Origin of the sequence: Rhodanobacter thiooxydans (genome assembly GCF_021545845.1) — a bacterium.
GTDB lineage: Bacteria > Pseudomonadota > Gammaproteobacteria > Xanthomonadales > Rhodanobacteraceae > Rhodanobacter.
Genome location: NZ_CP088923.1, coordinates 1 through 57,671, shown reverse-complemented (window position 1 = coordinate 57,671; position 57,671 = coordinate 1). Strand labels below are relative to the sequence as shown.

Genomic DNA, 57,671 nt, shown 5'->3' with positions numbered 1-57,671 from the left:
GCTGGCATACCGATAACGCGGTTGCGTCGCGCTGCCGGTGTTCTCGTAGGCCTCGTTCGGATACAGGAACAGGCGATAGAGGTTGGAGTACAGCGTGGTCCGTTCGTCGGCGCTGGCGCCATCCACGCTGACGATGCCGAGCTGTGCATCCCATTGCTGCTGCGCGCGCCCGCGCACGTCGTCGAAGCTCTCGCCCGGCGCGATCTCCAGCGCCAGGTTGTGCTGCGCCTGCTCCAGGCTGATCAGCGAAGTGGCGATGCGCAGGTTCAGCACTTTCGTCTTCGTCGTGTCGAAGCCGAACCAGGCGGCGACGTGGTCGCGCCCTTCGCCGCCCAGGCGCCCGCTCTCGCTGACCGGCTGGTCGAGCGTGCCGTAGAAGAACAGCCGGGTGGCGCCGGCGGAGAGCCGGCTCTTCACGTCGGACCAGCCACTGAAGCTGCGCGTCGCCGGGTCCAGCACGATGCCGCCGCGGTCGTCGCGGTTGTCGAACACCAGCTGCGAGCGATCGCCCGCGAAGGTGAAGCGGAACATCGCGGCATGGTCGGTCGGCGCGAGCTCGGCGACGATGCCGTCGTCGAACGCCACGCGGTAGGTGTGCGCGTGCGCGGTCTCGTTCGCATGGCTGAAGCTCAGCGCGCGCGCCGCGCGGTTCGCGCTGGGCGCGCCATGGGCCATCGCGGCCGGCATCAGCTGGAAGGTCTGCCGGTCACCCATCCATGGGCTCGGCTCGTGCGACAGCGCGAACGCCTCCAGCCGCGGGCGGTTGTCGGCGCCGTTGCGCTGCTGGTACTGATACATCCAGTCGGAGCCGGCGTCGGTCACCGGCGTCCAGAAGTTGAAGCCGTGCGGCACGGCCACCGCGGGAAAGGTGTTGCCGCGCGAGAAGCGGGCGTTGGAGTTGCTGCCGCGGCGGGTGTCGACGAACTCGCTGGGGTGCCGGCGCGTATCGGCGGGTGCGGCGCCGATGCGCAGGTCGTCCAGGTAGCCCTCGAAGCGCGCGGCCGCGCCGTCGTGCATCAGCACGATGCGCTTGATCGTGCGCCCGGCGGCAACCGCGCCCACGTCGATCGAAAGCTGGTTCCACTGGTCCGGATACAGCGTACGGCCCTCGCCCTGCGCACGCGCCGCGGCGCCGATGCGATGCTGGTCGCGTGCGCCGCGGGTGGACAGCCGGCTGCCGTCGTCGAACAACAGGTCCGCCGCCACGTAGTCGGCCGGGTTGCGCAGGTCGCCCGCGTTCGACTGCGGGAAGATCAGGTACGACAGCTGCGTATCCGGTTGCACCGGCAGGTTCACCGCGTACAGCTCCGCCTGTTGCCGCCCGCCGCTGCTGCCGCGGTAGTGCAGCGAACGCTGTCCGCTGAAACCGACGCCCGGCTTGGCCGTCAATGCCGCCGCCTGACCGGGGCCGCCGGCCACCTCGACCGTGAACGCGGCGCCCGCCAGCGGCGGCGCCGGCGCCGGTTCGCCGCTTTCGAACGAACGCAGGAAGCTGGTGTCGGTGGCGCCAGCTGCAAGGCACGGCAGCAGGCAGGCCAGCCAGATACCTCGACGCAGCCCGCCGGATGCGACCCGCCATGCCTTCCGTCCTGATCCGACCATGTCCGCCCCCGGTACCCGCGATGACGGTGCGCATTCGTCCGTGGCACCCGCTCTCCAGGCGATCGTACCGATATTCAGCCCGCCGGCCCGGCCGCGTCCGCCACCGCATTGAAGCGCATGGCGATGTAGTCGTCGGTGTAGCTGGTCATGCCCCAGTCGCGGATGAAGCCGCAGTGGCCGCCGTAGGGCGCAATGTCCAGCTCGACGTTGGCTGGCAACTCGAGCCTTTCGAAGCCGGCGATGGGAATCACCGGGTCATCCCTGGCGGTGAGGATGGTGGCGGGAATCTGCAGCGCCTGCATGCTGTCGCCGGCCACCGAATAGCCGTCCAGATACTGTTGCAACGACTTGAAGTCGGTATGCCGCAGCACCAGCGATTCGGTCAGCCCGCGCAGGTGCTGTTTCAGTTCGGACATCTCGAAGTACCGGTGCTGCGGGAACGCCTTCTGCTTGGCCAGCAGCGAGTGCCGCCACTTGCGCATGAAGTACGCCTGGTAGAACCACGGCGCGGTTTCCTCTAGCGAGAACAGGCCTTCGCCGGGGTCGATGATCGGACACACCGCCAGCGCGTAGCTGAGCGGAATGCCCACCCGCGAGGTTTGCATCGCCGCACGCAGCGCGAAGTTGCCGCCCAGCGAGAAGCCGGCCAGCGCCATCGGCCGCGCCGGCCAGCGCGCGGCGATGTCGCCCAGGGCGTGCACCACCTCGTCGAGGCGGCAGGAGTGGAACAGCGCCTCGTTGAGCCCGTAGCTGTCGCCGTGGTCGCGGAAATTCAGCCGGAAGATGTCCCAGCCGTCGGCAAGCAGGCGACTGCCGGTCTGCAGCACATAGGTGGAATCGACGCTGCCTTCCCAGCCGTGGAACAGCACGGCCAGGCCGCGCGACTGCGGCTGCGTTTTCTGTGCGGTGTAGGCGCCGGTGAGGCGCACACCGCTGCCACCGTCGACCACCACTGACTCGGCGCCCTGCAGTACGGTCTTTGCCGCGCGCGGCAGCAGCAGGCGACGCACCCCGCTGGAGGACAGCATGGTCTGGATGTGGCCGCTGCGCAGCGGCCAGGGAGGTCGGAAATCCTTTCCGTGCAGCAGGCTCATCCGGGGCAGTCTTCCAGTGCGGCGGCGATGCGCTCGCGCGCCAGCTCGGCCATGCGCCGGCGCGCATCCGGGGTGGCCGGTACCGGCGCCAGGAAATGCACCTCGGCGTCCAGCGGTGCCTCGCCCAGCATGCGCACGATGTTTTGCATGAAATTCTCGTCCTCGCGGAAGCCGGCATCGATCACCCGGCGGCCGTCGCGGGCGAAACGCAGCGCCACCGGCTGCACCGGCACCGTGGCATCCAGCGCGGCCTGGAAGATGCGTGCATGGAAGACCTTCAGCACGCCGTTGTAGCCGGTACCGCCTTCCGGGAATACCGCCACTGAACGGCCCTCGCGCAGCCGCTCGACCATCACCTGCATCACCGCGGACAGCGAATGGTTGTTGCCGCGGCGATGGAAGATGGTGCCGCCGCTCCTGGCCAGCCAGCCGACCAGCGGCCAGCCGGCGATCTCCGCCTTGGCCACGAAGCAGACCGCGCGCTGGCTGTGCAGCATCACGATGTCGATCCACGAGGTGTGGTTGGCGACGAACAGCACCGGATCGCGCTGCGCCTCGCCGAAACGCACCGAGCGCAGGCCAAAGATGCGCAACAGCCTGACCGACCACCAGCGGATCATGCGGTGCGCGAACGGCTCGCGGCCGTCCTTCATCACTGCCTGCTGGTTCCAGCTGAGGACCAACGCGCACACCGCAACGCCAAGCACGATGTGCAGCAGCACCAGCGGCACCCGCCATACATAACGCAGCGGACGCAAGGGATCGCGTTCGGGAACGGTATCGGTATCGGTATCGGTGCTCATCAGTCCGGCAAGTTTAGCGTCAATGACGCCCCGCTTCGGCAGTACGTGCGCGCACCGTCGCAGCGGGTGACGCGGCCGGCGCGCTTCAGCCTTCGCGGCTGGCGTCGATCAGGCAGCCCGCGGCGCGCGCCAGGATGCGCGCCGGGCCACCGTCACCGAAGGTCTGGCCGGAAACGTAACTGCCCTCGATCAGCAGCAGCAACCCGTCGGCCAGCGCCGCCGGATCGCGCGCGCCGATCGCCTCGCTCAGGTGTCGCAGGCGCTCGCGCAGTGCACGCTTGCTGTCCACCGCGACCTGGTGCGCCGGATGCGCGGGGTCGGGATATTCGATCACCGCGTTGGTCAATCCGCAGCCGCGGTAGCCGACGCCGCTGGCGCGCGACGCGAGACCCTCCAGATAGGCCAGCAGCTGGCCGCGAGGGTCGCCGGGGTGGCTCACCGCCAATTCCTCGAAACGCTGGCGGAAACGCTGGTCGTAGTCGCGCAGGTAGGCCGCCGCCAGCTCGTCCTTCGATTCGAAGGCGCGGTACAGGCTGGGCTTGGTGACGCCGGCACGGTTGACGATCTCCTCCACCCCGATGGCACGGATGCCCTTGCGGTAGAACAGCTCGAAAGCGGTGTCCCGGATACGGTCGGCCGCGCGGCGCGGCGCTTCGGCGGGGGGAGCTTCCCTGGTTCTGGAACGGCGGGACATGGCCTGACCTGATTGAGCATGACCGGTTGACAATGTTACCGAGCGGTACATACGCTGCGCCTCCCATCCGTACCGATCGGTAACATGACTATACAGCGCTCACGGCCGTTCGGCCAAAACTACGCGTTCGTGGTGCTTGCGGTGGTGTTCCTCGCCCTGCTCGTCTCGGCCGGCATGCGCGGCACGCCGGGCGTGCTGATGCTGCCGCTGGGCCGTGCCTTCGGCTGGAGCCGGGACAGCATCTCGACCGCCGCGGCGGTCGGCATCCTGCTGTACGGCCTGATGGGTCCGTTCGCCGCAGCATTGATGCAGCGCTTCGGCATCCGCCGCGTGCTGCTCATCGCGCTGTCCGTGATGGCGCTGGCGGCCGCCGGCAGCGCCGCGATGACCCGGCCCTGGCAGCTGCTGCTGAGCTGGGGCGTGCTGTCCGGCGCCGGCACCGGCTGCGTGGCGGTGGTGCTGGGCGCCACCGTGGTCGGCCGCTGGTTCAGCAGCCATCGTGGCCTGGTGATGGGCCTGCTGACCGCCAGCACCGCCACCGGCACGCTGATCTTCCTGCCGGGCCTGGCCGCCATCGCCGAGTACGCCGGCTGGCGCGCGGTGGTGCTGACCATCGCCGCCTGCTGCCTCGCGCTGCTGCCGCTGGTGCTATGGCTGCTGCCGGAGCGGCCGGCCGACATCGGCCTGGTCCGCTACGGCGCCGGGCCGGACGAGCCCGCCGATGCCGGCACCACGAGCGGCAATCTGTTTGCGCTGACCCTGGGCGCCCTGCGGCGCGCCAGCAGGCGCGGCGCGTTCTGGTACCTGTTCGCCACCTTCTTCGTCTGCGGCTTCACCACCAACGGCCTGATCGGCACGCACTTCATCGCGCTGTGCGGCGACCACGGCATTCCCGAGGTACGTGCGGCCGGGCTGCTGGCGATGATGGGGATCTTCGACCTGTTCGGCACCACGGCCTCGGGCTGGCTCACCGACCGCGTCGACCCGCGCAAGCTGCTGTTCGCCTATTACGGCCTGCGCGGTCTATCGCTGATCTATCTGCCGTATTCCGATTTCTCGCTGTACAGCCTGTCGTTGTTCGGCGTGTTCTACGGACTGGACTGGATCGCCACCGTGCCGCCCACGCTGCGCCTCACCACCGATGCCTTCGGCGAGCGCGACGCGCCGGTGGTGTTCGGCTGGGTGGTGGCCGGCCATCAGGTGGGTGCCGCCACAGCCGCGTTCATGGCCGGCGCGCTGCGCGTGCAGCTGGGCAGCTATCTGATGCCGTTCGTGGTCGCCGGCGCCACCGGCGTGGCGGCGGCCTTCCTCGCCCTGCGCATTCGCCGGCGCAACGATGATGCGCCGCTGGCCCTGGCCGGCGAGGCCGCTTGAGCGTCAACGGTCCAGCTGGCCCAGCGGCAACGACGGCGAGCGCTTCACCGTGCGCAGCACGAAACTGGAATTGACGTCGGCCACGCCGGCGGCGTTCAGCAGATGGTCGAGCAGGAAGCGCGAGAAATCCTGCAGGTCGGCCACATAGACATGCAGCAGGTAATCCATGTCGCCGGTCAGCGCATGGCAGGCGACCACCTCGTCCCAGTCGTTGACGCGCTCGACGAAGCCTTCGATCGCCGCGCTCTCGTGCTTCACCAGTTGCACCCGCACGAAGGCCTGCAGGCCCAGCCCCACCGCCTGCGGGTCGATCTGCGCGGCGTAGCCGGTGATGATCCTGTCCGCTTCCAGCCGTTGCAGCCGGCGCAGGCACGCCGACGGCGACAGGCTGACCCGCTCGGCCAGCTCGGCATTGGTGATGCGGCCTTCGCCCTGCAGCACGGCGAGCAGACGCAGATCGGTGCGATCGAGTGTCGTCATATGCAATATACGTTCAGTGTTACTGGCAAATGCGCAATAATAATGCGCTAGCGGCCCTGTCTTCAGCAACAAAGCAATCTTCGTGCGGGCGAACCACCGTAAGCTTGTTGCCGCATCAGCCCACGCCCGCTCCGGAGCACGCCATGGACACGCCCCGCAAAGTCGAACACCAGCAGACCGATCGCGGCTACGTGCCGGTGTACGCCACCGGCGTGGTCGAGCAGCCGTGGGCCAGCTACAGCCAGACCGACCACGAGGTATGGGACACCTTGTTCAAGCGCCAGCGCGAGCTGCTGCCCGGCCGCGCCTGCCAGGAATTCCTCGACGGCGTGGAACGCTTCGGCCTGGGCGACGGCGGTATCCCGAAGTTCGCCGACATGAACAAGGTGCTCGGCGCCGCCACCGGCTGGGAGCTGGTCGCGGTAGAAGGCCTGCTGCCGGACGAGGTGTTCTTCGACCACCTGGCCCACCGCCGCTTCCCGGTCAGCTGGTGGATCAGGAAGCCCGACCAGCTCGACTACCTGAGCGAGCCGGACCTGTTCCACGACATGTTCGGCCACGTGCCGCTGCTGCTCAACCCGGTGTTCGCCGACTACATGCAGGCTTACGGCCGCGGCGGCATGAAGGCGTTCGCGCTCGGCCCCGACGCGCTGATGAACCTGACCCGGCTGTACTGGTACACGGTCGAGTTCGGCCTGATCAACACCAGCGAAGGCATGCGCATCTACGGCGCCGGCATCGTCAGCTCCAAAGGCGAGTCGATCTACTGCCTCGATTCGCCCTCGCCGAATCGTATCGGTTTCGGCCTGGAGCGCGTGATGAGCACGCGCTACCGCATTGACACTTACCAACAGACCTACTTCGTGATCGACAGCTTCGAGCAGCTGTTCGAAGCCACCCATCCCGACTTCACGCCGATCTACGCGAAGCTCGAGGCCGAGCCCGCACATGCCGCCGGCGACGTGCTCGACGGCGAACGCGTGTTCACCCGCGGCGACCGCGTGGGCTGGGCGACCAACGCGGATACCTGACTTCTCGGCGAACCGTCGCACCATTCGCTCTTTCGGCGAGATCTGTGGCGCAACACTCACTGCAGAGGTCGGCTGAGCCCCACTTTGGACTCGGGACTCAGTGGGACTCGACTCGGCTCCGGTGCGGGCCGCTGATAGCACCGGCAATGTTTGCCTCTGGGTCGCAAGCGGACCTGATCCGCTTGCGGGCAATGCGACCGAATGGCAGCACACGGCCACCCGAGTCAGCTCGACCACATGATCTCCCTGGAGCGGAAGCTGCTGATTCCAGCATGCCAAAGCAAAACGCCCCACTTGCGTAGGGCGCCCGCTGCACCAGGGCAGTCCATGGCCATTGCAGTACGGCCGCGATCAGCTGCTTTATCAGCTCGGTCGCCGTCTAGATGGCGACCCACTTTAGGCATGCCTTAGGAAGGTGACCATGCCCCGGGAAACGTATCCCCTGGCCCGGACATCGACCCGGCGGCCATCATCAATCTCCCGTCCCTGCTGGCGAGGGCAACGTCCAGATCGACGCATCACCGGACCGTAGCCCGAACACCAAGCCGCGTCGAAGAACGTACGCATCCCGGGCCGAATCACCATCTCCAGCGAATAGCTGGCGATGCGCGTGCGCGCCAAAAACGGGCTGACCAACAAGACTGTCGATTGATCCCTTCATGGCCGCGCCAGCGCGTCGGTGACCAGGCCGATTCCGAGCGCCCTGTCGGTCTTTGCGATGGATTGGCGAGCTTCTCGGATGGCGCCGGTGAGCGCTCGGATGGCGTCGATGGTCTCGGGGATCACGATGCTCTGATTGTCGACCATGTAGGCATAGAAGAGCTCGTCGCCCTCGACCCGCAACATATCGCTCCAGAGCGCCACTTCGTAGAGATTCTCGTACGGTCGGCCAAGGTCGATCATGAGCTCCTTGACGGTGTTGAGCGCGGTCAGCCCCTCATCCATGCGGATGAGGGCAATACGCGAGACTGCACGGAAGGCATCCAGCACCTCCTCCTTTCCGGCCTTGCGGGTCATCTGCACCGACCAGTAGTGCAGGTGTGCGAGGGTTTCCGGGACCTTGACCGCCATCGTGATGACGTCGAGTTCCGGGTCGACGCTCTTTGCATCCGGCCCCTGATGGCTTGGGATCTCGCGTTCGGGTACCAGCGTGTTCATGATCCCGCCCTTATGGCTTTCCCATGGATCGGTGGCGCGGCGAAGCAGCGTACCGCGCGCGCGGCGCAGTAGCCCTGCTCGCTTCAAGGCCGTCAGGGTGCGAACGATCGAAGTCGTGTTGCAGGACACGACACGGGTGCTGTCCCGGCCGAGGGCGCTGTCATAGTTCGACTCGGCGACGAAGGAGTGGCCTGTGACGTCGTGCTTCTCGCCGCCCTGGACAATGAACTTGATCCCTCTCTTCCGGTAAAGGTCGACGTTCTTCGACGCAACTCCCTTCGGCGTGCAGTCGACCACCAGGTCAGCCGCCCCGAGCAGGTCGTCCAGGGTCCCTGCGACGTCGAGACCTGCATCGCGCATCGCCTGCACGTGCTCGGTGCCGGCCCCGAAAAGACGAAACCCCTTGTGGGTGGCCATACGAGACCGCCAATCGGTGCCGATGTCGCACACGCCGACAAGCTCCATATCGTCCTGCCGGGCGACCGCCTCGGCTACACGCTTGCCGATGACGCCGTAACCGTTGACTGCCACCCGGGGCTTGCTGGTCGTGTTCATCTGCTCCTCCTTGCTTTCTTTCAGGGCTACGCGTGTCGGCCTCACTGATTCTGGAAACCATACACCGCCGCCCGAATCGAGGCTTCAACCCGATGTGAAAATCCTGGAAAGAATCCCCGGTGCGCCGACTCCTGTTCGATCCCAATGGTGTGGTGATGGATACCGCCTGCCTTCAGGCTGCGACATGGACCCAGGTGGTCAACGCTTTTCGGCAGAGGGCGATTCACCCAACCGCTACAAGCTTTCAAAACAGGCTGGTGTCCTTATGTGTGTTGTACGTGTTCTCCGCCGAGCAGCCGGCACCGACTACTGCCGACTCGCTCGGCGCCCGTGCGCATCCACCCACGGCCGCACAATGCCGATCCACAGCTCGTAGCCTGTGCGGTTCATGTGCAGGCCGTCCTGGGCGAACCATTTGTCCCGCGGCTGGCTATCCTTGCCGAGCATCGGCGTGAAGATGTCGAGGTACGCCACCTGCCGCTGCGTGGCCGCCCAGTCGCGCACCAGTGCATTCGCCTCGCGGATCTTCGGCAATAGCGCCTTGCGCGCCACGCTCGGCTTGATCGCGATGAAGGCGATCGACACGCCGGGGTCATATGAGCGCGCCTTGCGCACGAAGGCGGCGAAGTCATCGTGCACCTGCTGCGGGCGGCGGCCGGCCTCGAGGTCGTTGTCGCCGGCATACATCACGATAGCCCGTGGGTGGTACGGCGCCACGATGCGGTCGGCGAAGTAGGTGCTGTCGGCGATCTGCGAGCCGCCGAAGCCGCGGTTGAGCGTGTGCGCCTCAGGAAAGTACGCCGCCAGCGAGGTCCACATACGGATCGACGAGCTGCCGATGAACAGCACCGCGCCCGGCGCCGGCGGATGTGCCCGATCCGCGGCCTGGAACGCTGCGATCTCCGCGTTCCACTGCGCGTGGTCGTTCTCACGGTTGTCGCGCGCCGCCGCCAGCAACGGCCACAGCAGCAGGAACAGCAGCAGGTTGCGCAGGGTCTTCATCGGCTCACCTCGGGCTTGTCCGTCCACAGGCTAGCGTGGCCGCGCCAGCTCCGATACCGCCAGCACCTGCGCGATGCGCGTGCCGTCCCAGCGATAGACCAGGTGTTGCGCCTGCGTGCACGGCGCCACCACATCGGGCTGGAATGCGGCCAGGCATTCGCCGCCGCGATGGCGGGCGCTGTCGTAGACGATGCCGTTGGAGCCTGCGTCGCGCAGTTCGCGCGCCAGCGCCACGCTGGCGGCATAGCTGGCGGGATCGTGCGCCGCGGCCCAGCCGCCACGGATATCGTGCAGCTTACTGTCGACGCTGGTGCGGTAGCAGCGCATCTCGATGTCGCAGACCGGCTCAGCGGTGGCGGCAAGGAAGCGCTCGCGGTGGTACGCGGTTTCCTCGACCGCGGTGGCAACGCTGTGCGCGGCATAGAACACGCCCCACGTGCCGTCGGAGAAGCGGCTACCTTCGGGGTTGAGATGGGTGAACGCGGCCATCACCGGGGTGGCGCCCGGTCCGCTGATGCGGTGCTCCTTTGGCACCAGCTTCAACGCGCCGGCTTCCTCGCGCAGGCGCGGGTTGGTCAGCGCCTCGATCGCGAACAGCGCATCGAGATCGGCCGGATCGGCGATGCGGTCGTACACCCCGACCGGCGGAAAGCGGCTGGGCACGATGCGAAAGGCCTGGCTCCAGCGGATACGCTTGAGAGGTGGCAGCTCATTTGGCATCTGGGTTCCAGAATGTGCTCCCTCCCCTGCGAAGCAGGGGAGGGTTGGGGTGGGGTCGCTCTTGATCCTGATGGAAGATCAAGAGCATTGCCCCCTCACCTGAAGGACTCCCTCCGGTCGCCGACCTCCCCCTGCCTTGCAGTAGGAAGAGCAGAGCAGGCAGCATCGTCTCGCTCGCCGCGACGCCCGTCGCCGCGACGCTTCACTCGCGCTGCGCATCCAGGTACTGACGCACCACGTAGAGGTCGGCCACGTTGCCGGACAACATGCGCTCCAGCGCGGAATGGCCGCCGAACAGCGACGCCGTGTTCGGCTTGTGCAACCAGGCATCGGCCTGGGCCGGGTCGGGGAACAGGATCTGCAGCGACTTCCAGATGCCGAGCAGGTAGCTGATCCGCTCCAGCGTGTCGCGCCCCAGGGCGCCGCCCTGCTGGCGCTTCCACTTGTAGAAGGTGGATTCGGGCGGATCGCCGAGCAGGCGGCGCTGGTCGGCGATGCGCAGTCGCCAGTGTTCGACGAGCCTGAAGAACGCGCGCAGCGCCGGGTCGGCGAGCGTGTCCGGCGGCGCGTAGCGGGGCGCGGCTTCGGCGATGCGGGTCGGGTGGGCAGCCATGAGACGACTCTCCCTGTGAAGTTATTTCAAATAATACTCCACAGATACAGCAAAGCCAACGACCGGTCCCCGCGGTTCAGCGCGCCGGAGCGCCCTTTGCCTTCGCGCAGTCGCACGCGTAGTCCGGCTCCGGGCCACCGTCGGCGATGAAGCGGTCGATGCGCTGCTGCAGTACCGGCAGCGGCACCGAACCCAGCGCGAGCACGGTGTCGTGGAAGTGGCGCAGGTCGAACTTCGCGCCCAGCGCCTGCTCCGCCTTCGCGCGCAGCTCGCGCAGCTTCAGGTAGCCCAGCTCGTACGACAGTGCCTGGCCCGGCCAGCTGATGTAGCGGTCCACCTCGTTGGCGATCTCGCGCGCGGACAGCGCGGTGTTTTCGGTCAGATAGTCGATCGCCTGCTGGCGCGTCCAGCCCAGGTGATGCACGCCGGTGTCGACCACCAGCCGGCAGGCGCGCCACATCTGGTAGCTGAGGTAGCCGAAGCGTTCGTACGGCGTGTGGTAGATGCCCATCTCGTTGCCGAGGTATTCCGAGTACAGCCCCCAGCCTTCGCCGTAGGCGGAGATGTAGCCGTTGCGGCGGAACGCGGGCTGGTCGCGCTGCTCGTCGGCCAGTTCCAGCTGCAGCGCGTGGCCGGGATAGCTCTCGTGCAGGGTCAGCGCCGGCACGTTGAACAGCGGCCGCGACTTCAGGTCGTAGGTGTTGACCAGGTAGGTGTCCGCGCCGCCGCGGCCGGAGGTGTAGTAGGGCGCGATGTCGGCCGGCACCGGCTTGATGGTGAAGTGCGCGCGCGGCAGGTGACCGAAGTAGCGCGGCATCTGGCCGTCCACCTGCTTGGCCACCCAGGCGCTGCGCATCAGCAGCTCTTCCGGCGTCTTCGCATGGAACTGCGGGTCGGTGCGCAGGAACTTCAGGAAGTCGGCAAAGCTGCCCTTGAAGCCGGTGTCCTGCATCACCTCCAGCATCCGTGCGTGGATCTTCGCCACCTGGTCGAGGCCGATGCGGTGGATGTCGTCCGGATCGAGCTCGAGCGTGGTGTACTCGCGGATCTGCTGGCGATAGTAGGCCTTGCCGTCGGGCAGCGCCTCCGCCGCCAACGTGGTGCGCGCCTGCGGCACGTATTCGTTGCGGAAGAACGCCAGCAGCTTCGCGTAGGCGGGGATCACCTCGTCACGGATGCGCTGCAGCGCCCGGCCCTGCAAGGCCTGCGCCTGGTCGGCGGGAATCGACGCCGGCAATCGCCTGAACGGCGCATAGAAGCTGCTCTGGGTCGGGTCCTTCAGTTCGGCCACCGCGGCAATCGACGCGTCACGGCCGCCAAGCACCGCCCGCGGCACGCTGAAGCCGCGCTTGAGGCCCGCGCGCATGTTCGCGATCTGCTGGTCGAAGTAGGCCGGGATCTGCTCCAGCCGGTCGAGGTAGCGCCGGTAGTCGTCGACCGTGCGCAGGCGGTCGCCCCCCAGCACGTAGCCGATGTCGGACCAGAACGCGGAGTCGCTGTTGAACGGCATCTGCCACGCCTTGAACCGCTGCGCGGCGAGCAGGTTGCCGATCTGCGCGCGGTACACGGCGTAGTTGACCTGGTCTTCGGCGGACAGCTGCCGTGGATCGATCGCGTCGAGTCGCTCCAGCACCTTCTGCCAGCGGTCGAGCCGGTGCCGCTGGCCGGCCGCATCGACGTTGTCCAGCCGGCCACCGTTTGGCTGCACCTCGCCGGAGGCAAGCACGCCGGACTGCGCGCTGCGCCAGCTCCATTCCTGCTGGTAGATCTGCCTGAAGCGCGCCGCCGCGTCCTGCCCGGCCCATGCCGGCGTCACCAGAACCAGTGCGCCCAGGCCCAGCCACGCCACTCTTGTTGCCATGCTCACGAAACCGTTCCTTCCGCCGGTGACGGCGCGGCGGGCGGCTTCGCCGCATCCTCCACGCTCCAGTAGGCCAGCGCCGCGGGCGGCAGCTGGGGCAGTGCCGCGCGCAGCAGCAGCGCATGCACAGCATCCTTCAATCGTGCCACGCGCAGCGCGATCCCACGAGTCTGCAGCCAGACGGCGAAATCCGCCAGCGCCTCCACGGCGGTGCCGTCCAGGTCCGGCGATTCCTCCAGGCTCAGCACCACCACGCGGATCCCGTCGCGCTCGCCGATTCGCTCGCGCGCCAGCGCCAGCGTCGGCTCCGCGTTGGCGAAGAACAGCGGTTCCTCCGGCCGCAGAATCACCATGCCGGGCTGCTCGCGCGCCGCCCGGTGCTGCTTCGTGTCGATGAAGTCGTGGCTGTCGGCGAGGCGGCCGAGCACGCTGATGCGCGGAGTCGCCAGCTGGCGCAGCAACAGCAGCAGGCTGAACGCGATCGCGAACAGCAGGCCATCCAGCACGCCCAGGGCGAGCACCGCCAGCACTGCGGCCAGCGCCACCAGCCGGTCGCGCCGCCATTGCAGGTACGGCCGGAACACCGCCAGCCGCCACGACTTGCTCACCGCGTGGATCACGATCGCCGCCAGCACCGGCTCGGGGATGCGCTCGATCCAGCGCAGGAACAGCAGCACCAGCAGCAGCACGGTGACCGCCGCCACCAGTCCGGCCAGCCGCGACTGCGCGCCGGCCGCCTCGTTCGCCGAGGTGGCCGAGTAGCCCGCGCCGACCGGCATGCCGTGGAACAGGCCCGAGACGATATTGGCCACGCCGAGCGCGACCAGGTCGCGGTTCGGCTGCACCGGATCGCCATGCTTCAAGGCAAAACTGCGGATGGCGCTGTACGACTCGGCATACAGGATCAGCATCAGCGCCGCCGCCAGCTCGACGTTCGGCAGCCACTGCGACGACTCCGGCCATGCCGGCGCCGTCCATGCCAGGGCCAGATGTACTGGCCCGACCAGCGCCACGCCCTGCCCAGCCAGCCAGCCGGAAGCGGCGATGCCGAGCACGATCGCCAGCAGGCTGCCCGGCAGGCGCCGTACCCGGCCGCACAGGAACAGCAAGCCGAGGGCAGCCGCACCTGCGGCGATCGCAGCCGGCTGCCACTGCCGGAACTGTTCGACCAGCTCGACCAGCACCCGCGCCACATCGCCGTGCCGGGTGGACACCCCGAACACGTGCGGCAACTGCTTCACCGCGATCACCCAGGCCAGGCCGAACGCGTAGCCGCGCAGCACCGGCCGCGCGATCAGGTTCGACAACGCGCCCAGCCGGGCCGCCCCGGCAAGCAGGAAGCTGCCACCCGCCAGCACCACCAGCATCGCCGCGGTAGCGAGGCGCTGCGTGCCGTCGCCGCCGGCCAGCGCCAGCGTCGCCGCTGCCAGCACCGCCGCCGAGGACGAGGTCGCCGAGACGACGGCGAAGCGGCTGCGACCGATCAGGCCGTAACAGGCCAGGCCGGCGAACAGGCCGATCACGCCGGCCTGCGGTGGCAGCCCGGCGATGCCGGCGTACGCCACCGCCTCGGGCAGCAGCAGGCCGGCGATCGACACGCCGGCCAGGACATCGACGCCGAAGGTGGAACCCGCCGCGGACGCAGGTGCCGGGCCCAGTTTCATTCGATCAGCCCGCTCCAGCCCGGCAGGTACGCCGTGTCATGGCTGTGCGCCAGCAGCAGGGCCTGCTGCAGCGCCTTCGCGCCGACCTTGCCGCCGGGCAGCTTGAGGCGGCGGCGGTAGAAATCCGCCCACAGGAACTCCGCGTACGGCGTGGCGTCCTTCGCGCAGCCGCCAGCCGTGCGCACGCGCGCGGCGAGGGTGCGGTAGGGGTCGTCGGCCATGTCAGCCAGGCTGGCCGGGATCGCGGTGTAGTCGGTGCGGGTGCCGTGCTGGTCGTACGGATGCGCCCAGCGGTTGAATTCCATCGTGCGCCAGAACACGTCCGGCTCCAGCCAGGAGAAATCGCGCTGGATCATCACCGGCACGCTGTTCACCCCCTCTTCCAGCAAGGCCAGCCCGAGGTGATGGTGGTCGACGATGTAGACGCGCTGTTTCGGCCCCAGCACACCGGGAAACCAGTGCGCCTGGATCAGCTCCTTGCGCCTCTTCCGGCCGAGCTTTTCCCATTCCGCGCGCTTGCCCGCGACCTCGGCCCGGCCCACGGTGAGCTGGGTCGGCCGCAGCTTGGCCGGGGCGATCGACAACAACGGGTGATGCAGGCCTGACGACATGGTGCGACTCCTCCGGACAGATGCCGTGCCGCCGAGCGTACCCGAGCCGGGCCGGGCCGATAAGAGCCGGCTGCGGCACGCAAGTTTCTGTGCCAACGGACGGCTATTCCATGCCGGCGTAGTAGCCGCGCATCGATTGCAGGTAGGCATCCAGATCATGGCCCACCCGGTCGTCGAACCTCTCGCCGGTCTCGGTGAGTTCGTCGATGCGGTCGGGACGGAAGTTGCGGAAATTCTCGCGCAGCCGGCACCACGTGCCGAGCGTCCACTTGCCGCCCCAGAAGGCCAGGCACAGCGGCTCGACCTCGCGCCGGCTGACGTTGCCGCCTTCATCGCTGTAGGTCATCTGCAACACCAGGCGCGCCTCGATGGCCGCATGCAGGCGGTCGATGCGAGCGGCGAACGCCAGCTTGTACTCGTCGCGCCAGACCGGCGCATAGATGCGTGTGCGCGCGGCGCGCTCGCGCAGTTCCGGCGGCAGCACCGCCTCGATCTTCAACAGCGCCGCGCGGGCGTCGCCGGCCAGCTTGTCGCCGGCGAAGGCCTGCACGAACCGCGTGCCGACCACCAGCGCCTCGAGCTCGTTCGCGGTGAACATCAGTGGCGGGATGTCCGAACCCTTGCGCAGCACATAGCCGACGCCGGCCTCGCCCTCGATCGGCACGCCGGACAACTGCAGGTCGGCGACGTCGCGGTACACGGTGCGCAGCGACACGCCCAGCGTCTGCGCGAGCGAGCGCGCCTGCAGCGCGGTGCGCCGGCCGCGCAGGGCGTGGATGATGAGGAACAGGCGATCGGCGCGGCGCATCCGCGCATAATGCCCCCAGGCGCGTCGCCGCGCCTGCGTCGCAAGTCATGGTCGTAGCAACCGCACAGCTGCATTGCGCATGTGGTCTCGAGACGACGGCTTCAGAGATGCCGCGTTTCGGCCGGTGGCGACATCCAGTTGTCGTGGCGGCCGTCGGAGAAGCGCAGCGGCGCGTCGATCAGCTCCTGCGGTTCGACGTCGTCGAGGCAGGCCAGGTTGATCGACACGTAGTCGCCGCCAATCTCTTCGATATGGCCGCGACCGAACGAACGCACGCCGCAGTGCCGGCAGAACAGGTGGTGCGCGCTGCGGGTGTTGAACTGGTAGTCCGACAGTGCCTCCTCGCCGGCCAGCAGGCGGAACGCGTCGGGCTTGATGAGCACGCCCCAGTGGCGCGTCTTGGTACAGATCGAGCAGTTGCAGCGACCGGCGCCGGCGGCGAGATCGAGGTCGGCTTCGTAGCGTACGGCGCCGCAGTGGCAGCTGCCGTGGTAGGTCCTGGTCATCGCTTGCTCCGGGGGTGGAGGATGATGGCGGTCAGTGCGGCAAGCACGGCATGCCGGCGCGCACGCGGAGCGGTGGCCACGCCCGCCGGCGCCGCCCTGGGCAGCTTGTACTGCCCATCCAGCAGCAGGCCGTTCAGATAGAGCGGGCGGTAGGCCATCAGCAGGGTTTTCAGCATCGGTTTCATGACGGGCTCCTCATGCCATCGCCACGGCTTCGCCGACACACCACGGCAGCGGCTGCGCATGCTTGAACAGGCGGTACCAGTGTTCGCGGTCGCTGGGGCTGTACAGGTCCAGCGTGCGGATCACCTCGCGGGCGAACTCCACGCTGCCCAGGTGGCTGGCGCTGATCACGCCGCCGTCGCTGACCGCCAGCACGCCGGCGTCGTACTGCTCCGCGCCGGCGTAGGCCGGCACGTGGCCGTCGATGTGTCCGGCCCAGTTGCCGGTATGCCGGCAGCGGTCGAGCAGGCCGCTGCGGGCCAGCGCCAGCACGCCGCTGTCGATCGCCGCCACCGGCGCGCCGGCGGTGTACAGCCGGCGGATCGCCGCCACCGCCTCGGCGCCCTCGCCGCGCTGCCACAGGTGGCCGCCGGGCACGATCAGCAGGGCCGCACGCTTCAGATCGAGCTGGTCCAGCGACAGCTCAGGCTGCACGGTGAGGCCGCCCATCGAGACCACCGGCGCCATCGAGAAGCCCACCGCCTGCACCTGCCAGTCGCCGGGGCGGCGGATCTCGCACAGCGCCAGCGCGGCCTGCCAGTCGGCAAAGCCGTCGAACACCAGGAAATAAACCATGTCGCGCATGTCGTGTCCCTCCGCTATGGAGGTACAGCTTGCCCGCCCCTTGCTGCCAACGTGATGTCAGCAGCCGGGCCGGATGCGGGCACGCGGGGCGCCAGGCTGGCACTGTTCAGCCGCAGCCCGGACAATGGCGCTTCCTCTTGCCATGGACCCGACATGAAACCCGTCTCGCTGATCCAGTTCCTGATCGAGGAACGCCGCGCCGGCCACATCAACGCCGAACTTTCGCTGCTGATCGAAGTGGTCGCGCGCGCCTGCAAGCGCATCGGCGTGGCCACCGGCAAGGGCGCGCTGGGCGGTGTGCTGGGCATGGCCGGCACCGCTGATTCCATCAGCATGAATATCCAGGGCGAGGCACAGAAGAAGCTGGACGTGATCTCCAACGAGATCCTCTTGGAGGCGAACGCCTGGGGCGGCCACCTCGCCGCCTGCGCCTCGGAGGAAATGGAAGACCCGCAACAGATCCCCGACGGTTACCCGAAGGGCAAGCACCTGCTGCTGTTCGATCCGCTGGACGGCAGCTCGAACATCGACGTGAACATCTCGGTCGGCACCATCTTCTCGGTGCTGCGCTGCCCGGACGGCGTCACCGAACCGAAGGCCGAACACTTCCTGCAGCCGGGCACCACCCAGCTGGCCGCCGGCTACGTGGTGTACGGGCCGTCCACCGTGCTGGTGTTGACGTTCGGCTTCGGCACCCACGAGTTCACGCTGGACCGCGAGGTGGGCAGCTTCATCTTGAGCCGGCGCGACATCCGCATTCCGGTCGAGACCGCCGAGTTCGCCATCAACATGTCGAACCAGCGCCACTGGCAGGCACCGATGCAGCGCTACATCGGCGAGCTGCTGGCCGGCAAGGAAGGCCCGCGCGGCAAGGATTTCAACATGCGCTGGGTCGCCTCGATGGTGGCCGACGTGCATCGCATCGTGACCCGCGGCGGCGTGTTCTATTACCCGCTGGACGCCAAGATCGAGAAGCAGGGCGGCAAGCTGCGCATCATGTACGAAGCCAACCCGATGGCCTTCATCATCGAGCAGGCCGGCGGCGCCGCCACCACCGGCCGCAGCCGCATCATGGAGCTGCAACCAGGCGGCCTACACCAGCGCGTGCCGGTGTTCCTCGGCTCGAAGGCCGAAGTGGAAGTGGCCACGCACTACCACCTGGAGGCCGACGGCGCGCTGGGCTGACGCTTCCTGCTCCCTCCCCTGCGCCGCAGGGGAGGGTTGGGGTGGGGTCGCTCTTCGCCCCAACGTCAAAAGCACCCCCTCCCGACCTCCCCCTGCGTTGCAGGGGGAGGAGACCAACCAAGATCGACACCGATACCCATGCCCTTCCGCCGCCTGCTCCTGCCGCTGCTTGCCACGCTCGCACTGAGCGCCTGCACGCACGCGGCGAAACCCGTGCCGCCGCCGGTCGTACCACCCGCACCGGTGAAGCTGAAGATCGGCCTCGCCCTCGGTGGCGGCGCGGCCAAGGGCTTTGCGCACATCGGCGTGATCAAGATGCTGGAAGCCAGCGGTATCCATCCGGACGTGGTCGCCGGCACCAGCGCCGGCAGCGTGGTCGGCGCGCTGTACGCCAGCGGCATGGATGCGTTCGCGCTGCAGCAGACCGCGTTCGGCCTGGACGAGGCGAAGATTCGCGACGTGCGGCTGTTCTCCGGCGGCCTGGTGCAGGGCCAGGCGCTGCAGGACTACGTCAACCAGCTGTTGCACAAGCAGCCGATCGAGCAGCTTAGGCTGCCGTTCGCCGCGGTCGCCACCGAGCTGGAAACCGGCCAGCGCGCGGTGTTCGTGCGTGGCAACACCGGCCGCGCGGTGCGCGCCTCGTCCAGCATCCCCGGCGTGTTCGAGCCGGTCGAGATCCACGGCAAGCACTACGTCGACGGCGGCGTGGTCAGCCCGATTCCGGTCGATGCGGCGCGCCAGCTCGGCGCTGACTTCGTGATCGCGGTGGACATCTCCGCCGCGCCCGACGGCAACAACCCGCAAGGCATGATGAACATCGTCGGCCAGTCGCTCACCATCATGGGCCGGCAGCTGGCCGCGCAGGAAAGCGCGCGCGCCGACGTGGTGATCCGCCCCGACCTCGCCCGCATCGGCCCCACCGATTTCGAGCAGAAGAACCAGGCCATCCTGGCCGGCGAGAAGGCCGCGCTGGCAGCGATTCCCGCGATCCGCGCCAAGCTTGCCGCGCTGGCGGCGACGCGTCAGGCGGCCGCCGCCACGCACTGAACGCCGCCGAGGGCCATGTCGTGTCGCACTTGGCGCATGCGATGCCGCGGTTGTAGCGTCGGGGTTCCCCCGCCGGACCCCCCCATGCCGAAACCTGCGCGCCTGATCCCGCCCCTGTCGCTGCTGGCCTTCGCGCTGGCATCGCCGGCCTTCGCCGCTGCGCCCGCGGTCGATCCGCGCATCGAGCAGGTACTGGCCGAGCTGGGCAAGGCGCAGGCGATCCAGGCGGTGGCGATCTCGCCGGACGGCCAACGGCTGGCGTGGGTGATCCGGCGCGAAGGCAAGCCGGCGATCGAGGTGGCGGCTGCCGACGGTCGCCACGCGCGCCGCGTGAGCGCCGCCAGCAAGCCGGGCGCATGCGCCGAATCCGGCATCGCCTGGGCGCCCGATTCGCGGCGCCTCGCCTTCATCTCCAACTGCAGCGTCGACCTGACCAGCACCAAGGCGATGCAGAACACCGTCTTCGTGGCGGACGCCGGCCACGGCGACAGCGCGGGCAACGGTTCGCCCAGGCCGCTGGCCAAGCTCGCCGGCTACGCGCATGCGCTGCAGTGGACGGCCGACGGCAAGTCGCTCGGCTTCCTCTACGTGCCCGGCGCCACCCGCCGCGCCAACGCGGTGGCCGCGGCCAAGCCGGCGGCCGGCGAGATCGGCGTGAACGGCGTGGAAGTGCAGCGCGTGGCCAGCCTCGACGTGGCCAGCGGCGCACTGCGCGAACTGACCCCGGCCAGCCTGTACGCGTACGAGTTCGACTGGTCGCCGGATGGCTCGCGCATTGCCTACACCGCAGCGCCGCCACCGGGCGACAACAACTGGTGGATCGCCAAGCTCTATGTACAGGGCGCGCAGGCCGATGCCGCCGCCAGCGTGCTGGTCGATCCGGCCAGCACCGCCAGCGGCTCGCTGCATGGTCTGCAGATCGCGCTGCCGCGCTGGTCGCCGGATGCTTCGCGGATCGCCTTCATCGGCGGCCTGATGAGCGACCAGGGCGCCACCGGCGGCGACATCTATGCGGTGCCGGCTGGCGGCGGCGCGCTGGTCGACCTCACGCCCGACATCAAGCTCACGCCGAGCTGGCTGCGCTGGACTTCACCGCAGGCGATGCTGGTCAGCCAGGTCGACAACGGCCGGAGCCAGCTGGCCGATTACGCCGTGTCGGCCACGCGCGCCGAGCAGCAGCGCGTGCATTTCACCGTGCCGGCCAGCATCGGCGACGGCAGCGCGTCGATGGCGATGTCGCTGTCGGCCGACCTCACGCGCATCGCGTTCGTGCAGAACTCGTACGCCACCGCCAGCGAAGTGCATGCCGGCGCGCTGCGTGATGCACCGCCGCCGGCGGTGACCTCGTTCAACGCCGGGCTCAAGCCATCGTGGGGCAAGGCCGAGTCGGTGGAGTGGAACAACGAAGGTTTCCACGTGCAGGGCTGGCTGTTGTATCCGGCGAACTACGACGCGAAGAAGCGCTACCCGATGATCGTGGTGGTGCACGGCGGCCCGTCGAGCGCGGTGATCCCGCGCTGGCCGGGCATCGGTTACGGCGGCGCGCCACTGTCCGCACTGGGCTACTTCGTGTTCATGCCGAACCCGCGCGGCAGCTTCGGCCAGGGCGAGCAGTACGTGCAGGCGAACCGCAAGGACTTCGGTTACGGCGACCTGCGCGACATCCTCGCCGGGGTCGACGCGGTGGAGAAGAAGGTGCCCGTCGATGACCACCGGCTCGGCCTTACCGGCTGGAGCTACGGCGGCTTCATGAGCATGTTCGCACCCACCCAGACCCAGCGCTTCCGCGCCGTGGTGGCCGGCGCCGGCATCGCCAACTGGCAGAGCTACTACGGCCAGAACCTGATCGACCAGTGGATGCCGCCGTTCTTCGGCGCCAGCGTGTACGACGACCCGGCGGTGTACGCGAAGAGCTCGGCGATCAACCTCATCAAGCAGGTGAGGACGCCGATGCTGATCGTGGTCGGCGACCGCGACGCCGAATGCCCCGCGCCGCAGTCGTTCGAGATGTGGCACGCGCTGCGCGCGCAGGGCGTGCCCACCTCGCTGGTGGTCTACCCCAACGAAGGCCACCACTTCGTCGACCCCATCCACCAGCGCGATGTGCTGCAGCGCGCACTGGACTGGTTTGGAAAGTACCTTCCGGCGTCGGAATGACGGCGGGCTGACCCCCGGCACGACCGCGCCGTGTTGCCCCGCGCCGACCGTCACGCTTGACAGCATTCATGTGTATTGCTGTACTGATACACATGGATGCATCATTGCTCAACATACAACCCGCCGCCAGCGAGCCGATCTATCGGCAGATCGTCGAGCAGCTGCGCCGGCTGATCGCCGGTGGTCAGCTGACGCCCGGCGAACTGCTGCCGTCGGTACGCGAGGTGGCTGCGTTCCATGTGATCAACCCGATGACGGTGTCGCGTGCCTACGGCATCGCCGAAGGCGAAGGTCTGCTCGAACGCCTGCGCGGCAAGGGCATGGCCGTGGCCGCCACGCGCCGTGCCGGCCAGACCGAACACCAGCGCCTCGCCCTGCTCGAACCACAGCTGCAGGCGCTGGCTCGCCATGCCCATGAACTCGAACTGCCAGCCGAGCCGGTGCTGCGGCGGCTGACCAAACTGCTGGGAGATTGAGATGAACGCCATGCTTCGCGAAACGGAATCCGCCATCGTCCCGTTGGCCGTGCACGGCCTGCACCACAGTTACGGCGGCAGCCAGGCCCTCGACGGCGTCGACCTTGCGTTGCAGCCGGGTAGTGTGCTCGGCCTGGTCGGCCGCAACGGTGCCGGCAAATCCACGCTGATCCGCATCATGCTGGGCCTGCTGCAGCCGCAGGCCGGTGAGGCGCGCGTATTCGGCGCGCCGGCGCTGCGACTGGGCGACGAAACCAAGGCGCGTATCGGCTATGTGCCGCAGCAGCCGGAGGCGCTCGCCTGGCTCAGCGCGCGGCAGATGCTCGATTTCGTCGGCCGCTTCTACCCGCGCTGGGACGCGGCATTCGTGCGGCATACGCTGGAGCGCTGGCAGATCCCGGTCGACAAGCTGCTGGCCAAGCTGTCACCGGGCGAACGCCAGCGCGTGGACCTGATCCGCGCACTGGCCTCGCAGCCGGAGCTGCTGGTGCTGGACGAACCGGCTGCCGCGCTCGACCCGGTCGCCCGCCGTGAACTGCTGCGCGAAGTGGCGCTGCGCGCCGGCGAGTCCGGCGCCACCGTGCTGTTCTCCACCCATATCGTGTCGGACCTGGAACGCGCCGCCTCGGACGTGGCCTTCCTGCACCGCGGCAAACTGCTGTTCCGCTGCGGCGTGGACGACAGCAAGGAACGCTACGCCCGGCTATGGCTGCCGGCGCGGATGAGCGCCGCCGCTCCGCAAGCCAGCCTCAGCCGGCGCCGGCATGACGATGGCAGCCTCAGCCTGGTGGTGGAACGCGATGCCGACGGCCGCTGGCCGGAAGCCGCCAACCTGACCGGTGCCCGCATTGATGCGCTGGGCCTGGAGGATCTGTTCGTGGAGATCGCCGAATGAATCCCGTACGTCTGTTGCAGCTCCCCTGGTACGCGGGACACCGTTCGCTGCGCTGGATGACCGTGCTGATCTTCGCGCTGTGCTGCGGCGGCGCGCTGGCGATCGCCCTGTTCGGCGATGGACCGAGAGCCTGGCTTGGCGCCACCATGCTGTATGGCGTCGGCCTGTTCTTCCTGTGCACGTTCTTCCTGCCGCTCGGCCTGCTGCTGGGGATCGACGCCCGGCTGTTGCGCGTGCCCGGCGTGCAGCGGCTGATCCCTGCCAGCGTGTTGCTGTACGGCGCGCTCGGCCTCGCCCTGCCGCTGGCCGTGCTGGCCTCGGTCGGACAGCCGCTGCTGCCGGCGTTCGCGCTGCTGGCCGTGGCGGGCACCGGCGGACTGCTGTTCGCGCTGACGCCACGCTATCTCGCCGTGATGATCGGCCTGACCCCCTCGCTGCTGAACCAGCTCTGGCGCCACTTCGCGCTGCCCGGGCTCACCGACCCGCGCATGGTCGGGGCGCTGTTGCTGCTGATCCCGATGCTGCTGCTGCTGATTGCTTGGCGCTGGCAGCGATTGCTGCGTACGAGCGACGGCCAACCCGGCGGCTGGACCTCGCCAATGGTGCTGCAATACCGCAGCGGCAGCTGGGGTTACTGGGGGCAGATCGGCTCGTCACAGCGGCTGCGCCAGCGGCCGGACTGGCTGCGGCCCAGCATCGATCTCGACGGCGCCGGCCCGGCCCGGCCGCGCCGCGCCTTGCGGGTGGCGCTGGGCGGCTGGTACCTGCCGCAAAGCGTGCCCAGCTACGTGCGGCAGCTGGGAATCAGCCTGGCGATCGGCGCAACGCCCGTGCTGCTGATCCTGCTGCTCGGCTATCTCGGCCGGCATGACCGCAACAACGTGGAGCTGCTGCAAGGCAGCCTGATCGGCATCCTCGCCATGTTCGGCGCACTGGCCGGACCGATGATCAGTGCGCTCAGCCTGCTGTGGCTGGGCAAGCGCTGGCAGCGGGCGAACGGCGAACTCCCGCTGCTGGCCCTGCTGCCCGGGCTGGGCGACCGCAGCCAGCTTCGCCGCCAGTTACTGCGCGCCGTGTTCGGCCTGCCGCTGCTGCTGCATGCGCTGACGCTGGCGCTGATCGGCCTCGGCATGGTGTTCTGGCACGACCATGCTGCAATGCTGTCATTCCTGCTGCTGACCCAGCTCGGTTCGACCGCGATCACCGTGGCCGCCCTGCTCAACCTGCTCGGCGGACGCGCGCTGTCGATATGGAGCGCCGGCGCGCTGCTGGCGATCGCATTCGCGCTGACCCTGCTCAGCCTGGTGCTGCCGACGATGGCCTGGGGCAGCCGCCCGGTAGCCAGCGCGGCAAGCACGCTGCCGCCATTGGTGCTGGCCTGGCTGCTGTTTGGGGCGGCCTTGCTGTGGCTGGGTTGGCGGGGCTGGCACGGGCTGCGGAAGCTGCCTCACCCGTTCCTTGCCCGGCCCTGAAGCCCGCCGCGGATGGACGTCCAGGCGTCCATCGCGTGGATCAGAACAGTTCCCCCTGCGGCGACGGCTTGCGCGGCGGCACGAAGCGCGAAGTGTCAAGTTGCAGCTCGCGGGCGCGGCCGAGACCGTGCTTGCGGCAGGCGAGCTCGAAGCGCTTGCGCAGCAGGTCGGCGAACACGCCCTGGCCGCGCATGCGGGTGCGGAAGTCCGAGTCGTAGTCGCGGCCGCCGTTCATCTGCTGCACCAGGCTCATCACGTGCTCGGCGCGCTGCGGGGCGTGCAGGGCGAGCCATTCGCGGAACAATGCTTTCAGCTCCCACGGCAGGCGCAGCACGGTGTAGCCGGCGCAGCGAGCGCCGGCGGCGTGGGCGCGTTCAAGCACGGCTTCCATGTCCCTGTCGTTGAGCGCCGGGATGATCGGCGCCACCAGCACGCCCACCGGCACGCCGGCGTCGGCCAGCGCGGCGACGGTCTTGAGGCGGCGGTGCGGCGCGCTGGCGCGCGGTTCGAGCTTGGCGGCCAGCTGGTTATCCAGCGAGTTGACCGAGACGAAGACCTGCACGAGGTTCGCGCGCGCCATCTCCGCCAGGATGTCGAGGTCGCGTTCCACCAGCGCGTTCTTGGTGACGAGGGTGCAGGGGTGGCGGCACTCGGCCAGCACTTCCAATGCGGCGCGGGTGAGCCGCCACTTCTTCTCGATCGGCTGGTAGGGGTCGGTGTTGCTGCCGATGTTGATCGGCTTCGGGCTGTAGCCGGATTTCGCCAGTTCGGTGCGCAGCACTTCGGCGAGGTTGCCCTTGGCGCGGATCTTCGTTTCGAAGTCCAGCCCGGGCGAGAGATTGAGATAGCCGTGGCTGGGTCGTGCGAAACAATAAACACATCCGTGCTCGCAGCCGCGATACGGATTCAGCGCCTGCTCGAAGGCGATGTCGGGCGAGTCGTTGCGGGTGATCACGCTCTTCGCGCGTTCCTCGGTGACCTCCGTGCGCGGGCGCGGGGCAGCTTCATCCAGCAGCGCGCTTTGCCAACCGTCGTCCTCGGCGTGGTGGCGGATCGATTCGAAGCGGCCCTCCGGATTGGAGGCGGCGCCGCGACCCTTGTGCACGCGGACGGTGGGAAGCGATGACGATGGCGGCAGCTCGTCCATCGGCGCAGTGTCGCGCCACGGGGTCTCAGCCGTCGCGACATCCTGGCGCGGGCGTGACGGGCCGCGCACCCGGCGCAACGCGGCGACGCTAAGATGCGGCCATCCGCCGCCGCCGGTGGCGCTTCGACCTGTCGAGGCCTATCTCATGCGCTGGCTGTTGCTCGCCTCCACCGTATTCGCGTTCGCGCTGTGCTTCACCCGCCAGGGCGCCGGCGCCTGGGGCTTCTGGCTGTTGGTCGGACTGGCCGGCGTCTTCGCCACCACGCTGGCCTTCGTGCAGGTGCGCATCGCCGGCAACGCGCGCGGGGACAGCCTGTCCGAGTACGACCTGAAGCGGCTGCGCGAGGGCAAAGACCCGCTGAAGCACGATCGCCTGGCTCGATAAGCGCGCGACGGGTAGGAGATTCTATGTTGTTGGTCAAGCCATCTGATGCGCCTTGGCGCGGTAGTTGGACTGGTTTTTGAGCAGCGCGAAGGCGATACGTGCGAGTTTGCGTCCGAGCGCGACCAGCGCCTGGATGCGGGTCAAGCCACGTGCCATGGCACGCTCGTAGAAGGGTTTCCAGGTGGACGATCGACAAGCGGTCATGGCGGCCATGTAAAGCAACCGGCGCAGTTCCGGGTCCCCTTTCTTGGTCAGCTTGCGTCGTCCGCTGAAGGTGCCTGACTCGCGGACACGGACGTCCATGCCGATGAAGGCGATGTAGGCATCGGCGCTCTTGAAGGCGCCGCGGTGGAAGATCAGGGTCAGGGCGGCGGCGGTGACGGGGCCGATCCCCTCGATCCCCTCACAGCGTCGTGCGTCGGCGTTCCAGCCTTGATGCAGCAGTGCCTTCTGCACGCGTTGGTCGATGAGGTGCTGCAGGTGGGCCATCTTGGCCAGCATGGCGCGCGTGGAGGTCTTTAGCTCCGGCAGGCATTGCAGGCTCTGACGCAAGGTCGTTTGTGCCTGAACCAGCACGGCGCGACGGCGCAGTAGACGCTGGACCGTGGCATAGCCCGCTGGCGGCGGGGTCCACGCCCGCAGATCGCTCTTTTCATGCGTGAGGTAGCGCAATAGCAAGGCGGCGTCCGACGCATCGGTCTTGGCTCGTCCGCCGATGCTTTCGCGGTAGCGCTTCAGCCGCAGGCCATCAATCACGTAGATCGAATGCCCCAACGCGTGAGCCCGCTCGACCAGCAGGACGTGAAAGACGTTGGTCGCTTCCACCGCCAGGCACACGGGGCCGGCCAGCGTCTTGAGGTAGCGGTCGATCGCCTTGCGTTCATTGCTCAACTTCACCACATCCGACGACCAGGACTGGCGAATCACCAGCTCCGCCTTGGCCACATCGGCGCCAATCAATCGAGCTTCAACATGCATTGCCATGAGGGGTTCTCCCGGGTAGCTTTCAGGGCGCTTGCCGGGAACTCACCTGCGCTGGCTTGCCACAAATCGTCGGTCCCAAAGGCCGATAGATTCCTTATTGGCGCTGGTGGTGAGGGGCGAGACGAAGTCTCCTACCGTCTGTGCCTTTGGCCAGATGCGAACCTGGTCCCTCCACCCCGGCAAGCTCTTTCTCGCTTGCCGGGACCAAACATACAAGCGCACCCTGTGCGCGATGCTTTTCGGTCACGTGACGAAGAACATCGCGCACAGGGTGCGCTCCTACAGGCCCAATTCCGCGACCATCGCCTCGCGCATCAGATACTTCTGCACCTTGCCGGTCACCGTCATCGGGAACGCGTCGACGAAGCGCACGTAATGCGGCACCTTGTAGTAGGCGAGGTGGTGGCAGCAGTAATCCTGGATCTCGGCCACGCTGGCCTCGCTGCCTTCGCGCAGGCGGATCCACGCGCAGACCTGCTCGCCGAACTTCGCATCGGGCACGCCGAACACCTGCACGTCGAGCACCTTCGGATAGGTGTAGAGGAACTCCTCGATCTCGCGCGGGGAGATGTTCTCGCCGCCGCGGATGATCATGTCCTTGAGCCGGCCCACGATGCGGCAATAGCCATCGTCGTCCAACGTGGCGAGGTCGCCGGTGTGCATCCAGCGCGCCTCGTCGATCACCTCGCGAGTGCGTTCGGTGTCTTCCCAGTAACCCAGCATCACCGAATAACCGCGCGTGCACAGCTCGCCCAGGGTGCCGCGCGGCACGATGCGCCCGCGCTCGTCGACCAGTTTCACCTCCAGCTGCGGATGGACTCGCCCCACGCTGTCCACCCGGCGCTCCAGCGGGTCGTCCGGCACGGTCTGGAAGCTGACCGGGCTGGTCTCGGTCATGCCGTAGGCAATGGTGATCTCGCCCAGGTGCATTTCGTCGACCACCCGCCGCATCACCTCGATCGGGCACGGCGAGCCGGCCATGATGCCGGTACGCAGGGTCGACAGGTCGAACTCGGCGAAGCGCGGGTGCTCCAGTTCGGCAATGAACATTGTCGGCACGCCATGCAAGCCGGTGCACTTCTCCGCGGCCACGGTTTCCAGCGTGGCCAGCGCGTCGAAACCCTCGCCCGGGATCACCATGCAAGCGCCGTGGGTGACGCAGGCGAGGTTGCCCAGCACCATGCCGAAGCAGTGGTAGAACGGCACCGGGATGCACAATCGGTCGTGCTCGGTGAGGCGCATCGCCTCGCCGATGAACCAGCCGTTGTTGACGATGTTGTGGTGGGTCAGCGTGGCGCCCTTCGGCGCGCCGGTGGTGCCGGAGGTGAACTGGATGTTGACCGGGTCGTCGAAACCCAGCTCGTGCTCCGCCGCGTGCAGATGCGCCAGTGCCGCGGCGTCGCCGCGTTCCGCCAGCTCCCGCCAGCGGCGCGTGCCGGGCGCCGGTTCGTCGTCGAGCACGATCACCTCGCGCAGCGTCGGCAGTCGCGCCGAGCGCAATTGGCCGGGCGCGCTGACTGCCAGTTCCGGCGCCAGCTCGGCGAGGATGTCCAGGTAGTGCGAGGTCTTGAAGTGGCGCGGCAGCACCAGCGCGCAGCAACCCACCTTGTTCAGCGAGTACTCCAGCTCGTGCAGGCGATAGGCCGGATTGATGTTGACCAGCACCAGCCCGGCCTTCGGCGCGGCAAACTGCAGCAGCACCCATTCGGCCCGGTTCGGCGACCAGATGCCGACGCGGTCGCCGCGCACCAGGCCCAGTGCGAGCAGGCCGGCGGCGACGCGTTCCACTTCGGCATGGAACTCGCGATAGCTCAGGCGCACACCCTGCGCGCGCACCACCAGTGCCGGCCGCCCGGGATGCGCAGCGGCGATGCGGTCGATCAGTGAACCCACGGTGTCGCCCAGCAGCGGCTGCGCGCTGGCGCCATGGACGTAGCTCGGTGCCTCGCTCATGCGCGATCTCCTCGGGTCTTTCTGGCGTGCCGCGCGGACACCAGCATAGCGGCGCCGCCGGTCGTCGCGGCCAAAGAAAAACGCAGCGGCTGGCGCCGCTGCGTTCCTCGCGTCCCAGCGACCGCCCTCAGTCGCTGAGGTCGACGTCCTTGGTCTCGCGCACGAACAGCGTGCCGATCACGAAGGTCATCGCCGCAATCGCCACCGGGTACCACAGGCCGGCGTAGAAATTACCGGTGGCCGCCACGATGCCGAACGACACCGAGGGCAGGAAGCCGCCGAACCAGCCGTTGCCGATGTGGTACGGCAGGCTCATCGAGGTGTAGCGGATGCGGGTGGGGAACATCTCCACCAGCCACGCGGCGATCGGCCCGTAGACCATGGTCACGTAGATCACCAGCAAGGTCAGCAGCACCACCAGCATGGGCGTGTTGGTCTGCGCCGGGTCGGCCTTGGCCGGATAACCGGCGGCAGCCAGCGCCTTGCCCACGCTGTCGCCGAACGCCTTGCTCTGTGCGGTGAAGTCCGCCTTGGCCAGCGCGCCGCCCTCGAAGGCGGTGAAGTTCTGACCGCCAACCGAGACCACCGCCACCGTGCCCGGCGCCGCGGCCACGTTCTCGTACGGTACGCCGCGCTTGGCCAGATAGCTCTTGGCCACGTCGCAGGAGCTGGTGAACACCTTCTTGCCGATCAGGTCGATCTGCACGCTGCAGCCGGCGGGATCGGCCTGCACCTTGACCGGCGCTGCCACGCTGGCCGCCTCGATCGCCGGATTGCCGTAGTGGGTGAGCCCCTTGAAGATCGGGAAGTAGGTCAGCGCGGCGAGCAGGCAGCCGGCCAGCACCACCGGCTTACGGCCGATCTTGTCCGACAGCCAGCCGAAGAACACAAAGAACGGCGTGCCAATCAGCAGTGCCGCGGCGATCAGCAACTGGGTGGTGGTGGCGTCGATCTTCAGCGTGCTGCCGAGGAAGTACATCGCGTAGAACTGGCCGCAGTACCACACCACGGCCTGGCCGGCGGTGGCGCCGAGCAGGGCCAGGATCACCAGCTTGAGGTTGCCCCAGCGCGCGAACGACTCGGTCAGCGGCGCCTTCGAGGTCTTGCCCTCTTCCTTCATCTGCTCGAACACCGGCGACTCCGCCAGCTGCATGCGGATGTACACCGAGACCGCCAGCAGCAGCGAGGACAGCAGGAACGGGATGCGCCAGCCCCAGTCGTTGAACTTGTCGCCGAGCAGCCACTTGCAGCCCAGGATCACCAGCAGCGACAGGAACAGGCCGAAGGTGGCGGTGATCTGGATGAAGCTGGTGTACAGGCCGCGCTTGCCCGGCGGGGCATGCTCGGCCACGTAGGTGGCGGCACCGCCGTACTCGCCGCCCAGCGCCAGGCCCTGCAGCATGCGCAGCGCGATCAGGATCACCGGCGCCGCCACGCCGATCGAGCCGTAACTGGGCAGCAGGCCGACGAAGAAGGTGGACAGGCCCATGATCACAATGGTGATCAGGAAGGTGTACTTGCGCCCAACCAGGTCACCGACCCGGCCGAACACCAGCGCACCGAACGGACGCACCGCGAAGCCGGCGGCGAACGCGAGCAGGGCGAACACCAGCTGGCTCGCTTCATTCAACCCCGAGAAGAACTGGTGGCCGATGATCACGGCGAGCGAGCCGTACAGGTAGAAGTCGTACCACTCGAACACGGTGCCCAGGCTGGACGCCAGGATCACCCGCTTGTGGCTGACGTCGAGCTTGCCGCTGGCATTGCCGCCAATGGCGTCGATGGCTGTTGTGGCCATGGTGTTTCCCCTCCCGAGATAGTGAGATGCCTCTCCCAGGAAGCCTGGGGAGAAATGGGGAGATGCGATTCGTCCCTCCTACCGGACCGCACCCCGTCATGCTCCCGATGCGACGGGAGGTGATCAGCGGCGGCGTGCACGTGGCACGCCGCCGCGACTTTCAGAAGCGATAAAGCGCGTTGAGGCTGAACTGGTTGCCGGTGGTGGTCTTGCGATCCACGCCGTTGCTGGTGGAGTCGAGCTTGTTGTGCATCCATTCGGCGCTGAGGTCATACGACCCGGCGGTGTACTGCAGGCTCAGCGCCGCCTGCCGGTTGCGCAGCAAGCCGGTCGAGCCGTGGCCCATCCAGGCGATCACGTCCTTGGTGTCGGGTTTGTTGTAGGCGTAGAACGCGTACAGGCTCCAGTTCGGCGTGAAGCTGTAACCCGCCTGCACGAAGCCGCCGCGTTCGCTGATGTCGCCGAACTGCGACATCGCGCCGAAGATCTCGCCGAGGCCATTGCCGGCGTAGGCCAGCCCCTTGAATGTCCACGGGCCGGGCTTCCACTGGCCGCCGATCTCGTAGCCGACGCTCTTGACGTCGGACTTGATCGGCGTCGGCGCGGTGCCGCCCACGCCGCGCAGATCGACCTTGCTGTAGTGCGCGGCGAAGTATGCCAGCCAGGTCTTGTCCTGCACGTGCAAGCGTGCCTCCACCTGCGGGCGGAAACCAGCGCTGCCTGCGGTGAGGTAGTTGACGTTGTTGCCGGGTCCGTTCCAGGTGCCTTCGAACGCGCCCACATCCAGCCGCCACTGTGCGCCGGTGCTGCCGTGATTGAGGTCCTGCATCACCACCACGCCAGGGAAGCGCCAGCCGCCATAACCGGAGCCGAAGCCGAGCGGGAATGCGATGTGCGCCAGCGAGGTGGGCGAGCCGTCGACCGGGAACATCAGGTCCCACTGCTGGCCGATGCGCACCGTGGTGCCGGTCTCCGGGTTGGTCAGGTCCATGTAGGCCTGGCGCAGGCGCGGGTTCGGCTGCTGCTGGCTGTACGCGCCGGTGCCGTTGAAGCCGCCGAACAAGTCCATCTCGATGCGCCCGCCGCCGCTCCAGTTGCCGGCGAACTTGGCGCCCTTGAAGTCGAGCCAGAAGCGCGTGTTGCGCACGTCGACGCCGGACAGCGAGCCCTTCGAGCCGGGAATCGGGAACAGCGCGTTCTGGCCGTTGCCGTAGGTGAAGCTCCTGTTCTGGCTGAATGCGCTGGCGCTGACGAAGCCGTGCAGCGCCACCGACACGCCCGGCGCGCTGCTGAACACCGGTGTCGCCGGGGCCGCCGCCACGTTCTGCGCAGGCACCGTCTGCGACGCGGGCTGGGCGGGCGCAGCCTTCTGCGCCTGGATCATTGCCTTCAACTCGTTCAACTGCTGCTCGAGCTGCGCCACGCGCTGTTCGAGTTGCTGCTCGCGCGCGTTGTTCTGCGCGTGGCCGGCCAGCGGAAGCATCAGCGCGCAAGCCATGCTCAAGGCAAGCGCGGAATAACGATGGGTAGGTCGTTGGCTCATGCGTGCGTCTCCCCAGAGGTTCGATGGGATGGGCTGCTCGTCGGCAACTCCATCGGCTGTTTTTGAAGGCTTGTCGGAAGCGGGTTTCAGTGGAATCCGGACTGCGGGCGCTTTTGGCGTATCCCGAATCCTCCATCCCGAATCCCGGCACTTCGAGCATGGCCATGCTGCGGCGCGAGCGACTATTCGCCATTGGTCGAACTTCGACCAAAGTCGAGACGGCGGCGCGACGCCACCTCCACGGCGATCGGGCTACACTCGAAGCATGCACGCCGCCGGGCGCTTGCTTGCGTCTGCCGCGGTATCCCCGTTGCCATCTTCCATGCGAGCCAGCAGGAGCCCAGCCATGTCCAAGCTCTATCCGGTCAACCCGTCGTTTGCCGCCGCCGCGCGCCTGCGCCACGACGATTACGTGCGCCTGTACGCCGAGTCAGTCAGCGATCCGGAGGGCTTTTGGGGCCGCATCGGCCAGCGTCTGGACTGGATCAAGCCGCCGACGAAGATCAAGAACGTCTCATTCGACCCGAAGGACCTGCACATCCGCTGGTACGAGGACGGCGAGCTCAACGTGTCCGCCAACTGCCTCGACCGCCAGCTGGCCAAGCGCGGCGACAAGGTGGCGATCATCTTCGAGGGCGACGACCCGAACAATTCGCGCAAGATCACCTACCGCGAGCTGCACGCCGAGGTGTGCAAGTTCGCCAACACGCTGAAGCACCTGGGCGTGGTCAAGGGCGACCGCGTGGCGATCTACCTGCCGATGATCCCCGAGGCAGCGGTGGCGATGCTGGCCTGCGCCCGCCTGGGCGCGATCCACTCGGTGGTGTTCGGCGGCTTCTCGCCCGACTCGCTGGCCGGGCGCATCGTCGACTCGCAGGCCAAGGTGGTGATCACCGCCGACGAGGGTCTGCGCGCCGGCAAGCACATCCCGCTCAAGGTCAACGTGGACGCGGCGCTGGAGCGGCCCGGCACCCACAGCGTGGAGACCGTGATCGTGGTGCGCCACACCGGCGGTGCGGTCAACATGCAATCGCCGCGCGACCGCTACTGGCACACCCTGATGGAAGGCCAGTCGGTCGACTGCCCGCCGACCCCGGTCGAGGCCGAGCACCCACTGTTCGTGCTGTATACCTCCGGTTCCACCGGCAAGCCCAAGGGCGTGCAGCATTCGACCGGCGGCTACCTGGTGTTCATCAGCTACACCCACGAGCAGGTGTTCGACCTGCGTGAGGACGACATCTACTGGTGCACCGCCGACGTCGGCTGGGTCACCGGCCACAGCTACGTGGTGTATGGCCCGCTGTGCAACGGCGCCACCACGGTGATGTTCGAGGGCGTGCCGAACTACCCGGACCACAGCCGCTTCTGGCAGGTGATCGACAAGCACCAGGTCACCATCTTCTACACCGCCCCCACCGCGATCCGCGCGCTGATGCGCGAGGGAGAGGCACCGGTGAAGAAGTGCTCGCGCGCGTCGCTGCGCCTGCTCGGCTCGGTCGGCGAGCCGATCAACCCGGAAGCATGGGAGTGGTATTACCGCGTGGTGGGCGACGAACGCTGCCCGATCGTCGACACCTGGTGGCAGACCGAGACCGGCGGCATCATGATCTCGCCGCTGCCCGGCGCCATCGCCACCAAGCCCGGCTCGGCCACGCTGCCGTTCTTCGGCGTGAAGCCGGCGATCGTCGATGCCGAAGGCACCGTGCAGGAAGGCGTGGCCGAGGGCAACCTGCTGATCACCGACTCCTGGCCCGGCCAGGTGCGCACCATCTACGGCGACCACCAGCGCTTCATCGAGACCTACTTCAGTGCCTACCCCGGCAACTACTTCTCCGGCGACGGCGCACGCCGCGACGAGGACGGTTACTACTGGATCACCGGCCGCGTCGATGACGTGATCAACGTGTCCGGCCACCGCCTCGGCACCGCCGAGGTGGAAAGCGCGCTGGTGGCGCACCCGAAGGTGGCCGAGGCCGCGGTGGTCGGCTGCCCGCACGAGATCAAGGGCCAGGGCATCTATGCGTATGTCACCCTGGTCGCGGGCGAGACCGGCAGCGACGAGCTGCGCAAGGAACTGATCGCCTGGGTGCGCAAGGAGATCGGCCCTATCGCCACGCCGGACTACCTGCAGTGGGCGCCCGGCCTGCCGAAGACCCGCTCGGGCAAGATCATGCGCCGCATCCTGCGCAAGATCGGCGAGAATCTGCCCGACCAGCTCGGCGACATCACCACCTTGGCCGATCCTGGCGTAGTGAAGAACCTGGTGGACGAGCGGCTGATCAAATAAGCGACGGGATCCGGGAGACGGGATTCGGGATACGCAAAAGCCGCTCTTCCGAATCTCGAATCCCCAATCCCGGATCCCGGCCATGACCGACATCCTGATCGCCGACGACCATCCGCTGTTCCGCGACGCGCTGCAGCGCGCCGTGCTGACGGCGGTGCCGCAGGCGCGCGTGCACAACGCTGACAGCGTGCACGCGTTGCTCGGCCTGATCGAGCAGTTCCCCGACGCCGAACTGCTGCTGCTGGACCTGCACATGCCCGGCGCGCGCGGCTATTCGGCGCTGGCACACATCCGTGGCCAGTATCCCGGGCTGCCGACCATCGTGGTGTCCGGTCACGAGGAGGCACAGGTGGCGCGCCGCGCGCTGGCGCACGGCGCCTCGGCGTACATCCCCAAGTCCACCGCCGGTACCGACATCGTGGCGGCGATCCGCGCCGTGCTCGACGGCGATGTGTGGCTGCCACCGGCCCTGCTCGGCGGCCCCGGCGAACTGAGGCCCGACGAAGCCGCCGCCGCCGCGCAGGTCGCCGCGCTGACGCCGCAGCAGTTCCGCGTGATGACGATGATCGCCGAGGGCCTGCTGAACAAGCAGATCGCCTGGGAGCTGGGCGTCTCCGAGGCCACGGTGAAGGCACACATGACCGCGATCATGCGCAAGCTCGGGGTCAACAACCGCACCCAGGTCGCGCTGCTCGCCAGCCAGCTGGCGGTCGACCAGGAAGGCCTGCCGGCTATGCCGGACGACTCCGACTGATCCCATTCAGGCAGCCGGCCAACCCGGCGCATCCGCCGTCCGGTCACCGCCAGGCCACGTCCAACGCCATCCTGACGCGGTCTGGCCGCCGCTTCCGTCGTGCCGGCGAACCGCGCCCGCCTGCTTCGCGCAATCAGCCTTATATACGGCCATTTGATTTTCTTGCTTTCTTTTGTTGCGGCGCACTATAGTCGATCCTCCCCATACCGGGAGTAAAGAACATGGCTCAGCCGCACGCGCAGGGTTTGTACAACCCGTCCAACGAACACGACGCCTGCGGCATGGGTTTCGTCGCCCATATCAAGGGCCGGAAAAGCCATGACATCGTCCAGCAGGGCCTGCTGATCCTGCGCAACCTGGATCATCGCGGCGCGGTCGGTGCCGATCCGCTGATGGGCGACGGCGCCGGCATCCTGATCCAGATCCCCGACCAGCTCTACCGCGAGGACATGGCGCAGCAGGGCGTGCAGCTGCCGCCGCCGGGCGAGTACGGCGTGGGCATGATCTTCCTGCCCAAGGAGCATGCCTCGCGGCTGGCCTGCGAACAGGAGCTGGAGCGCAAGGTGCTGGCCGAGGGCCAGGTGGTGCTGGGCTGGCGCGACGTGCGCGTCGATGCCGACATGCCGATGTCGCCGGCGGTCAAGGCCACCGAACCGGTGGTGCGGCAGATCTTCATCGGGCGCGGGCCGGACGTGATGGTGCCCGACACGCTGGAGCGCAAGCTGTACGTCATCCGCAAGACCTCCAGCCACGCGATCCGCGCGCTGGGCCTGAAGCACGGCAAGGAGTACTTCGTCCCCTCGATGTCCAGCCGCACGGTGGTCTACAAGGGCCTGCTGCTGGCCGGCCAGGTCGGCCGGTACTATCTCGACCTGGCCGACCCGCGCACCGTGTCGGCGCTGGCGCTGGTGCACCAGCGCTTCTCCACCAACACCTTCCCGGCCTGGGAGCTGGCCCACCCGTACCGCATGATCGCGCACAACGGCGAGATCAACACGGTCAAGGGCAACGTCAACTGGATCAACGCGCGCACCGGCGCGATCTCCTCGCCGGTGCTCGGCGACGACTTGGCCAAACTGTGGCCGCTGATCTATCCCGGCCAGTCCGACACCGCCTCGTTCGACAACTGCCTCGAGCTGCTGACCATGGCGGGCTACCCGCTGTCGCACGCGATGATGATGATGATTCCCGAGGCGTGGGAACGTCACACGCTGATGGACGACAACCGCCGCGCGTTCTACGAGTACCACGCCGCGATGATGGAGCCGTGGGACGGCCCCGCCGCGATCGCCTTCACCGACGGCCGCCAGGTCGGCGCCACGCTCGACCGCAACGGCCTGCGCCCGGCGCGCTACCTGATCACCGACGACGACCTGGTGATCCTGGCCTCCGAGGCCGGCGTGCTGCCGATCGCCGAATCGCGCATCGTGAAGAAGTGGCGGCTGCAGCCGGGCCGGATGCTGCTGATCGACATGGAGGCGGGCCGCATCATCGACGACAAGGAACTGAAGGACCAGCTGGCCAACGCCCGGCCGTACAAGCAGTGGATCGAACACATCCGGATCAAGCTGGACGCGTTGCCGGAACCGCGTGCCGAGTCGCACGTCGTCGACAGCCTGCTCGACCGCCAGCAGGCCTTCGGTTACACCCAGGAAGACCTGAAGTTCCAGCTGCTGCCGATGGCGCAGGCCGGCGAGGAAGCGATCGGCGCGATGGGCAACGATTCGCCGCTGGCCGTGCTGTCGGAACGCAGCAAGTCGCTGTACCAGTATTTTCGCCAGCTGTTCGCGCAGGTCACCAACCCGTCGATCGATCCGATCCGCGAACAGCTGGTGATGTCGCTGGTGTCCTTCATCGGGCCCAAGCCCAACCTGCTGGACATCAACAACATCAACCCGCCGCTGCGGCTGGAGGTGGCCCAGCCGGTGCTGGACTTCGCCGAGATGGCCAAGATCCGCAGGATCGGGCGCTACTCCAAGGGCAAGTTCCGCAGCTTCGAGCTGGACATCACCTATCCGGCGAGCTGGGGCAAGGCCGGCATCGAGGCGCGCCTCGCCTCGCTGTGCGCGCAGGCCACCGACGCGATCCGCCAGGGCCACAACATCCTGATCGTGTCCGACCGGCGCAGCGACCGCGAGCACGTGGCGATCCCGGCCCTGCTGGCCACCTCGGCCATCCACCAGCACCTGGTCACCCAGGGCCTGCGCACCAGCACCGGCCTGGTGGTGGAGACCGGCTCGGCGCGCGAGGTGCACCACTTCGCCCTGCTCGCCGGCTACGGCGCCGAGGCGATCCACCCCTACCTGGCGATGGAAGTGCTGGCACAGCACTTCGCCGCGGGCAGCGGCGGGATCAGCGTGGACAAGGCGCTGCACAACTACGTCAAGGCGATCGACAAAGGTTTGCAGAAGGTGATGTCCAAGATGGGCATCTCCACCTACATGTCCTACACCGGCGCGCAGATCTTCGAGGCGGTGGGCCTGAACCGCGACCTGGTCGACAAGTACTTCACCGGCACCACTTCCAACATCGAGGGTATCGGCCTGTTCGAGGTGGCCGAGGAAGCGCTGCGCCTGCACGCCGCCGCCTACGGCGACGACCCGGTGCTGGCCGACGCGCTGGACGCGGGCGGCGAGTATGCCTGGCGCGTGCGCGGCGAGGAGCACATGTGGACGCCGGATATGGTGGCCAAGCTGCAGCACGCCACCCGCGCCAACAACGCGCAGACCTACCAGGAGTATTCGCAGCTGGTCAACGACCAGACCCGGCGCCTGATGACGCTGCGCGGGTTGTTCGAGTTCCGCGCCGATCCGGCCGCCGCGATCGCGCTGGACGAGGTGGAACCGGCCGGCGAGATCGTCAAGCGCTTCGTCACCGGCGCGATGTCGCTGGGCTCGATCTCGACCGAGGCGCACACCACCCTCGCCATCGCGATGAACCGCATCGGCGGCAAGTCCAACACCGGCGAGGGCGGCGAGGACGAGGCGCGCTACCAGGGCGAGTTGCGCGGCGTGGCGATCAAGCAGGGCGACACCGTCGCCGGCATCCTCGGCAAGGCGCACATCGAGCGCGACCTCGAGCTGCAGGCTGGCGACTCGCTGCGTTCGCGCATCAAGCAGGTGGCCTCCGGCCGCTTCGGCGTCACCGCGGCCTACCTGGTCTCGGCCGACCAGATCCAGATCAAGATCTCGCAGGGCGCCAAGCCCGGCGAGGGCGGCCAGCTGCCCGGCCACAAGGTCTCCGAGTACATCGCGCAGCTGCGTTTCTCGGTGCCCGGGGTAGGCCTGATCTCGCCGCCGCCACACCACGACATCTACTCGATCGAGGACCTGGCCCAGCTCATCCACGACCTGAAGAACTGCAACCCGCAGGCGTCGATCTCGGTGAAGCTGGTGTCCGAAGTGGGCGTAGGCACGGTAGCGGCCGGCGTGGCCAAGGCCAAGGCCGACCACGTGGTGATCGCCGGCCATGACGGCGGCACCGGCGCCTCGTCCTGGTCGTCGATCAAGCACGCCGGCACGCCGTGGGAACTGGGCCTGGCCGAAACCCAGCAGACGCTGGTGCTGAACCAGTTGCGCGGACGCATCCGGGTGCAGGCGGACGGCCAGATGAAGACCGGCCGCGACGTGGTGATCGGCGCCCTGCTCGGTGCTGACGAGTTCGGCTTCGCCACCGCGCCGCTGGTGGTGGAAGGCTGCATCATGATGCGCAAGTGCCATCTCAACACCTGCCCCACCGGCGTGGCCACGCAGGATCCGGTGCTGCGCCGGAAGTTCAGCGGCAAGCCCGAACACGTGGTGAACTACTTCTTCTTCGTGGCCGAGGAAGCGCGCCGGATCATGGCGCAGCTGGGCATCCGCCGCTTCGACGAGCTGGTCGGCCGCGCCGACCTGCTCGACATCCGCCAGGGCATCGCGCACTGGAAGGCGCGCGGGCTGGACTTCAGCCGCGTGTTCCACCGCCCCGAGGTACCGGCCGGGGTGGCGCAACGGCACGTGACCGAACAGGACCACGGCCTCGCCAAGACCGGCAAGGCGCTCGACCACAGCCTGATCGAGAAGGCCCGGCCCGCGCTGGAGCAGCGCGAACGGACCAGCTTCATCGTCGGCGTGCGCAACGTCAACCGCACCGTGGGCACCATGCTGTCCGGCGAGGTGGCGCGTCGCTACGGCCATGCCGGCCTGCCCGACGACACCATCCACATCCAGATGGACGGCACCGCCGGACAGAGCTTCGGCGCGTTCCTGGCCCGCGGCATCACCCTCGACCTGGTCGGCGAGGCGAACGACTACGTGGGCAAGGGCCTGTCCGGCGGGCGCATCATCGTGCGCTCGCCGAACGACTTCCACGGCTTCGGCCCGGAGCACATCATCGTCGGCAACACGGTGCTGTACGGCGCCACCGAAGGCGAGGCCTACTTCAACGGCGTCGCCGGCGAGCGCTTCGCCGTGCGCAACTCCGGCGCCACCACCGTGGTGGAGGGTGTCGGCGACCACGGCTGCGAATACATGACCGGCGGCACCGTGGTCCTGCTCGGCGAAACCGGCCGCAATTTCGCCGCCGGCATGTCCGGCGGGGTGGCCTACGTCTACGATCCCGAGTTGCGCTTCCAGTCACGCTGCAACCTCGCCATGGTCGGCCTGGAACCGCTGCTCTCCGGCGTCGAGCAGGAACTGCGGGTGCCGCGGGCGCTGTGGCATCCCGTCACCCGCGGCGCACCCGGCGAAACCGACGAGGCGATCCTGCGCCGGCTGGTCGAATCGCACTTCCGCTATACCGGCAGTTTCCGCGCCAAGGCGATCCTGCATGACTGGGGCAATGCGCGCACGCATTTCGTCAAGGTGATGCCGCACGAGTACAAGCGCGCACTGGCCGAACCGCCGGCGGCGAGCACCGCCGCATCCACCGAGAAGGCCACGGCCTGAGTCCACGAGGAACCGCACAGATGGGCAAGATCACCGGCTTTCTCGAATACCCGCGCCTGCAGGAAACCAGCGAGGCGCCTGCGCAGCGCAAGAAGCACTGGCGCGAATTCACCGCACACCTGTCCGACGACCAGGCCGCGCAGCAGGCCGCGCGCTGCATGGATTGCGGCATTCCGTTCTGTCACCAGGGCTGTCCGGTCAACAACATCATCCCGGACTTCAACGACCTGGTGTACCGGCAGGACTGGAAGCGCGCGATCGATGTGCTGCACTCGACCAACAACTTCCCCGAGTTCACCGGCCGCATCTGCCCCGCCCCGTGCGAGGCCGCGTGCACGCTGAACATCAACGACGATGCGGTGGGCATCAAGTCGATCGAGCACAAGATCATCGACAAGGCGTGGGAGGAAGGCTGGGTGGTGCCACAGCCCGCCGCGCACCAGACCGGCTGGAAGGTGGCCGTGGTCGGCTCCGGCCCGGCTGGGCTGGCCGCCGCGCAGCAGCTGGCCCGGGCCGGCCACGCGGTGACCGTGTTCGAGAAGAACGACCGCCTCGGCGGCCTGCTGCGCTACGGCATCCCCGACTTCAAGCTGGACAAGGGCCACATCGACCGCCGCCTGCAGCAGATGCGCGGCGAAGGCGTGCAGTTCCGCACCGGCGTGTTCGTCGGCGCCGCGGCGGACGCCGGGCAGCACGGCAACCCCCGCGTGATCGCGCCCGAACAGCTGCGGCAGGAATACGACGCGGTGGTGCTCACCGGCGGCGCGGAAACCCCGCGCGACCTGCCGGTGCCCGGCCGCGAGTTGCGGGGCGTGCATTTCGCGATGGAGTTCCTGCCGCAACAGAACCGCGTCGTGGCCGGCGACAAGCTGAAAAACCAGCTCGTTGCCACCGGCAGGCAGGTCGTCGTGATCGGTGGCGGCGACACCGGCTCCGACTGCGTGGGCACCTCGAACCGCCACGGCGCCGTGGCGATCACCCAGTTCGAGCTGCTGCCGCAGCCACCGCTGCAGGAAAACAAGCCGCTGGTGTGGCCGTACTGGCCGCTCCGCCTGCGCACCTCCAGCTCGCACGAGGAAGGCTGCCGGCGCGACTGGTCGGTCGCCACCAAGTGCTTCAACGACGACGGCAAGGGCCAGGTGAAAAGCCTCACCGGCGTGCGGCTGGCGTGGAAGGACGGCAAGATGAGCGAGGTCCCGGGCAGCGAGTTCGAGATCCAGGCGGACCTGGTGCTGCTGGCGATGGGCTTCGTCTCGCCGGTACAAGGCGTGCTGGACGCGTTCGGCGTGGACAAGGATGCCCGCGGCAACGCCCGCGCCACTGCCGACGCCGACGGCGGCTACCGCACCAGCGTGGACAAGGTGTTCGCCGCCGGCGACATGCGCCGCGGCCAGTCGCTGGTGGTGTGGGCGATCCGCGAAGGACGCCAGTGCGCGCACGCGGTGGACGAGTTCCTGATGGGCCATTCCAGCCTGCCGCGCTGATCGCGGCTCAGGCTGACCGGTCCTCGCCCTGCCGGCGCACCAGCGCGGTCAGCAGGGCGCGCAAGGCAGCCGGGCGTACCGGCTTGTGCAGCACCGGATAACCGCGCGCCCGCGCACGCTGTTTCAGTTCGCTGCTGCCGTCGGCGGTGATCATCGCCACCGGCGGCAGCTCGCCCAGCGCATCGCGCAGCTGCTGCAGCGCCTGCAGGCCATCGACGCCATCGGCCAGGTGATAGTCGGCCAGCACCAGGTCGATCGGCCCGCGCCTCAGTTCGACGCGGGCCTGCGCCACGTCCAGCGCGGTGCGGCAGTCGACGCCCCAGCGGCTGAGCAGGGCGCGCATGCCATCGAGGATACTGGCGTCGTTGTCCAGGCATAGCACGGTCAACGGCAGCTGCTTGTCGGTGCCGCCGCGCTGCACGCGCTGGCGACGCACCGACACCGCCTCGTTGCGCGGCACCGTCACCGCAAAACAGCTGCCATGCTCGACCCGCGAATGCAGGTCGAGCTGATGACCGAGGATGCAGGACAGGCGATCGCAGATCGAAAGCCCCAGGCCCAGCCCCTTCTCGCCCCACGGCGAGGGCTGCTCCAGCCGCTGGAATTCGTCGAAGATGCGCGCGCGCTGTTCCGGCGCGATGCCCGGGCCGGAGTCCCACACCTCGATGCGCACCTTGTCCGCACCCACTCGCCGCGCGCCCAGCAGCACGCCGCCCTTGCTGGTGTAGCGCAGCGCGTTGGAGAGGAAGTTCTGCAGGATCCGGCGCAGCAGCTGCGGGTCGCTGCGCACCGCCAGGCCGGTGGGCACCATGCGCAGGCGCAGCCCGCGACGTTCGGCGATCACCGCAAACTGTGCTTTCAGCGAATCGAACAGCTCGGCCAGTGCGAACGCGCCGACTTCGGGATGGTAGCTGCCGGCGTCCAGCCGCGAGACGTCCAGCAGCGCGTCGAGCAGATCCTCGGCGGCGCTGAACGAGGCGTCGATGCGCTCGGCCAGCCCGCTGGCCTCGACGTCCAGTCCGGGATGCTGGCGCAGCGCCGAGGTGAACAAGCGCGCTGCGTTCAGCGGCTGCAGCAGGTCGTGGCTGGCGGCGGCGAGGAAGCGCGTCTTGGAGATGTTCGCCGTTTCCGCCGCGCGGCGCGCCTGCGCGGTGGCAACTAGCGCCTCGGACAGTTCGGCGGTGCGCTGCTCCACGCGCTGCTCCAGCGTCTCGTTCACCTCGATCAGCGCCTGCTCGGCGTGCTTGTACGCGGTGACGTCGGTGTAGGTGGTGACGTAGCCGCCACCCGGCAGCGCGCGGCCGCGCAGCTCGATCACCGTGCCATCCGGGCGCACGCGCTGGAACAGATGGGTCGAGCCGGCCTGCATGTACTGGATGCGCTTGGCCACGTGCGCTTCGACCTCGCCCGGGCCGCACTCGCCACGCTCGGCGTTCCAGCGGATCAGCTCGGCCACCGGCACGCCCACGTGCACCATGCCGTCGGGGTAATCGAACAGCTCCAGGTAGCGCCGATTCCACGCCACCAGGTGCATGCGCGCGTCGACCACGCTGATCCCCTGCGAGACGTTTTCCAGCGTGGTGGACAGCAGCTCGCGATTGAAGCGCAGTTCCTGCGACGCCTCGTCCAGCAGCGCCATCGACTCGGCCAGGTCCAGGCCGCTGCCGGACAGGGCGCTGATCAGGATGCGCCGCGCATTGGCCGCGCCCACCGCCGAGGCGAGCAGGCGCTCGGTGTACTGGATCAGCGCGCGGTCGGCCGCCTCGCCGGCCAGCAGCGGCTTGCTGCGCCGCTGGGCGTACTCGTCGAAGGCGCGCGCACTGCTGCGCTCGCCCACGATGCGCTCGGCGATGGTGCGCAGGTCGGCCACCGCCACGCGACCGCGCCAGTCGCCGCTACCGCCACGGCTGGCCGGGTCGGCATCCATGAACACCGCCGCGTGCAGGCGCTCTTCCAGGCTCGGCCGCAGCCGCAGCGACACGAACACCAGGCAGCCCACGTTCACCAGCAGCGACCAGAACGTGCCGTGCATCACCGGGTCCCAGCCGCTCAGGTGGAACAGTGCCTGCGGGCGCAGCCAATCCCAACCGAACGGGCCTTGCCGCAGCCAGTCGTCCGAGCGGATCAGCGCCGGCAGCAGCAGGGTATACAGCCACACCGCGAAGCCGCCGGCCAGGCCGACGATCACGCCGCGACGACTGGCCCCGCGCCAGTACAGCGCGGCGATCAGCGCCGGCGCGAACTGCGCCACCGCGGCGAACGCCAGCAGGCCGGTCGCTGCCAGGTTCTCGGCGTTGGCGGCGACGCGGTAGTAAACGTAGGCCATCGCTGCCAGCAGCACGATCGCCACCCGGCGCACGCCCAGCACCAGTTGTGACAGGTCGCTGCGCTGTTCCAGCCGCAGCGCGTGGATGCGCAGCAGCGCCGGCATCACCAGGTCGTTGCTGATCATCGTGGACAGCGCCACCGAGGCCACGATCACCATGCCGGTGGCCGCCGAGAAACCGCCGATGAAAGCCAGCAGCGCCATGCCGCGGTCGCCGTGGGCCATCGGCAGGGTCAGCACCCAGGCGTCGGCGGTGCCGTCGCGCAGTAGCGGCATGTGCGCGCCGGCCGCCACGATCGGCAACACCGCCACGCTGACGATGACCAGGTACAGCGGCACCATCCAGCGCGCACGGGTGAGGTCGCCGGTATCCTCGCACTCGACCATGCCGATCTGGAATTGCCGCGGCAGGCAGAACATGGCGCTGAACGCCAGCATGGTCTGTGCGAGGAAGCCTGGCGACAGACCGTGGCTGAGCTGGGCCACCGGCCGCTGCACCGTCTCGGCCAGCCCCGGCCCCTGCCACAGCGCGTAACCGGCCAGCGCCATGAAGGCGAGCAGCTTGATCAACGACTCCAGCGCGATCGCCAGCATCATGCCGTGATGGTGTTCGGTCGCGTCGATGCTGCGCGTGCCGAACAGGATCGCGAACACCGCCAGCAGCACCGCGCACCACAGCGCGCTGTCGACGCCGCCCGCCGTGACCATGCCGTACCTGACTCCGCCGAGCACGCCGTACGACATCGCCACCGCCTTGAACTGCAGCGCGATGTAAGGGACCACCGCGACCACCGCGATCACCGCCACCAGCGCGGCCAGCCCGTGCGACTTGCCGAAGCGCGCGCCGATGAAGTCGGCGATCGAGGTGATGTTGCGTTGCCTCACCGTCTGCACCAGCCGGCGCAGCAGGCCGTAGCCGAACACAAACAGCAGGATCGGGCCGAGGTAGATCGGCAGGTAGGCCAGGCCGTCGCGCGCGGCGGTGCCGACCGCGCCGTAGAACGTCCATGACGAGCAGTACACCGCCAGCGCCAGGCTGTAGACGATCGGCCGCAGCCGTGGCTGACGCGGGTACAGCGGCCGGCGGTCGCCGGTGTAGGCCACCACGAACAGCAGCCCGACATACAGCAGCGACACCAGCAGCAGCAGCCACCCTTGAATCAAGTCACCTTCTCCCGGCCGGACCATCGACGGGCGCGCCCGCGCTTGTGCCATGGCAGCACCAGCGGCACCATGCGCGGATGATCACCGCGCCCGTATCGACACTCGCCAACGTAGCAGAGCGCCTGCGCGATGACGAGATTCACGTGTGGCGGCTGGACTACCGGCGCTCGGGCGGGCGCGCCCCGCTGTGCACGCTGCTGGCCGCCTATCTTGGCACCACGGCGGAGCGGGTGCTGCTGCGCGAAGGCGAACATGGCCGCCCCGCGCTCGCCGCCGGGCTGGATTCCTCGCTCGACTTCAACTGGTCGCACAGTGGCGACCATGCCCTGGTCGCGGTGGCCCGGCACGTCGCACCGGGGATCGACCTCGAATGCCTGCGCCCGCGCCAGCACGCCGTGGAGCTCGCCCGGCGCTTCTTCAGCGCCGAGGAGGCGGCAGTACTGGCGGCGCTGCCGCAGGCCGAGCGCAGCGTCGCCTTCCTCGAACTGTGGACCGCCAAGGAAGCGGTGCTGAAGGCGCTGGGCCGCGGCCTCGCGTACGGCCTGCATCGGCTCAGCATCACCAGTGTGGGGGGGCAGCTGCAACTGCGGCGGCTGCAGGGCGACGACGCCGACGCCTGGCAACTGCAGCGGCTGGCGCTCGACCATGGCCTGGTCGGCGCGCTGGCCTGGCGCGGCGGCGAGCGGCGGATCCGCCTCGGCACGCTTGCCAGCGGCGACTGATCGGCGCACTGTTTCCGGCTCATCGACCGGCCCGTGCGCCCCCATTGATCGCCACCGCCGAGGATCGTCCTTCCGCCATGACCCTGCTCAGCGTCAACCTCAACAAGATCGCCGTGCTGCGCAATTCGCGCGGCGGCCGCGAACCGGACATCTGCCGGGCTGCGCAGACCTGCATCGAGAGCGGCTGCGGCGGCATCACCGTGCATCCGCGGCCGGACCTGCGCCACGTGCGCCCCGACGACGTACGCGCGCTGGCCGCGATGCTGCGCGGACGAGTGGAATACAACATCGAGGGCAATCCGTTCGCCGCCGCCCGCGGCGCCTATCCGGGGCTGGTCGCGCTGGCCCGCGAGGTGCGCCCCACCCAGGTCACTCTGGTACCCGACGGCGACGGCCAGATCACCTCCGACCACGGCTTCGACCTGCGCCGCGACCTCGCGCAGCTGCGTCCGCTGGTTGGCGAGCTGCGCGAGCTGGGTTGTCGGGTCAGCCTGTTCGTCGACGCCGGCAGCCAGGATTTCGAGCTCGCCGCGGCGATCGGCGCACAGCGCATCGAGATCTACACCGGCCCCTATGCCGAGGCGTTTACCGAAGGGCAGCCCGCGGCGGCTCTGGCCGTGTGCGCCGAAACCGCGCGCCGCGCCCAGCAGGCCGGGCTGGCGGTGAACGCCGGGCACGACCTCAGCCAAGCCAATCTGGGCACGTTCAAGGCGGCGATCCCCGGCCTGGCCGAAGTTTCCATCGGCCATGCGCTGATCGGTGAGGCGCTGTACGAGGGGCTGGCCACCACCGTGCGCAACTACCTGCAAATCCTGCGCTGAGGGGTTGTGATTTTTTCAACCTCTCAGGCCGGCCACGGCGAGGGCAGGGATGCCCGAGTTGAGGCAACGCAGGAGCGGTTGCCCGAGGGCCAGGCATGAAACAGTCACTGGCGTGACTGTTTCATGTGAGCGAGTCCGGGCGTGTACCGGACTCGCGACTGAAGAAAACCACAGGATGTGGTTTTCTTCACAAGCGTTGAGCCGGCACGGCGACGCCCTGCCCCCAAAAGAAAACCCCCGCGCAAGGCGGGGGTTTTCGTTGGTACGTTGCCGTGGCGACGACCGATCAGAAGTTCTCGGTGAAACCGATCTTGACCAGCTTGTAACTCTTCGCCGCCGCCAACACCCGCGCCACGTGCTCGTAGGCCACCGCGTCGGCCGCAGCGATCTGGATCTCCGGCTGGTTGTTCAACGACTGCTGGCTGATCACCGCGAGCTGCGCCTTCAAGCCCAGCTCGTCCACCGGAATATCGTTCCAGTACAGCGCACCGGCCTGGTCGATCTTCAGGTGGACCGGTTCCGCCGGATTGGTCGGCGGCGGCTGATTCGGATTCGGCTGCGGCAGATCGACCTGGATCCGATGCGCCAGCACCGGTGCCGTGATCATGAAGATGATCAGCAGCACCAGCATCACGTCGACCAGCGGCGTGACGTTGATCTCCGACATCGGTCCACTGGTGTTGGTAGAGAAGGACATCTGGTTACTCCTTCGGCGCGTCGGTAGTCATGAAAGCAACATGCACCATGCCCGAATCCTTGGCGTCGCCGATGACCTTCTTCACGATCTTGAACTCGGTGTTCTTGTCCGCGCGGATTTGCAGCTCCGGCTGCGGCGACCTTTGCGCGCTCACCGCAAACTGTGCCCGCAGCTCGGCTTCGGTGACCAGGTGGTCATTGAAGTACGTGCTGCCATCCTGCTTGACCGCCAGATCCAGTGGCGGCACCGACATTTCCGAATCCGGTGTCTTCGGGTTGGCCGTAGGCAGATCGATCGTGATGGAGTGCGACATCAGCGGAGCCGTGATCATGAAGATGATCAGCAGAACCAGCATCACGTCGACCAGCGGCGTGACGTTGATTTCCGACATCGGACCGCCGGAATTGCCACCTAGGCTGACAGCCATGGGTCAATCCCTCACTTCTGGCTTTCGACGCGCGAACCGGTGGCGAAGAAGTCGTGCAGATCGTGCGCGAATTCGTCGAAGCGGGCGTAGACCACGCGGTTCGAACGGCTGAAGAAGTTGTACGCGAACAGCGCCGGGATCGCGGCGAACAGACCGAAGGCGGTCATGATCAGCGCCTCGCCGACCGGGCCAGCCACCGCGTTCATCGAGGCGTTGCCGGAAGCGGCGATGCGGATCAGCGCGTGGTAAATGCCCCACACAGTACCGAGCAGACCGACGAACGGCGCGGCAGAACCGACCGTGGCGAGCAGGGTCATGCCGCCTTCCAGACGCATGCTCTCGCGGGCCACCGCCTGGCGCAGGGCACGGTCGATGAACTCCGAACGGCTCAGCGACTCGGCCAGACGACCGGTGGTGCCGGCAGCCGCCGTGGCCTGCTGGTGGTGGGCGACCGCCGAAGCGGCGTCGAGCGCGATCTTGGAGAACGGCTCGGTGCGCGGCTGCGCTTCGAGTTCACGGATCGCGTCCTGGGTGGAGCCGTTGCCCCAGAACCCGTTGATGACCTTTTCGGCGCGGGCCTTCACCGTGGCGTTGCGGATGCCGTTGGCGATGATGAAGTACCACGACAGGAACGACATCGCGACCAGGGTCACGAAGACGACCCAGCCGAGCCAGTCGAAGTTCTGGATCAGGTTGTCGAAGCCCATCTGTTTCATGGCTTCGGCGTTGGTATTGCCACCCATGGCCTGTGCGGCACCGGTCGTATCAGGAGTCTGTAGGAACATAACGCTACCCTAGGGAAGTCAAGCGTGAACTGTAACCGTAAACCGGGCGAACCCGGTTACAGCTGGTTGAGATTGAAGTTGACCGGAACGCGTGCGTACCCTTCAACTTTTTGTCCATTTCGAATCGTTGGATTGAAGCGCCAACGACGTGCGGCATCCATGGCAGCACGATCGAGTTCGTGATAACCGCTGGAGCGGTCGATCTTTATGTCCTTCGGCGAGCCATCCACGCCCACCAGGATCATCAGCACCACCGTACCCTCATGCCGCTGACGGATGGCCTGCGGCGGATACTTCGGCTGGAGCCGGCTGTTGTAGCTGAGATCCGAGCTGGCCGTGATATCCGTTGGCGGTGCCGGCGGCGCTGGCGGCGCTGGCGGCGCTGCCTGGGTCGCATTCGCCGAAACCTCTTCCACCGCTGGCGGTGGTGTCGGCGGCGGCGGTGTCGGTGGCACCTTGACCTGCTGGATGATCTTCGGCGGCGGCTGCTTCGGCGGTTCCGGCGGCGGCGGCGGCGGCGGTGGTGGCGGCGGCGGCGGCTCGATGAAGTTCACCTGGACGATGCGTTCCTTTTCCTTGTGGTTCTGATTCGGCGGCGCCATCGGCGCCACGATCAACAGGAAGGCAAACGCATGCAGCCCGATGGCAACTGCCAGTGCCCAGGTGCGTTTCCAACTAAACGGCTCGCGCCCGATTTCTTCGTTACTTGAGGCCATCTGTCACTAGTCTGGAGCTGATCGATCAGAAGAGAACGTTGCCGCAGGGCTTGACTCCGAAATCGTCAGATGCGTTGACGAATCCGGAAGGAACTTGCCACTGGGGAGACGCGGGGGAAAGGTTGAAACGGTACAACAGCACATGGCATTTGTATAGCGCCGCGGGGATGAAGCATATGGACGTCCATTCCATCCCGTGGCCTGCCACGTGCTTCAACCGGTCATTCGGCGCCGGTCTTTTTCAGCCAGTCCCTTGCCTTCGCCGCCGTCTCCGGATCCTTGGCAGCGTTTTTCATCGCGGCGATCGCCGCCGGCTTGTTCTTCAAGCCGCGTTCGGACTCGGCCAGCAGCATGTACGCCGTGCCCTTGTGCTTCACGCCCTTGTCGATGGCCTGCTGGACCAGGCCCTTGGCCTGGCTGTACTTGTTCTCGCTCAGCAGCAGGCGTCCGGCGGCCAATGCGGCCTCGCCATCGCTGGCCAGCGGAATGGCCTTGTTGTAGTAGCTGATCGCCTTGTCGGCGTTGTTGCCGATCTCGGCGGCTTGGCCGAGCAACACGTAGGTTCCCGCGTCGGGCTTGACGATGCCCTTGCCGATACCGTCCTCAAGCACCTGCTGGGCCTTGAGCGCGTTCGGCGTCGGATCCGAGCTTTCCTGGCCAGCGATCAGGTACAGCTTGGCCAGGTTCACGTACTGGGTGTCCTTGGTGAGCGTGCCGGCGGCGCGGGCCTTCTCCAGCATCTGGATCGCCTCGGGATACTTGTGCGCCTGCATCAGTACGGCGACCGCGTTGTTGAGCGCGTTCGGATCGCTCGGATTCGAATTGAGCTGGCTGGTGGCCAGCTGCGCTGCCTTGTCGTCCTGGCCGGATTCGGAGTAGCTGGCCATCAGGATCTGGTCCCAGGTCGGCTGCGGCTTGTCGGTCAGCGACTTGGCCTTGGTGATCGCGGCGATCGCCTCGGGATATTTGTTGAGTCGGTAGTAGGCGTTGCCTTCGAGCGCGTACGAATCGGCGGTTTCCTTCTTGCCTTCGGCGCGCCACTTGGCGACCGTGTCCAGCGCGGGCTGGTACTGCTCGTCGGCCAACTGGAACTGCGCCAGCATGTACATCAGCTGGAAGTAGGTATCGTTCGGCATCACGCCGAGCGCCAGCGAGCGCTGCAGCGTGCTGATGGCGCCCTTGATGTCGCCGTCGTTGTAGTGGAGGCTGGCCATGCCCTGCAGGGCGAGCGCCTGGGCATACTTGCTCTTGCTGCCGTCGATGATCGGCTGCAGCAGCTGCTCAGCCTTGGCCTTGTCGCCTTCGTTGACGGCGTCCAGGCCGTCGTTGAGGCTCTTCTGGTCCTTCGCGCTGCTCAGGTCGAGCTTCGGCTCGGTGCGCGTCGCATTCGGATACAGCGCTTCCTTCTTGGGTGTGGCGTCGTCGCTCTTGCGCGCCAGGGCCGGGCTGCTGGCCACGCCCAGCAGCAGCGCAACGCCGGCCAGCATGGTTAACCCTCGGGCATGCTTCATGGTGATCCTCGTGATGTCTGGGCGCGTCGTAATGACGCGGGGGATTGCGAAGCCTAACTCGACCCGGCACGCGATAACAAGTTGCAGTGCCGCATCAAAGATCGTTAAAAATCAATTAGTTGGCTTGTTCCGTCCGATGGGATGCCAAATTTGCACGGCGCCGCGAGCACTCGGCACCGGCTGCCGCGGCGCCCACCGGCCCCGGGCGGCGGGCGCGGCGGGAAGCTTCGCGTCGGCGGGGAGGCCGTCAAATGTCCAGGTTGGCGACCTTCAGCGCGTTCGCCTCGATGAAATCGCGACGCGGTTCGACCGCCTCGCCCATCAGCATCGAGAACATCTGGTCGGCGGCGATGGCATCCTCGATGCCGACCTGCAGCATGCGCCGGGTGTCCGGATTCACCGTGGTATCCCACAGCTGCTCCGGGTTCATTTCGCCCAGGCCCTTGAAGCGCTGGATGCTGCGACCCTTCTTCGCCTCGTCCAGCAGCCAGTTGCGCGCATCGAGGAAGCTGAGCACGCCGCGCGAGGCATTGCCGCGACGCACGACAGCGTCGGGCTGGATCATGCCGGCGATCTGCTGACTGATCGCCAGGATCGGGCGAAGCTCGGCACTGGCGAAGAACGGCTGCGGCAGCAACCAGGTATGGCTGAGTCCGTGCTGCTCCTTCACCACCTCGATCGCGGCCGGCTGCCCGCCAGCGGCCGGGCGCAGCGTGAGGCGGTAGTGCGGCTTGCCCAGGCCGCTGGCCGCCAGCCGCTGCGCGGCGCCATCCAGCCAGGCTTGCATGGCCACCGGATCGGACCACAGCGCGGGTGTGATCGGCTGGTGCTCGAGCAACACGTTCAGCACGGCGGCATCGAAACGATGCGCCAGCCGGGCAATCTGGTCCAGCGCGAGCTGGTAGCCGCGCAGCAGCTTCTCCAGCGCCTCGCCGGTGATCGGCGGCGCATCCGGGGCGTAGGTCAGCGCAGCGTTGTCCACCGCGCTGGAGATCAGGAAGTCGTTCAGCGCGGCATCGTCCTTGATGTACAACTCCTGCTTGCCCTGCTTCACCTTGTACAGCGGCGGCAGGCCGATGTAGATGTGGCCGCGCTCGATCAGCTCGGGCATCTGGCGGTAGAAGAAGGTCAGCAGCAGGGTGCGGATGTGCGAGCCGTCGACGTCCGCGTCGGTCATCAGGATGATGCGGTGGTAGCGCAGCTTGTCGGGGTTGTACTCGTCCTTGCCAATGCCGGTGCCCAGCGCGGTGATCAGCGTGCCGACCTCGGCCGAGGCCAGCATGCGGTCGAAGCGCGCCTTCTCCACGTTCAGGATCTTGCCTTTCAGCGGCAGCACGGCCTGGGTCCTGCGGTTGCGGCCCTGCTTGGCCGAGCCGCCGGCGGAATCACCCTCGACCAGGAACAGCTCGCACAGCGCCGGGTCCTTTTCCTGGCAGTCGGCCAGCTTGCCGGGCAGGCCGGCGATGTCCAGCGCGCCCTTGCGGCGGGTCATCTCGCGCGCCTTGCGGGCGGCTTCGCGGGCACGAGCGGCGTCGACCACCTTCGAGGCGATCGCCTTGGCCTCGTTCGGGTGTTCCAGCAGGAACTCGCCGAGCTTCTCGTTGATGACCTGCTCCACCACGGTCTTCACCTCGGACGAGACCAGCTTGTCCTTGGTCTGCGAGGAGAACTTCGGATCAGGCACCTTCACCGACAGTACCGCGATCATGCCTTCGCGCATGTCGTCGCCGGACAGCGCGACCTTGGCGTTCTTGGCCAGGCCTTCCTTCTCGATGTAGTTCTGCAGCGAGCGGGTCAGCGCGGCGCGGAAACCGGTGAGATGGGTGCCGCCATCGCGCTGCGGGATGTTGTTGGTGAAGCAGAACATGATCTCGTTGTACGAGTCGGTCCACTGCATCGCCACTTCCACCACGATGCCGTCCTGTTCGGCGGAGAGGCTGATCACGTTCGGGTGCAGCGCGGTCTTCATCTGCGCCAGGTGCTGCACGAACGAGCGGATGCCGCCCTCGTAGGCGAACGTGTCCGCCCGCCCTTCCCCGCGCTCGTCCTTCAGCTCGATGGTGACGCCGGAGTTGAGGAAAGCCAGCTCGCGCAGACGTTTGGCCAGAATCTCGTAGTGGAAGTCGATGTTGCTGGTGAAGGTGGCCGGGCTGGGCAGGAAGCGCACCGTGGTACCGCGCTTGTTCGACGGCCCAACCTCCTTCAGCGGGTACAGTGGCTCGCCGAGCGCGTATTCCTGCTGGTACTCATGACCGTCACGATAAATGGTCAGCCACAGGTGATCGCTCAGCGCGTTCACCACGGAAACGCCCACCCCGTGCAGGCCACCGGACACCTTGTACGAATTGGCGTCGAACTTGCCGCCGGCATGCAGCACCGTCATCACCACCTCGGCGGTGGAGCGATGCTCCTCCGGGTGCATGTCGACCGGGATACCGCGGCCGTTGTCGCTGACGCTGACCGAGCCGTCGTCGAGAATGGTGACCGCCACCTTGTCGCAGTAGCCGGCCAGCGCCTCGTCGATCGAGTTGTCGACCACTTCGAACACCATGTGGTGCAGGCCGGTGCCGTCATCGGTGTCGCCGATGTACATGCCCGGGCGCTTGCGCACCGCTTCCAGGCCCTTCAGCACCTTGATGTTGCTGGAGTCGTAGTGCGATTCGTTGCTGGGTTCGTTCATGCGTTGACCGTTTCCTGGCGCCAGCGACCCGCCCGACTCGGCGCCGTGAATGGCCGGACAGGGTTATGCAATCCGCGGGAGATGCAACCTTCTAATTATAGCAGGCGCGTCAGCTCGCCTTGTTCCACGTGGAACACTCGGGCGGGCAACCCTTGCAGTGCGGCCGGCAATTCGGTGCCGGTCAGCAGCACCTGGGCATCCGCCGCCAGCAGCAGGGTCACCACCGCGGCTTGGTGGGCCAGGTCCAGTTCCGAGGCAAGGTCGTCGAGGCAAACGATCGGCCATTCACCACACTGCTCCGCATACAGTTTGGCCTGCGCCAGCAGGCAAGCCAGCGCGGTAAGCTTCTCCTGACCGCGGGACAGATGTTCACGCAATGGGGCCTGTTCGAACATGATCGACCAGTCCGCCCGATGCGCGCCGAGGGTGGTATGCCCGCGGGCGAGATCCCGACCCCGCTGCTCGCGCAACTGCCGGGCCAGGTCCAGCTCGTCCGACCAGCCCCGGCGATAGCGCAGCTCGAAAGCGCCCAGCTCCGGCAGCAAGCCGGCGAAGCCGTCAAGCAGCTTCGGGCGCAACCGATCCAGATAGCTACGCCGTTGCCGATCGATCTGCTCGGCGGCTTGGGCCAGCTCCGCCTCCCACGGTGCAAACAGCTCGTCGGCTGGCGGTGCGGGGGCACGCAACAGGCTGTTGCGCTGTTTCAGCGCACGCTGGTAGCGGCGCCAGGTGGACAAAAAGGCATGTTCCACGTGGAACACTCCCCAATCCAGATACCGCCGGCGCTCTTCCGCCGCACCGGCGATCAAGCCGTGCGCACCGGGTTCAAAACAGACCACCGCGCATTCGCCGACCAGCTGCCCCAGCGCCACGCCGGTACCGTCCAGCTTTGCCTCCCAGCGCACGCCATCCCGTCCCAGGCCGAGCCGGCACACCCGCTCATCGGCATGGCGCAACTCGGCAAAGATCGACAGCTGCGTGGCACCCCGTTGCAGCAGCGCTTCCTTCGCGCCGCTGCGAAAGGAGCGCGCATGCGAAAGCAGGAACGCTGCCTCCAGCACGCTGGTCTTGCCGGCGCCGTTGGCACCGACGAAGACGTTGACACCCGGATCCAGCGCCACGCCGACCTCAGTAAGGCAGCGCAGGCCGCGCACGCGAAGCTGCTCCAGCCTCATGCGGGTTGTGTCCACAAACAGCAACGCCGGAGTCCCTGGTGGGAGCCCCGGCGTTGCCTGTTCTTGCCGCGTGTGGCGAGCGCCATGCGCTGGCCGTCAGAGCCGCAACGGCATGATCACGTGGCGAGCCTGCTCGCTGTCATGTTCCTGCACCAGGCAGCTCGACTGCGCATCGCGCAGGCTGAGCCGCGCCCGCTCACCGCGCAGCGCGGCCAGCGCATCGAGCAGGTAGCCCACGTTGAAGCCCACCGCGAGGTCGGACACATGGGTGTCGGCCTCGACCTCCTCCACCGCCTCTTCCTGCTCCGGGTTGTGCGCCACGATGCGCAGCTTGCCCGGCGACAGCTCCAGCCGCACGCCGCGGTACTTCTCGTTGGACAGGATCGCGGCGCGCTGCAGCGCGCCCCGCAGCACCTCGCGGTCGATCGTGGCGGTCTTATCCGCGCCCAACGGGATCACCGCCTCGTAGTCGGGGAAGCGGCCATCAATCAGCTTTGAGGTGAACACCACGTCGCCGCGGCGCACGCGCAGATGGTTGCGGCCGAACTCCAGCTCGACCTGGCCGTCACCGGTTTCCAGCAGACCTACCAGTTCGTTGACGCCCTTGCGCGGGATGATGATCTGTCGGCGCGTGCTCACCGAATTCTGCAGGCCGGTTTCCTTCATCGCCAGCCGGTGGCCATCGGTGGCCACGCAGCGCAGGGTGTGCTCCTGCAGATCGAGCAGCATGCCATTCAGGTAGTAACGCACGTCCTGGTTCGCCATGGCGAAGGCCGTGCGTTCCATCAGGTCGCGCAAGGCTTCTTCCGGCAGGCTGACCTTTTCCACCAGTTCGATCTCGTCGACGGTGGGAAACTCGCTGGCCGGCAGGGTCGTCAGCGTGAAGCGGCTGCGCCCGGCGTTCAGCGCCACGCGATCGCCGCTGAGCTTGAGGTCGATCCGCGCACCGTCGGGCAGAGCGCGCACGATGTCGAACAGCTTGCGGGCGGGGATGGTGACCTCGCCATCGACCAGTTTCTCCGCCTCGCTGGTGGCTACCATCTCCACTTCCAGGTCGGTTCCGGTCAGCGACAGTTTGCCGGAGCCAACCTTGACCAGCAGGTTGGCCAGCACCGGCAGCGTCTGGCGGCGTTCAACCACACCAACCACCTGCTGCAGAGGCTTGAGCAGAGCTTCTCGTTGGATGCTGAATTGCATGACTGTGCTTCCCCTATGCCTGCTGTTCTGTCTTTAAAAGAAGTTAGTGGTTGCTGTTGGTGCGGTGGGTAACTTTCATAACCGAATTTCATCCGGTAAATCAACAGCCTGGGTAGATTTGTGGGTGTGTTTGAACGGGCTGTTTTACGGTGGGTGATTTGTGGATAACTTCCGCACTCGATTCGTCCACCCATTATCCACAGCTTGAGCCCCCGCTTATCCATAATCTTTGCCGATCGTCGCTCAACCGGTCAGCGTGCGGATCAGCTGCTCCCAGTCCTGGCGCATGCGCGCGTCGGTCTCGATGAATTTGCGGATCGTCTTGCAGGCATGCATCACCGTGGTGTGGTCGCGCCCGCCGAACGCCTCTCCGATCTCCGGCAGGCTGTGTTCGGTCAGTTCCTTGGACAGCGTCATGGCGATCTGCCGCGGCCGCGCCAGCGAGCGCACGCGCCGCTTGGACAGCAGGTCCTGCAGGCGCACGTTGAAGTACTCGGCGGTGATCTTCTGGATGTTGGCGATGGTGACTGCCTGCGCATGCGTGGCCAGCAGGTCGCGCAGGGTCTCCTCGGCGAAGTCGGTGGTGATCGGCTTGCCGTAGAAGTTGGCCCGCGCCGCCAGCGTGTTCAGCGCGCCCTCGAGATCGCGCACGTTGGAGCGGATGCGCTTGGCCAGCAGCATCGCCACGTGCTCGTCCACCGCCACGCCCTTGTCGTGCGCCTTGGCCAGCAGGATCGCCGCGCGCGTCTCGAAATCCGGCGGCTCGATCGCCACCGACAGGCCCCAGCCCAGGCGCGACTTCAGCCGCGGCTCCAGCTTGTCCACTTCCTTGGGGTAGCGGTCGCAGGTGAGGATGATCTGCTGCTTGGACTCGAACAGCGCGTTGAAGGTGTGGAAGAACTCCTCCTGCGTGGTGTCCTTGCCGGCGAAGAACTGGATGTCGTCGATCAAGAGCGCATCCACCGAGCGGAAGCGCAGCTTGAACTGGTCCATGCTCTTGGCGCGCAGCGCCTCGATCATCGAGCCGACGAACTGCTCCGAACGCAGGTACAGCACCTTGCAGTCCGGGTTGCGCTCGCGCATCAGGTTGCCGGCGGCGTGCATCAGGTGGGTCTTGCCCAGGCCGGTGCCGCCGTACAGCAGCAGCGGGTTGTAGGCGCGGCCGGGGTTGGTCGCCACCTGCATGGCGGCGGCCTTGCCGAGCTGGTTCGACTTGCCCTCGACGAAGGTCTCGAAGGTGTAGTGCGGGTCCAGGTTGTGGTTGAACGCGGGAGCCGCCGGGACCGGGGTAACCCGAGGTGCCGGCGCCGCCTTGGCCGACACGGCCGGCCGCACCGTGCTGGAGCCGACCTCCAGCCGCACCAGGCACGGCTTGCCGGCAAGCTGCAGCAGCATCGCCTCGATCTGTCCCAGGTAGCGCCCGCGCACAGTGTCCAGGGTGTAGGAGTTGGGCGCAAACAGCTGCAGGCCGTTGGCATCTTCGCGCGCCTGCAGCGGCATCAGCCAGGTATGCAGGTCTTCGGCGCTCAGCTCGCCTTCGAGGCGCTCAAGGCAGCGCCGCCACAGATCACTCAT

At 67.6% G+C, this 57,671-nt stretch carries 46 protein-coding genes (1 of these 46 running past the window's edge); 15 read left to right on the top strand and 31 right to left on the bottom strand.

Annotation, left to right across the window (positions count from 1 at the left end; genetic code table 11):
- The 4 genes from LRK53_RS00230 to LRK53_RS00215 all read right to left on the bottom strand — a co-directional run.
- Window positions 1-1,602: the 5' portion of a GH92 family glycosyl hydrolase gene (locus LRK53_RS00230; protein ID WP_037088868.1), read on the bottom strand. 1,782 nt of this gene lie to the left of the window's left edge; the window shows 1,602 of its 3,384 coding nt (coding positions 1-1,602); the start codon lies at window positions 1,600-1,602; its stop codon lies off the left edge, out of view.
- 74 nt (window positions 1,603-1,676) lie between these two features.
- On the bottom strand, window positions 1,677-2,696 hold the full coding sequence (locus LRK53_RS00225; protein ID WP_027491507.1) for a YheT family hydrolase: 1,020 nt from the start codon (window positions 2,694-2,696) through the stop codon (window positions 1,677-1,679).
- On the bottom strand, window positions 2,693-3,499 hold the full coding sequence (locus LRK53_RS00220; protein ID WP_027491508.1) for a lysophospholipid acyltransferase family protein: 807 nt from the start codon (window positions 3,497-3,499) through the stop codon (window positions 2,693-2,695). Before LRK53_RS00220 ends, LRK53_RS00225 begins: the two co-directional genes overlap by 4 nt.
- An 85-nt stretch (window positions 3,500-3,584) precedes the next feature.
- A complete protein-coding gene (locus LRK53_RS00215; protein WP_027491509.1) occupies window positions 3,585-4,193 on the bottom strand; it encodes a TetR/AcrR family transcriptional regulator in 609 nt (202 codons plus the stop codon).
- A gap of 84 nt (window positions 4,194-4,277) precedes the next feature.
- Between LRK53_RS00215 and LRK53_RS00210 the strand changes: the two genes are divergently transcribed.
- Window positions 4,278-5,567 carry an MFS transporter gene (locus tag LRK53_RS00210; RefSeq protein WP_235642432.1) on the top strand — a complete coding sequence of 430 codons (1,290 nt, stop codon included), beginning with the start codon at window positions 4,278-4,280 and terminating at the stop codon, window positions 5,565-5,567.
- 3 nt (window positions 5,568-5,570) lie between these two features.
- Here LRK53_RS00210 and LRK53_RS00205 read toward each other — a convergent pair whose 3' ends face one another.
- A complete protein-coding gene (locus LRK53_RS00205) occupies window positions 5,571-6,047 on the bottom strand; it encodes an Lrp/AsnC family transcriptional regulator (protein WP_027491525.1) in 477 nt (158 codons plus the stop codon).
- A 143-nt stretch (window positions 6,048-6,190) separates the two neighbouring features.
- Between LRK53_RS00205 and phhA the strand changes: the two genes are divergently transcribed.
- Window positions 6,191-7,078: a phenylalanine 4-monooxygenase gene (gene phhA / locus LRK53_RS00200; protein WP_235642431.1), complete on the top strand. Its 888-nt coding sequence runs from the start codon at window positions 6,191-6,193 to the stop codon at window positions 7,076-7,078.
- Window positions 7,079-7,735: 657 nt separating this feature from the next.
- Here phhA and LRK53_RS00195 read toward each other — a convergent pair.
- From LRK53_RS00195 to LRK53_RS00145, 11 genes are all read right to left on the bottom strand, one after another.
- The gene (locus tag LRK53_RS00195) at window positions 7,736-8,791 is read right to left on the bottom strand and encodes a type II glyceraldehyde-3-phosphate dehydrogenase (protein WP_027491523.1); all 1,056 of its coding nucleotides are present in this window, start codon (window positions 8,789-8,791) and stop codon (window positions 7,736-7,738) included.
- Between the two features lie 306 nt (window positions 8,792-9,097).
- Window positions 9,098-9,793, bottom strand: coding sequence for an SGNH/GDSL hydrolase family protein (locus tag LRK53_RS00190; RefSeq protein ID WP_027491522.1), 696 nt, complete (start codon window positions 9,791-9,793; stop codon window positions 9,098-9,100).
- 30 nt (window positions 9,794-9,823) lie between these two features.
- Window positions 9,824-10,513: an RES family NAD+ phosphorylase gene (locus tag LRK53_RS00185; protein ID WP_027491521.1), complete on the bottom strand. Its 690-nt coding sequence runs from the start codon at window positions 10,511-10,513 to the stop codon at window positions 9,824-9,826.
- A 202-nt stretch (window positions 10,514-10,715) separates the two neighbouring features.
- Window positions 10,716-11,126: an MbcA/ParS/Xre antitoxin family protein gene (locus LRK53_RS00180; protein WP_027491520.1), complete on the bottom strand. Its 411-nt coding sequence runs from the start codon at window positions 11,124-11,126 to the stop codon at window positions 10,716-10,718.
- Window positions 11,127-11,202: 76 nt separating this feature from the next.
- Window positions 11,203-12,987 carry a DUF885 domain-containing protein gene (locus LRK53_RS00175; protein WP_037088887.1) on the bottom strand — a complete coding sequence of 595 codons (1,785 nt, stop codon included), beginning with the start codon at window positions 12,985-12,987 and terminating at the stop codon, window positions 11,203-11,205.
- Between the two features lie 2 nt (window positions 12,988-12,989).
- Window positions 12,990-14,651: a SulP family inorganic anion transporter gene (locus LRK53_RS00170; protein WP_027491518.1), complete on the bottom strand. Its 1,662-nt coding sequence runs from the start codon at window positions 14,649-14,651 to the stop codon at window positions 12,990-12,992.
- Complete coding sequence (locus LRK53_RS00165) at window positions 14,648-15,262, bottom strand: ParB-like protein (RefSeq protein WP_027491517.1); 615 nt, start codon at window positions 15,260-15,262, stop codon at window positions 14,648-14,650. Before LRK53_RS00165 ends, LRK53_RS00170 begins: the two co-directional genes overlap by 4 nt.
- Before the next feature lie 103 nt (window positions 15,263-15,365).
- Window positions 15,366-16,070: a helix-turn-helix transcriptional regulator gene (locus LRK53_RS00160; protein WP_027491516.1), complete on the bottom strand. Its 705-nt coding sequence runs from the start codon at window positions 16,068-16,070 to the stop codon at window positions 15,366-15,368.
- A 101-nt stretch (window positions 16,071-16,171) separates the two neighbouring features.
- Complete coding sequence (locus LRK53_RS00155) at window positions 16,172-16,576, bottom strand: GFA family protein (protein WP_027491515.1); 405 nt, start codon at window positions 16,574-16,576, stop codon at window positions 16,172-16,174.
- On the bottom strand, window positions 16,573-16,761 hold the full coding sequence (locus LRK53_RS00150) for a hypothetical protein (protein WP_027491514.1): 189 nt from the start codon (window positions 16,759-16,761) through the stop codon (window positions 16,573-16,575). Before LRK53_RS00150 ends, LRK53_RS00155 begins: the two co-directional genes overlap by 4 nt.
- Window positions 16,762-16,771: 10 nt before the next feature.
- Entirely contained in the window at window positions 16,772-17,383 is a 612-nt protein-coding gene (locus LRK53_RS00145; RefSeq protein ID WP_027491513.1) for a DJ-1/PfpI family protein, read from the bottom strand.
- 153 nt (window positions 17,384-17,536) lie between these two features.
- Between LRK53_RS00145 and LRK53_RS00140 the strand changes: the two genes are divergently transcribed.
- From LRK53_RS00140 to LRK53_RS00115, 6 genes are all read left to right on the top strand, one after another.
- Window positions 17,537-18,568, top strand: a complete 1,032-nt coding sequence (locus LRK53_RS00140) for a class 1 fructose-bisphosphatase (RefSeq protein WP_027491512.1) — start codon at window positions 17,537-17,539, stop codon at window positions 18,566-18,568.
- A gap of 138 nt (window positions 18,569-18,706) precedes the next feature.
- Window positions 18,707-19,615 (top strand): patatin-like phospholipase family protein, encoded by a 909-nt coding sequence (locus tag LRK53_RS00135; protein ID WP_027491511.1) that lies wholly within the window; start codon window positions 18,707-18,709, stop codon window positions 19,613-19,615.
- An 84-nt stretch (window positions 19,616-19,699) separates the two neighbouring features.
- A complete protein-coding gene (locus tag LRK53_RS00130) occupies window positions 19,700-21,772 on the top strand; it encodes an alpha/beta hydrolase family protein (protein WP_235642430.1) in 2,073 nt (690 codons plus the stop codon).
- A 92-nt stretch (window positions 21,773-21,864) separates the two neighbouring features.
- On the top strand, window positions 21,865-22,248 hold the full coding sequence (locus tag LRK53_RS00125; protein WP_027491687.1) for a GntR family transcriptional regulator: 384 nt from the start codon (window positions 21,865-21,867) through the stop codon (window positions 22,246-22,248).
- A 1-nt stretch (window position 22,249) separates the two neighbouring features.
- Window positions 22,250-23,143: an ABC transporter ATP-binding protein gene (locus LRK53_RS00120; protein WP_027491686.1), complete on the top strand. Its 894-nt coding sequence runs from the start codon at window positions 22,250-22,252 to the stop codon at window positions 23,141-23,143.
- The gene (locus LRK53_RS00115) at window positions 23,140-24,615 is read left to right on the top strand and encodes a hypothetical protein (protein ID WP_027491685.1); all 1,476 of its coding nucleotides are present in this window, start codon (window positions 23,140-23,142) and stop codon (window positions 24,613-24,615) included. Before LRK53_RS00120 ends, LRK53_RS00115 begins: the two co-directional genes overlap by 4 nt.
- Before the next feature lie 40 nt (window positions 24,616-24,655).
- Here LRK53_RS00115 and LRK53_RS00110 read toward each other — a convergent pair whose 3' ends face one another.
- Window positions 24,656-25,762: a PA0069 family radical SAM protein gene (locus LRK53_RS00110; RefSeq protein WP_235642429.1), complete on the bottom strand. Its 1,107-nt coding sequence runs from the start codon at window positions 25,760-25,762 to the stop codon at window positions 24,656-24,658.
- A gap of 145 nt (window positions 25,763-25,907) precedes the next feature.
- Here LRK53_RS00110 and LRK53_RS00105 point away from each other — a divergent pair, with 145 nt between their 5' ends.
- A complete protein-coding gene (locus tag LRK53_RS00105; RefSeq protein WP_027491704.1) occupies window positions 25,908-26,147 on the top strand; it encodes a hypothetical protein in 240 nt (79 codons plus the stop codon).
- A 33-nt stretch (window positions 26,148-26,180) separates the two neighbouring features.
- Here LRK53_RS00105 and LRK53_RS00100 read toward each other — a convergent pair whose 3' ends face one another.
- The 4 genes from LRK53_RS00100 to LRK53_RS00085 form a co-directional block, all read right to left on the bottom strand.
- Complete coding sequence (locus tag LRK53_RS00100) at window positions 26,181-27,092, bottom strand: IS110 family RNA-guided transposase (protein WP_235642183.1); 912 nt, start codon at window positions 27,090-27,092, stop codon at window positions 26,181-26,183.
- 318 nt (window positions 27,093-27,410) lie between these two features.
- Complete coding sequence (locus tag LRK53_RS00095; protein ID WP_235642428.1) at window positions 27,411-29,084, bottom strand: AMP-binding protein; 1,674 nt, start codon at window positions 29,082-29,084, stop codon at window positions 27,411-27,413.
- Window positions 29,085-29,211: 127 nt separating this feature from the next.
- Window positions 29,212-30,882: an MFS transporter gene (locus tag LRK53_RS00090; protein ID WP_027491682.1), complete on the bottom strand. Its 1,671-nt coding sequence runs from the start codon at window positions 30,880-30,882 to the stop codon at window positions 29,212-29,214.
- Between the two features lie 160 nt (window positions 30,883-31,042).
- Window positions 31,043-32,425 carry a porin family protein gene (locus LRK53_RS00085; protein ID WP_235642427.1) on the bottom strand — a complete coding sequence of 461 codons (1,383 nt, stop codon included), beginning with the start codon at window positions 32,423-32,425 and terminating at the stop codon, window positions 31,043-31,045.
- A gap of 346 nt (window positions 32,426-32,771) precedes the next feature.
- Here LRK53_RS00085 and acs point away from each other — a divergent pair, with 346 nt between their 5' ends.
- From acs to LRK53_RS00065, 4 genes are all read left to right on the top strand, one after another.
- Window positions 32,772-34,712 (top strand): acetate--CoA ligase, encoded by a 1,941-nt coding sequence (gene acs, locus LRK53_RS00080; RefSeq protein WP_027491680.1) that lies wholly within the window; start codon window positions 32,772-32,774, stop codon window positions 34,710-34,712.
- Window positions 34,713-34,794: 82 nt separating this feature from the next.
- Complete coding sequence (locus LRK53_RS00075) at window positions 34,795-35,466, top strand: response regulator transcription factor (protein ID WP_027491679.1); 672 nt, start codon at window positions 34,795-34,797, stop codon at window positions 35,464-35,466.
- A 221-nt stretch (window positions 35,467-35,687) separates the two neighbouring features.
- Complete coding sequence (locus tag LRK53_RS00070; protein ID WP_027491678.1) at window positions 35,688-40,391, top strand: glutamate synthase-related protein; 4,704 nt, start codon at window positions 35,688-35,690, stop codon at window positions 40,389-40,391.
- A gap of 20 nt (window positions 40,392-40,411) precedes the next feature.
- Window positions 40,412-41,875, top strand: a complete 1,464-nt coding sequence (locus LRK53_RS00065) for a glutamate synthase subunit beta (RefSeq protein WP_027491677.1) — start codon at window positions 40,412-40,414, stop codon at window positions 41,873-41,875.
- A gap of 7 nt (window positions 41,876-41,882) precedes the next feature.
- Here LRK53_RS00065 and LRK53_RS00060 read toward each other — a convergent pair whose 3' ends face one another.
- Window positions 41,883-45,365, bottom strand: a complete 3,483-nt coding sequence (locus tag LRK53_RS00060; protein WP_235642426.1) for a hybrid sensor histidine kinase/response regulator — start codon at window positions 45,363-45,365, stop codon at window positions 41,883-41,885.
- Between the two features lie 77 nt (window positions 45,366-45,442).
- Between LRK53_RS00060 and LRK53_RS00055 the strand changes: the two genes are divergently transcribed.
- Entirely contained in the window at window positions 45,443-46,087 is a 645-nt protein-coding gene (locus LRK53_RS00055; protein WP_027491675.1) for a 4'-phosphopantetheinyl transferase family protein, read from the top strand.
- 77 nt (window positions 46,088-46,164) lie between these two features.
- Window positions 46,165-46,908: a pyridoxine 5'-phosphate synthase gene (locus LRK53_RS00050; RefSeq protein ID WP_027491674.1), complete on the top strand. Its 744-nt coding sequence runs from the start codon at window positions 46,165-46,167 to the stop codon at window positions 46,906-46,908.
- A 286-nt stretch (window positions 46,909-47,194) separates the two neighbouring features.
- Here LRK53_RS00050 and LRK53_RS00045 read toward each other — a convergent pair whose 3' ends face one another.
- From LRK53_RS00045 to dnaA, 9 genes are all read right to left on the bottom strand, one after another.
- Window positions 47,195-47,605, bottom strand: coding sequence for an ExbD/TolR family protein (locus tag LRK53_RS00045; protein ID WP_027491621.1), 411 nt, complete (start codon window positions 47,603-47,605; stop codon window positions 47,195-47,197).
- 4 nt (window positions 47,606-47,609) lie between these two features.
- A complete protein-coding gene (locus LRK53_RS00040; RefSeq protein WP_027491620.1) occupies window positions 47,610-48,032 on the bottom strand; it encodes an ExbD/TolR family protein in 423 nt (140 codons plus the stop codon).
- 11 nt (window positions 48,033-48,043) lie between these two features.
- Window positions 48,044-48,817, bottom strand: a complete 774-nt coding sequence (locus LRK53_RS00035) for a MotA/TolQ/ExbB proton channel family protein (RefSeq protein WP_221174169.1) — start codon at window positions 48,815-48,817, stop codon at window positions 48,044-48,046.
- A 56-nt stretch (window positions 48,818-48,873) separates the two neighbouring features.
- The gene (locus LRK53_RS00030; RefSeq protein ID WP_027491618.1) at window positions 48,874-49,533 is read right to left on the bottom strand and encodes an energy transducer TonB; all 660 of its coding nucleotides are present in this window, start codon (window positions 49,531-49,533) and stop codon (window positions 48,874-48,876) included.
- A 221-nt stretch (window positions 49,534-49,754) separates the two neighbouring features.
- Window positions 49,755-51,020 (bottom strand): tetratricopeptide repeat protein, encoded by a 1,266-nt coding sequence (locus LRK53_RS00025; RefSeq protein WP_027491617.1) that lies wholly within the window; start codon window positions 51,018-51,020, stop codon window positions 49,755-49,757.
- 271 nt (window positions 51,021-51,291) lie between these two features.
- Window positions 51,292-53,724: a DNA topoisomerase (ATP-hydrolyzing) subunit B gene (gene gyrB, locus LRK53_RS00020; protein ID WP_235642425.1), complete on the bottom strand. Its 2,433-nt coding sequence runs from the start codon at window positions 53,722-53,724 to the stop codon at window positions 51,292-51,294.
- A gap of 95 nt (window positions 53,725-53,819) precedes the next feature.
- On the bottom strand, window positions 53,820-54,899 hold the full coding sequence (gene recF, locus LRK53_RS00015; RefSeq protein ID WP_027491615.1) for a DNA replication/repair protein RecF: 1,080 nt from the start codon (window positions 54,897-54,899) through the stop codon (window positions 53,820-53,822).
- A 96-nt stretch (window positions 54,900-54,995) separates the two neighbouring features.
- On the bottom strand, window positions 54,996-56,096 hold the full coding sequence (dnaN, locus tag LRK53_RS00010) for a DNA polymerase III subunit beta (RefSeq protein ID WP_027491614.1): 1,101 nt from the start codon (window positions 56,094-56,096) through the stop codon (window positions 54,996-54,998).
- A gap of 243 nt (window positions 56,097-56,339) precedes the next feature.
- Window positions 56,340-57,671, bottom strand: coding sequence for a chromosomal replication initiator protein DnaA (gene dnaA, locus LRK53_RS00005; RefSeq protein WP_027491613.1), 1,332 nt, complete (start codon window positions 57,669-57,671; stop codon window positions 56,340-56,342).

Excerpts from the sequence above, each read along its gene's own strand:
- acs (WP_027491680.1), top strand. The coding sequence starts at position 32,772 with ATGTCCAAGCTCTATCCGGTCAACCCGTCGTTTGCCGCCGCCGCGCGC.
- recF (WP_027491615.1), bottom strand. The coding sequence starts at position 54,899 with ATGAGGCTGGAGCAGCTTCGCGTGCGCGGCCTGCGCTGCCTTACTGAG.
- LRK53_RS00120 (WP_027491686.1), top strand. The coding sequence starts at position 22,250 with ATGAACGCCATGCTTCGCGAAACGGAATCCGCCATCGTCCCGTTGGCC.
- LRK53_RS00170 (WP_027491518.1), bottom strand. The coding sequence starts at position 14,651 with ATGAAACTGGGCCCGGCACCTGCGTCCGCGGCGGGTTCCACCTTCGGC.
- LRK53_RS00075 (WP_027491679.1), top strand. The coding sequence starts at position 34,795 with ATGACCGACATCCTGATCGCCGACGACCATCCGCTGTTCCGCGACGCG.
- LRK53_RS00065 (WP_027491677.1), top strand. The coding sequence starts at position 40,412 with ATGGGCAAGATCACCGGCTTTCTCGAATACCCGCGCCTGCAGGAAACC.
- phhA (WP_235642431.1), top strand. The coding sequence starts at position 6,191 with ATGGACACGCCCCGCAAAGTCGAACACCAGCAGACCGATCGCGGCTAC.
- LRK53_RS00225 (WP_027491507.1), bottom strand. The coding sequence starts at position 2,696 with ATGAGCCTGCTGCACGGAAAGGATTTCCGACCTCCCTGGCCGCTGCGC.
- LRK53_RS00105 (WP_027491704.1), top strand. The coding sequence starts at position 25,908 with ATGCGCTGGCTGTTGCTCGCCTCCACCGTATTCGCGTTCGCGCTGTGC.
- LRK53_RS00055 (WP_027491675.1), top strand. The coding sequence starts at position 45,443 with ATGATCACCGCGCCCGTATCGACACTCGCCAACGTAGCAGAGCGCCTG.
- LRK53_RS00140 (WP_027491512.1), top strand. The coding sequence starts at position 17,537 with ATGAAACCCGTCTCGCTGATCCAGTTCCTGATCGAGGAACGCCGCGCC.
- LRK53_RS00090 (WP_027491682.1), bottom strand. The coding sequence starts at position 30,882 with ATGGCCACAACAGCCATCGACGCCATTGGCGGCAATGCCAGCGGCAAG.
- LRK53_RS00040 (WP_027491620.1), bottom strand. The coding sequence starts at position 48,032 with ATGGCTGTCAGCCTAGGTGGCAATTCCGGCGGTCCGATGTCGGAAATC.
- LRK53_RS00145 (WP_027491513.1), bottom strand. The coding sequence starts at position 17,383 with ATGCGCGACATGGTTTATTTCCTGGTGTTCGACGGCTTTGCCGACTGG.
- LRK53_RS00125 (WP_027491687.1), top strand. The coding sequence starts at position 21,865 with ATGGATGCATCATTGCTCAACATACAACCCGCCGCCAGCGAGCCGATC.
- LRK53_RS00070 (WP_027491678.1), top strand. The coding sequence starts at position 35,688 with ATGGCTCAGCCGCACGCGCAGGGTTTGTACAACCCGTCCAACGAACAC.
- LRK53_RS00195 (WP_027491523.1), bottom strand. The coding sequence starts at position 8,791 with ATGAACACGACCAGCAAGCCCCGGGTGGCAGTCAACGGTTACGGCGTC.
- LRK53_RS00085 (WP_235642427.1), bottom strand. The coding sequence starts at position 32,425 with ATGAGCCAACGACCTACCCATCGTTATTCCGCGCTTGCCTTGAGCATG.
- LRK53_RS00175 (WP_037088887.1), bottom strand. The coding sequence starts at position 12,987 with ATGGCAACAAGAGTGGCGTGGCTGGGCCTGGGCGCACTGGTTCTGGTG.
- LRK53_RS00190 (WP_027491522.1), bottom strand. The coding sequence starts at position 9,793 with ATGAAGACCCTGCGCAACCTGCTGCTGTTCCTGCTGCTGTGGCCGTTG.
- LRK53_RS00095 (WP_235642428.1), bottom strand. The coding sequence starts at position 29,084 with ATGAGCGAGGCACCGAGCTACGTCCATGGCGCCAGCGCGCAGCCGCTG.
- LRK53_RS00185 (WP_027491521.1), bottom strand. The coding sequence starts at position 10,513 with ATGCCAAATGAGCTGCCACCTCTCAAGCGTATCCGCTGGAGCCAGGCC.
- LRK53_RS00220 (WP_027491508.1), bottom strand. The coding sequence starts at position 3,499 with ATGAGCACCGATACCGATACCGATACCGTTCCCGAACGCGATCCCTTG.
- LRK53_RS00205 (WP_027491525.1), bottom strand. The coding sequence starts at position 6,047 with ATGACGACACTCGATCGCACCGATCTGCGTCTGCTCGCCGTGCTGCAG.
- LRK53_RS00035 (WP_221174169.1), bottom strand. The coding sequence starts at position 48,817 with ATGTTCCTACAGACTCCTGATACGACCGGTGCCGCACAGGCCATGGGT.
- LRK53_RS00110 (WP_235642429.1), bottom strand. The coding sequence starts at position 25,762 with ATGGACGAGCTGCCGCCATCGTCATCGCTTCCCACCGTCCGCGTGCAC.
- LRK53_RS00030 (WP_027491618.1), bottom strand. The coding sequence starts at position 49,533 with ATGGCCTCAAGTAACGAAGAAATCGGGCGCGAGCCGTTTAGTTGGAAA.
- LRK53_RS00155 (WP_027491515.1), bottom strand. The coding sequence starts at position 16,576 with ATGACCAGGACCTACCACGGCAGCTGCCACTGCGGCGCCGTACGCTAC.
- LRK53_RS00215 (WP_027491509.1), bottom strand. The coding sequence starts at position 4,193 with ATGTCCCGCCGTTCCAGAACCAGGGAAGCTCCCCCCGCCGAAGCGCCG.
- LRK53_RS00165 (WP_027491517.1), bottom strand. The coding sequence starts at position 15,262 with ATGTCGTCAGGCCTGCATCACCCGTTGTTGTCGATCGCCCCGGCCAAG.
- LRK53_RS00025 (WP_027491617.1), bottom strand. The coding sequence starts at position 51,020 with ATGCTGGCCGGCGTTGCGCTGCTGCTGGGCGTGGCCAGCAGCCCGGCC.
- LRK53_RS00210 (WP_235642432.1), top strand. The coding sequence starts at position 4,278 with ATGACTATACAGCGCTCACGGCCGTTCGGCCAAAACTACGCGTTCGTG.
- LRK53_RS00160 (WP_027491516.1), bottom strand. The coding sequence starts at position 16,070 with ATGCGCCGCGCCGATCGCCTGTTCCTCATCATCCACGCCCTGCGCGGC.
- dnaN (WP_027491614.1), bottom strand. The coding sequence starts at position 56,096 with ATGCAATTCAGCATCCAACGAGAAGCTCTGCTCAAGCCTCTGCAGCAG.
- LRK53_RS00150 (WP_027491514.1), bottom strand. The coding sequence starts at position 16,761 with ATGAAACCGATGCTGAAAACCCTGCTGATGGCCTACCGCCCGCTCTAT.
- LRK53_RS00180 (WP_027491520.1), bottom strand. The coding sequence starts at position 11,126 with ATGGCTGCCCACCCGACCCGCATCGCCGAAGCCGCGCCCCGCTACGCG.
- LRK53_RS00135 (WP_027491511.1), top strand. The coding sequence starts at position 18,707 with ATGCCCTTCCGCCGCCTGCTCCTGCCGCTGCTTGCCACGCTCGCACTG.
- LRK53_RS00130 (WP_235642430.1), top strand. The coding sequence starts at position 19,700 with ATGCCGAAACCTGCGCGCCTGATCCCGCCCCTGTCGCTGCTGGCCTTC.
- LRK53_RS00115 (WP_027491685.1), top strand. The coding sequence starts at position 23,140 with ATGAATCCCGTACGTCTGTTGCAGCTCCCCTGGTACGCGGGACACCGT.
- LRK53_RS00050 (WP_027491674.1), top strand. The coding sequence starts at position 46,165 with ATGACCCTGCTCAGCGTCAACCTCAACAAGATCGCCGTGCTGCGCAAT.
- LRK53_RS00045 (WP_027491621.1), bottom strand. The coding sequence starts at position 47,605 with ATGTCCTTCTCTACCAACACCAGTGGACCGATGTCGGAGATCAACGTC.
- dnaA (WP_027491613.1), bottom strand. The coding sequence starts at position 57,671 with ATGAGTGATCTGTGGCGGCGCTGCCTTGAGCGCCTCGAAGGCGAGCTG.
- gyrB (WP_235642425.1), bottom strand. The coding sequence starts at position 53,724 with ATGAACGAACCCAGCAACGAATCGCACTACGACTCCAGCAACATCAAG.